64 protein-coding genes and 1 riboswitch (2 of these 65 only partly in view) are annotated in these 57,671 nt (G+C 33.2%); of the genes, 21 read left to right on the top strand and 43 right to left on the bottom strand.

Translation table 11 applies throughout. The features are described from left to right. Together glpX and BM319_RS15495 are read left to right on the top strand one after the other, a co-directional pair. On the top strand, positions 1-610 hold the 3' portion of the coding sequence (gene glpX / locus BM319_RS15500) for a class II fructose-bisphosphatase (protein WP_091023537.1). Its footprint begins 359 nt before the window's first position; only the last 610 of its 969 coding nucleotides appear in the window; its start codon lies beyond the left edge, outside the window; the stop codon is at positions 608-610. 14 nt (positions 611-624) lie between these two features. Next, positions 625-894 (top strand): DUF3055 domain-containing protein, encoded by a 270-nt coding sequence (locus BM319_RS15495; RefSeq protein WP_025672291.1) that lies wholly within the window; start codon positions 625-627, stop codon positions 892-894. Between the two features lie 271 nt (positions 895-1,165). On the opposite strand, the gene BM319_RS15490 is transcribed toward BM319_RS15495, so the two are convergent. After that, positions 1,166-1,441 (bottom strand): YutD family protein, encoded by a 276-nt coding sequence (locus BM319_RS15490; protein WP_056468720.1) that lies wholly within the window; start codon positions 1,439-1,441, stop codon positions 1,166-1,168. 91 nt (positions 1,442-1,532) lie between these two features. Between BM319_RS15490 and BM319_RS15485 the strand changes: the two genes are divergently transcribed. Continuing rightward, positions 1,533-2,144: a YhcN/YlaJ family sporulation lipoprotein gene (locus BM319_RS15485; protein WP_091023535.1), complete on the top strand. Its 612-nt coding sequence runs from the start codon at positions 1,533-1,535 to the stop codon at positions 2,142-2,144. Between the two features lie 41 nt (positions 2,145-2,185). Here the strand turns inward: BM319_RS15485 and lipA are convergent, their stop codons facing one another. Further along, positions 2,186-3,070 (bottom strand): lipoyl synthase, encoded by an 885-nt coding sequence (gene lipA / locus BM319_RS15480; RefSeq protein ID WP_069034823.1) that lies wholly within the window; start codon positions 3,068-3,070, stop codon positions 2,186-2,188. Between the two features lie 186 nt (positions 3,071-3,256). On the opposite strand from lipA, the gene BM319_RS15475 reads away from it, so the two are divergent. Next, positions 3,257-4,246: a M23 family metallopeptidase gene (locus BM319_RS15475; protein WP_091023533.1), complete on the top strand. Its 990-nt coding sequence runs from the start codon at positions 3,257-3,259 to the stop codon at positions 4,244-4,246. A 105-nt stretch (positions 4,247-4,351) separates the two neighbouring features. On the opposite strand, the gene yunB is transcribed toward BM319_RS15475, so the two are convergent. The 11 genes from yunB to sufC form a co-directional block, all read right to left on the bottom strand. Then, positions 4,352-5,176, bottom strand: coding sequence for a sporulation protein YunB (gene yunB / locus BM319_RS15470; protein ID WP_175495625.1), 825 nt, complete (start codon positions 5,174-5,176; stop codon positions 4,352-4,354). Between the two features lie 68 nt (positions 5,177-5,244). Then, positions 5,245-6,348, bottom strand: a complete 1,104-nt coding sequence (locus tag BM319_RS15465; protein ID WP_091023529.1) for an HD-GYP domain-containing protein — start codon at positions 6,346-6,348, stop codon at positions 5,245-5,247. Between the two features lie 124 nt (positions 6,349-6,472). Then, positions 6,473-6,775 carry a YunC family protein gene (locus BM319_RS15460; protein WP_069034827.1) on the bottom strand — a complete coding sequence of 101 codons (303 nt, stop codon included), beginning with the start codon at positions 6,773-6,775 and terminating at the stop codon, positions 6,473-6,475. Between the two features lie 72 nt (positions 6,776-6,847). Then, positions 6,848-8,251 carry a bifunctional metallophosphatase/5'-nucleotidase gene (locus BM319_RS15455; protein WP_091023527.1) on the bottom strand — a complete coding sequence of 468 codons (1,404 nt, stop codon included), beginning with the start codon at positions 8,249-8,251 and terminating at the stop codon, positions 6,848-6,850. Positions 8,252-8,268: 17 nt separating this feature from the next. Next, positions 8,269-9,090, bottom strand: a complete 822-nt coding sequence (locus BM319_RS15450; RefSeq protein WP_069034994.1) for a sulfite exporter TauE/SafE family protein — start codon at positions 9,088-9,090, stop codon at positions 8,269-8,271. 221 nt (positions 9,091-9,311) lie between these two features. Further along, on the bottom strand, positions 9,312-9,836 hold the full coding sequence (locus BM319_RS15445) for a DinB family protein (protein WP_069034829.1): 525 nt from the start codon (positions 9,834-9,836) through the stop codon (positions 9,312-9,314). Between the two features lie 283 nt (positions 9,837-10,119). After that, entirely contained in the window at positions 10,120-11,517 is a 1,398-nt protein-coding gene (sufB, locus tag BM319_RS15440) for a Fe-S cluster assembly protein SufB (RefSeq protein ID WP_025671514.1), read from the bottom strand. A 47-nt stretch (positions 11,518-11,564) separates the two neighbouring features. Next, positions 11,565-12,014, bottom strand: coding sequence for a Fe-S cluster assembly sulfur transfer protein SufU (gene sufU / locus BM319_RS15435; protein ID WP_025671513.1), 450 nt, complete (start codon positions 12,012-12,014; stop codon positions 11,565-11,567). Continuing rightward, entirely contained in the window at positions 12,004-13,224 is a 1,221-nt protein-coding gene (locus tag BM319_RS15430) for a cysteine desulfurase (RefSeq protein WP_091023525.1), read from the bottom strand. Before BM319_RS15430 ends, sufU begins: the two co-directional genes overlap by 11 nt. Next, positions 13,224-14,531 carry a Fe-S cluster assembly protein SufD gene (sufD, locus tag BM319_RS15425; RefSeq protein ID WP_091023522.1) on the bottom strand — a complete coding sequence of 436 codons (1,308 nt, stop codon included), beginning with the start codon at positions 14,529-14,531 and terminating at the stop codon, positions 13,224-13,226. The genes BM319_RS15430 and sufD overlap by 1 nt, the downstream gene beginning before the upstream one ends. Positions 14,532-14,550: 19 nt before the next feature. Further along, the gene (sufC, locus tag BM319_RS15420; protein WP_091023520.1) at positions 14,551-15,336 is read right to left on the bottom strand and encodes a Fe-S cluster assembly ATPase SufC; all 786 of its coding nucleotides are present in this window, start codon (positions 15,334-15,336) and stop codon (positions 14,551-14,553) included. A gap of 244 nt (positions 15,337-15,580) precedes the next feature. Here sufC and BM319_RS15415 point away from each other — a divergent pair, with 244 nt between their 5' ends. Continuing rightward, positions 15,581-15,826, top strand: a complete 246-nt coding sequence (locus BM319_RS15415; protein ID WP_069034833.1) for a DUF2164 domain-containing protein — start codon at positions 15,581-15,583, stop codon at positions 15,824-15,826. 789 nt (positions 15,827-16,615) lie between these two features. Here BM319_RS15415 and BM319_RS15405 read toward each other — a convergent pair. Continuing rightward, entirely contained in the window at positions 16,616-17,332 is a 717-nt protein-coding gene (locus tag BM319_RS15405; RefSeq protein WP_091023516.1) for a DUF3298 and DUF4163 domain-containing protein, read from the bottom strand. A gap of 108 nt (positions 17,333-17,440) precedes the next feature. Further along, entirely contained in the window at positions 17,441-18,544 is a 1,104-nt protein-coding gene (locus tag BM319_RS15400) for a serine hydrolase domain-containing protein (protein ID WP_091023514.1), read from the bottom strand. Positions 18,545-18,812: 268 nt separating this feature from the next. Here BM319_RS15400 and dltX point away from each other — a divergent pair, with 268 nt between their 5' ends. The 6 genes from dltX (at position 18,813) to BM319_RS15370 (ending at position 24,483) form a co-directional block, all read left to right on the top strand. Next, positions 18,813-18,956, top strand: coding sequence for a teichoic acid D-Ala incorporation-associated protein DltX (gene dltX / locus BM319_RS15395; protein ID WP_069034836.1), 144 nt, complete (start codon positions 18,813-18,815; stop codon positions 18,954-18,956). Between the two features lie 11 nt (positions 18,957-18,967). Further along, on the top strand, positions 18,968-20,482 hold the full coding sequence (gene dltA / locus BM319_RS15390; RefSeq protein ID WP_091023512.1) for a D-alanine--poly(phosphoribitol) ligase subunit DltA: 1,515 nt from the start codon (positions 18,968-18,970) through the stop codon (positions 20,480-20,482). Continuing rightward, positions 20,479-21,630 carry a D-alanyl-lipoteichoic acid biosynthesis protein DltB gene (gene dltB, locus BM319_RS15385; RefSeq protein ID WP_091023510.1) on the top strand — a complete coding sequence of 384 codons (1,152 nt, stop codon included), beginning with the start codon at positions 20,479-20,481 and terminating at the stop codon, positions 21,628-21,630. The genes dltA and dltB overlap by 4 nt, the downstream gene beginning before the upstream one ends. A gap of 15 nt (positions 21,631-21,645) precedes the next feature. Continuing rightward, a complete protein-coding gene (gene dltC, locus BM319_RS15380; RefSeq protein WP_069034839.1) occupies positions 21,646-21,885 on the top strand; it encodes a D-alanine--poly(phosphoribitol) ligase subunit 2 in 240 nt (79 codons plus the stop codon). Continuing rightward, entirely contained in the window at positions 21,882-23,099 is a 1,218-nt protein-coding gene (dltD, locus tag BM319_RS15375) for a D-alanyl-lipoteichoic acid biosynthesis protein DltD (RefSeq protein ID WP_091023508.1), read from the top strand. Before dltC ends, dltD begins: the two co-directional genes overlap by 4 nt. Before the next feature lie 412 nt (positions 23,100-23,511). Continuing rightward, positions 23,512-24,483 (top strand): 2-hydroxyacid dehydrogenase family protein, encoded by a 972-nt coding sequence (locus BM319_RS15370; RefSeq protein WP_091023506.1) that lies wholly within the window; start codon positions 23,512-23,514, stop codon positions 24,481-24,483. Between the two features lie 86 nt (positions 24,484-24,569). On the opposite strand, the gene metQ is transcribed toward BM319_RS15370, so the two are convergent. The 11 genes from metQ to BM319_RS15315 all read right to left on the bottom strand — a co-directional run bounded on the left by metQ (position 24,570) and on the right by BM319_RS15315 (position 35,433). After that, a complete protein-coding gene (metQ, locus tag BM319_RS15365; RefSeq protein ID WP_091023504.1) occupies positions 24,570-25,391 on the bottom strand; it encodes a methionine ABC transporter substrate-binding lipoprotein MetQ in 822 nt (273 codons plus the stop codon). Positions 25,392-25,411: 20 nt separating this feature from the next. Then, on the bottom strand, positions 25,412-26,080 hold the full coding sequence (locus BM319_RS15360; RefSeq protein ID WP_091023502.1) for a methionine ABC transporter permease: 669 nt from the start codon (positions 26,078-26,080) through the stop codon (positions 25,412-25,414). Between the two features lies 1 nt (position 26,081). Beyond that, positions 26,082-27,086 carry a methionine ABC transporter ATP-binding protein gene (locus tag BM319_RS15355; protein ID WP_069034844.1) on the bottom strand — a complete coding sequence of 335 codons (1,005 nt, stop codon included), beginning with the start codon at positions 27,084-27,086 and terminating at the stop codon, positions 26,082-26,084. Positions 27,087-27,225: 139 nt separating this feature from the next. Beyond that, a riboswitch (SAM riboswitch) is annotated at positions 27,226-27,336 on the bottom strand. Between the two features lie 77 nt (positions 27,337-27,413). After that, the gene (locus BM319_RS15350) at positions 27,414-27,776 is read right to left on the bottom strand and encodes a hypothetical protein (RefSeq protein ID WP_091023499.1); all 363 of its coding nucleotides are present in this window, start codon (positions 27,774-27,776) and stop codon (positions 27,414-27,416) included. 202 nt (positions 27,777-27,978) lie between these two features. Next, on the bottom strand, positions 27,979-28,302 hold the full coding sequence (locus BM319_RS15345) for a thioredoxin family protein (protein WP_069034846.1): 324 nt from the start codon (positions 28,300-28,302) through the stop codon (positions 27,979-27,981). A gap of 15 nt (positions 28,303-28,317) precedes the next feature. Next, complete coding sequence (locus BM319_RS15340) at positions 28,318-28,668, bottom strand: ribonuclease M5 (RefSeq protein WP_091023583.1); 351 nt, start codon at positions 28,666-28,668, stop codon at positions 28,318-28,320. Positions 28,669-28,883: 215 nt separating this feature from the next. Then, positions 28,884-29,267: a glycine cleavage system protein GcvH gene (gcvH, locus tag BM319_RS15335; protein WP_069034848.1), complete on the bottom strand. Its 384-nt coding sequence runs from the start codon at positions 29,265-29,267 to the stop codon at positions 28,884-28,886. Between the two features lie 45 nt (positions 29,268-29,312). Further along, positions 29,313-29,669 carry an arsenate reductase family protein gene (locus BM319_RS15330; RefSeq protein ID WP_091023496.1) on the bottom strand — a complete coding sequence of 119 codons (357 nt, stop codon included), beginning with the start codon at positions 29,667-29,669 and terminating at the stop codon, positions 29,313-29,315. Between the two features lie 323 nt (positions 29,670-29,992). Then, on the bottom strand, positions 29,993-31,777 hold the full coding sequence (locus BM319_RS15325) for an acyl-CoA dehydrogenase FadE (RefSeq protein ID WP_069034850.1): 1,785 nt from the start codon (positions 31,775-31,777) through the stop codon (positions 29,993-29,995). Between the two features lie 77 nt (positions 31,778-31,854). Beyond that, on the bottom strand, positions 31,855-33,030 hold the full coding sequence (locus BM319_RS15320) for an acetyl-CoA C-acetyltransferase (RefSeq protein WP_069034851.1): 1,176 nt from the start codon (positions 33,028-33,030) through the stop codon (positions 31,855-31,857). A gap of 21 nt (positions 33,031-33,051) precedes the next feature. Further along, positions 33,052-35,433 carry a 3-hydroxyacyl-CoA dehydrogenase/enoyl-CoA hydratase family protein gene (locus tag BM319_RS15315; protein ID WP_091023581.1) on the bottom strand — a complete coding sequence of 794 codons (2,382 nt, stop codon included), beginning with the start codon at positions 35,431-35,433 and terminating at the stop codon, positions 33,052-33,054. 249 nt (positions 35,434-35,682) lie between these two features. On the opposite strand from BM319_RS15315, the gene BM319_RS15310 reads away from it, so the two are divergent. Further along, on the top strand, positions 35,683-35,823 hold the full coding sequence (locus tag BM319_RS15310; protein WP_091023494.1) for a YuzL family protein: 141 nt from the start codon (positions 35,683-35,685) through the stop codon (positions 35,821-35,823). Positions 35,824-35,996: 173 nt separating this feature from the next. Here BM319_RS15310 and BM319_RS15305 read toward each other — a convergent pair whose 3' ends face one another. Further along, positions 35,997-36,914, bottom strand: coding sequence for a proline dehydrogenase family protein (locus BM319_RS15305; protein WP_069034853.1), 918 nt, complete (start codon positions 36,912-36,914; stop codon positions 35,997-35,999). 188 nt (positions 36,915-37,102) lie between these two features. After that, positions 37,103-37,366, bottom strand: a complete 264-nt coding sequence (locus BM319_RS15300; protein ID WP_069034854.1) for a DUF2573 family protein — start codon at positions 37,364-37,366, stop codon at positions 37,103-37,105. A 264-nt stretch (positions 37,367-37,630) separates the two neighbouring features. On the opposite strand from BM319_RS15300, the gene BM319_RS15295 reads away from it, so the two are divergent. The 4 genes from BM319_RS15295 (at position 37,631) to BM319_RS15280 (ending at position 41,263) form a co-directional block, all read left to right on the top strand. After that, on the top strand, positions 37,631-38,434 hold the full coding sequence (locus BM319_RS15295) for a formate/nitrite transporter family protein (RefSeq protein ID WP_069034855.1): 804 nt from the start codon (positions 37,631-37,633) through the stop codon (positions 38,432-38,434). Between the two features lie 115 nt (positions 38,435-38,549). After that, on the top strand, positions 38,550-39,368 hold the full coding sequence (locus tag BM319_RS15290; RefSeq protein WP_091023491.1) for a GDSL-type esterase/lipase family protein: 819 nt from the start codon (positions 38,550-38,552) through the stop codon (positions 39,366-39,368). Further along, complete coding sequence (locus BM319_RS15285) at positions 39,361-40,278, top strand: ABC transporter ATP-binding protein (protein WP_091023489.1); 918 nt, start codon at positions 39,361-39,363, stop codon at positions 40,276-40,278. Before BM319_RS15290 ends, BM319_RS15285 begins: the two co-directional genes overlap by 8 nt. A gap of 25 nt (positions 40,279-40,303) precedes the next feature. Further along, the gene (locus BM319_RS15280; protein WP_286141630.1) at positions 40,304-41,263 is read left to right on the top strand and encodes an ABC transporter permease; all 960 of its coding nucleotides are present in this window, start codon (positions 40,304-40,306) and stop codon (positions 41,261-41,263) included. A 59-nt stretch (positions 41,264-41,322) separates the two neighbouring features. Here the strand turns inward: BM319_RS15280 and BM319_RS15275 are convergent, their stop codons facing one another. From BM319_RS15275 to BM319_RS15245, 7 genes are all read right to left on the bottom strand, one after another. Further along, positions 41,323-42,207: a cation diffusion facilitator family transporter gene (locus BM319_RS15275; RefSeq protein ID WP_286143787.1), complete on the bottom strand. Its 885-nt coding sequence runs from the start codon at positions 42,205-42,207 to the stop codon at positions 41,323-41,325. A 125-nt stretch (positions 42,208-42,332) separates the two neighbouring features. After that, complete coding sequence (locus BM319_RS15270) at positions 42,333-43,031, bottom strand: tryptophan 2,3-dioxygenase family protein (RefSeq protein ID WP_025672328.1); 699 nt, start codon at positions 43,029-43,031, stop codon at positions 42,333-42,335. Positions 43,032-43,044: 13 nt separating this feature from the next. Beyond that, entirely contained in the window at positions 43,045-43,668 is a 624-nt protein-coding gene (gene kynB / locus BM319_RS15265) for an arylformamidase (RefSeq protein WP_091023485.1), read from the bottom strand. Between the two features lie 13 nt (positions 43,669-43,681). Next, complete coding sequence (kynU, locus tag BM319_RS15260) at positions 43,682-44,956, bottom strand: kynureninase (protein ID WP_091023483.1); 1,275 nt, start codon at positions 44,954-44,956, stop codon at positions 43,682-43,684. 173 nt (positions 44,957-45,129) lie between these two features. After that, entirely contained in the window at positions 45,130-45,924 is a 795-nt protein-coding gene (locus tag BM319_RS15255; RefSeq protein ID WP_069034860.1) for a DUF2705 family protein, read from the bottom strand. 23 nt (positions 45,925-45,947) lie between these two features. Continuing rightward, complete coding sequence (locus BM319_RS15250; protein WP_091023481.1) at positions 45,948-46,745, bottom strand: ABC transporter permease subunit; 798 nt, start codon at positions 46,743-46,745, stop codon at positions 45,948-45,950. A gap of 6 nt (positions 46,746-46,751) precedes the next feature. Further along, the gene (locus BM319_RS15245) at positions 46,752-47,636 is read right to left on the bottom strand and encodes an ABC transporter ATP-binding protein (protein WP_069034862.1); all 885 of its coding nucleotides are present in this window, start codon (positions 47,634-47,636) and stop codon (positions 46,752-46,754) included. Between the two features lie 160 nt (positions 47,637-47,796). Between BM319_RS15245 and BM319_RS15240 the strand changes: the two genes are divergently transcribed. Then, the gene (locus tag BM319_RS15240; RefSeq protein WP_069034863.1) at positions 47,797-48,390 is read left to right on the top strand and encodes a TetR/AcrR family transcriptional regulator; all 594 of its coding nucleotides are present in this window, start codon (positions 47,797-47,799) and stop codon (positions 48,388-48,390) included. 159 nt (positions 48,391-48,549) lie between these two features. Continuing rightward, complete coding sequence (locus BM319_RS15235) at positions 48,550-48,792, top strand: hypothetical protein (RefSeq protein WP_091023479.1); 243 nt, start codon at positions 48,550-48,552, stop codon at positions 48,790-48,792. Between the two features lie 38 nt (positions 48,793-48,830). Here BM319_RS15235 and BM319_RS15230 read toward each other — a convergent pair whose 3' ends face one another. Both BM319_RS15230 and BM319_RS15225 read right to left on the bottom strand, forming a co-directional pair. Beyond that, on the bottom strand, positions 48,831-49,796 hold the full coding sequence (locus tag BM319_RS15230) for an ABC transporter permease (protein WP_175495624.1): 966 nt from the start codon (positions 49,794-49,796) through the stop codon (positions 48,831-48,833). Next, positions 49,789-50,712 (bottom strand): ABC transporter ATP-binding protein, encoded by a 924-nt coding sequence (locus tag BM319_RS15225; RefSeq protein WP_091023475.1) that lies wholly within the window; start codon positions 50,710-50,712, stop codon positions 49,789-49,791. Before BM319_RS15225 ends, BM319_RS15230 begins: the two co-directional genes overlap by 8 nt. Before the next feature lie 109 nt (positions 50,713-50,821). Here BM319_RS15225 and BM319_RS15220 point away from each other — a divergent pair, with 109 nt between their 5' ends. Further along, on the top strand, positions 50,822-51,064 hold the full coding sequence (locus tag BM319_RS15220; protein WP_025671225.1) for a transporter suffix domain-containing protein: 243 nt from the start codon (positions 50,822-50,824) through the stop codon (positions 51,062-51,064). A gap of 458 nt (positions 51,065-51,522) precedes the next feature. Here BM319_RS15220 and BM319_RS15215 read toward each other — a convergent pair whose 3' ends face one another. Next, positions 51,523-52,107: an LOG family protein gene (locus BM319_RS15215; protein ID WP_069034867.1), complete on the bottom strand. Its 585-nt coding sequence runs from the start codon at positions 52,105-52,107 to the stop codon at positions 51,523-51,525. 99 nt (positions 52,108-52,206) lie between these two features. On the opposite strand from BM319_RS15215, the gene BM319_RS15210 reads away from it, so the two are divergent. After that, positions 52,207-53,193: a Gfo/Idh/MocA family protein gene (locus BM319_RS15210; protein ID WP_069034868.1), complete on the top strand. Its 987-nt coding sequence runs from the start codon at positions 52,207-52,209 to the stop codon at positions 53,191-53,193. A gap of 190 nt (positions 53,194-53,383) precedes the next feature. Here the strand turns inward: BM319_RS15210 and BM319_RS15205 are convergent, their stop codons facing one another. The 3 genes from BM319_RS15205 to BM319_RS25120 form a co-directional block, all read right to left on the bottom strand. Beyond that, positions 53,384-53,827, bottom strand: coding sequence for a hypothetical protein (locus BM319_RS15205; protein WP_091023471.1), 444 nt, complete (start codon positions 53,825-53,827; stop codon positions 53,384-53,386). Positions 53,828-53,973: 146 nt separating this feature from the next. Continuing rightward, positions 53,974-55,857, bottom strand: coding sequence for a ribosomal protection-like ABC-F family protein (gene abc-f, locus BM319_RS15200; RefSeq protein WP_091023469.1), 1,884 nt, complete (start codon positions 55,855-55,857; stop codon positions 53,974-53,976). A 109-nt stretch (positions 55,858-55,966) separates the two neighbouring features. After that, a complete protein-coding gene (locus BM319_RS25120; protein ID WP_286143795.1) occupies positions 55,967-56,098 on the bottom strand; it encodes an RAxF-45 family protein in 132 nt (43 codons plus the stop codon). A 181-nt stretch (positions 56,099-56,279) separates the two neighbouring features. On the opposite strand from BM319_RS25120, the gene BM319_RS15195 reads away from it, so the two are divergent. After that, complete coding sequence (locus BM319_RS15195) at positions 56,280-56,678, top strand: VOC family protein (RefSeq protein WP_069034871.1); 399 nt, start codon at positions 56,280-56,282, stop codon at positions 56,676-56,678. Positions 56,679-56,728: 50 nt separating this feature from the next. Here the strand turns inward: BM319_RS15195 and map are convergent, their stop codons facing one another. Together map and BM319_RS15185 are read right to left on the bottom strand one after the other, a co-directional pair. Beyond that, complete coding sequence (map, locus tag BM319_RS15190; RefSeq protein WP_025671231.1) at positions 56,729-57,475, bottom strand: type I methionyl aminopeptidase; 747 nt, start codon at positions 57,473-57,475, stop codon at positions 56,729-56,731. Between the two features lie 160 nt (positions 57,476-57,635). Next, positions 57,636-57,671 carry the end of an NUDIX hydrolase gene (locus BM319_RS15185; protein WP_069034872.1) on the bottom strand. Its footprint extends 375 nt past the window's final position, so only the last 36 of its 411 coding nucleotides appear in the window; the start codon falls outside the window, past its right edge; it ends in the stop codon at positions 57,636-57,638.

Genomic DNA, 57,671 nt, shown 5'->3' with positions numbered 1-57,671 from the left:
GGAAAAAATAGCTGTAGGACCTCGTGCTGCTGGTAAAATATCATTAGATGATCCGATTGAAAAAACGATAGATATTATTGCTGAAGCAAACAATAAACGTGTACATGATTTAACGGTAATTGTCCAAGAACGTCCTCGTCATGAGGAAATCATTGAACGAATTCGTGAAAAAGGTGCTCGTGTTAAATTATTTGGTGATGGAGATGTTGGCGCTGTTATAGCTACAGCATTACCTCATACCGGAATCGATCTCTTTGTAGGTACTGGTGGCGCACCAGAAGGTGTTATAGCCGCTGCAGCGATAAAAGCCCTTGGCGGCGACATGCAAGCTCGATTGGTACCAATGAATAAAGAAGAAGAATTACGTTGTATGGATATGGGTCTTAATAATCCAAGACAATTATTAACATTAAATGATTTAGTAAAAGGTGACGATGCAATTTTTGCTGCTACAGGCGTTACTTCAGGTGAATTACTTGAAGGAGTTACTTTCTTAGGTGGAGACTTAGTCGAAACTCATTCAATTGTAATGAGAAGTAAAACGAAAACTGTGCGACATATTAAAGCACATCACCATTTAGGATCCAAGCCAAATATTATTTTAGTATAATGGAGGAATAAAAAATGTCAGAACGTTTTTTCTTATATGATGACACTATTCAAGCAAAGACTCGTTTTGTAAGCTTTATGGGAGAAGAGCAAAGACATGATCTTGCTTTAGTATATTCTGATCGTCATTATGGCAAAGTTATGATTATGGATATGCAAAGTAATCGATTTGCAATTATCGGTTCAGATGATTTAAAAGAAGAAGGTTACTTAGAATTTGCTTTCGGAATTTCTGAAGAAAAGGCAGCTGAATTATTAGATTTTCTAAGTGAAATTATATTCTAATTTTTCGATCCTGTGGATAAATAAATTATTTTTACTAAATAATCTGAAAAAAAGTGGATAACTAAAAAGTTGTCCACTTTTTTTGTGATTAAGTCTTCACTTATTCACACTTTTGTTGAAAGATTCAAACTTATCCACAAGGTTTTTATTCTTTCAAAAAATCAAAAAATACTTTATCCACAAATTTTTTATGTTCTAGATTAAACAACTTTCTTTAAAATACTGTGCTCCCTTTAAATAAACAAAAAAAAAATGAGGTTTCCCCCATCTTTTAATTTTTTACTTTCTTAACTACAAAATATTTACATCCAAAATTACAATACTCATAAATATACTCACGTAATGTACTTATTTTTGAATCATATGGAACATTTTTTTGAGAATCGTCAAAAAATCCTCTAAGTCTAAGTTGCTCATAGCCCCAATCCCCAACAATGTAATCATACTTTGAAAGGATCTCTGCATATCTCGCTTTAAAGGCTTCTTCATTGAATCCTTCACGGTAATCTTCAACTACTTCATAGCAAATATTTTGTATGCAAACCAATTTGTATTCTCCTTCCTTTTACTCCCATAAATATGTAACAAATATTTTGGCATACTAATTTTACATTGATGATTAAAAGGTGGTATTTAATATGCGTAAATATTTAGTTTGTTTATTAACCTTATTTATATTAACAGGATGTTCATTCGGTCCAAGTCATTCGAGACAGTTCGATTATGAGGACGTAACATATAAAAATGAACATCGAACAAATCCAACACCTAAACAATTAAATACAAAGCCGATGGATTTAGGCGATGTAAATGCTAAAATGTCAAATAACTCTTACAAAGATTATGGCTTTTCTAGACTACAAAAGCAAGATGTTTTAGGTAAAGATGGCGATTATACATTAACGATTGATAAACAAGAAGTGTCAAAATTCATTTCTTATTTAGTTGTTAAGCTTCCTGATATAGACGATGCTGCTACACTAGTTACAGATCAAGAGGTATTGATTGCTTATCGATCAGATGGAGATAAATCATTAGCTAGAAAACAGGTTGAAAAAACTGCTCAATCTGCACTTCCTAGTTACTATCATATCTTTACTTCAAATTCGATACAAAATATTAATAATATTGAGGACCTAAATAAATATGGTCAGCTTAATGATGGACAATTAGAGCAACAAATTAAAGATTTAGCTGCAGGTTTTGATGTAGATAAGCAAAGCATGCATTTCGATCAGATTTCAAAATAATTATCAAAATAAAAGCACTAGCATAGGCTAGTGCTTTTTAATTATGCTTGTTTAGCAGCTTCTACTTGTTCGTCAGCATGGTATGATGAACGAACTAGAGGACCAGCCTCACAGTGTGAGAAACCTTTTCCTAAAGCAATTTCTTTTAGGGCAGCAAACTCGTCAGGAGTATAGTATTTTTTAACAGTTAAATGAGTTTTCGTTGGTTGTAAATATTGACCTAATGTAATGATATTTACACCTGCAGCACGTAAATCATCCATTGCTTCGTAAATTTGCTCATTTGTTTCACCTAAACCAAGCATGATGCTTGATTTTGTAGGAATGCTAGGGTTAATTTCTTTTGCTCTACGTAAAAATTCAAGTGATCTTTCATACGTAGCTCTTGCACGAACACGTGGAGTTAACTCTCTAACTGTTTCAATATTATGGTTCATAATATCTGGTTTTGCATCCATTAACATTTTAAGGTTTTCAAATTTCCCACCCATATCAGATGGTAAAACTTCAATTGTAGTAAATGGATTTGCTTTTCTAACTTCTCTAACAGTTTCTGCAAATACAGCTGCCCCACCGTCTCTTAAGTCATCACGAGCAACCGCTGTAATTACTACGTGTTTTAAGTTCATTTGTGTCACAGATTCAGCAACTCGAACTGGTTCTTGTAGATCAAGTTCAGTTGGTAAACCAGTTTTAACTGCACAAAAACGACATGCACGCGTACAAACTGCACCAAGGATCATAAATGTAGCTGTTTTTCTAACTGCCCAACATTCATGGATATTTGGACAACGAGCTTCTTCACAAACAGTGTGAAGATTTTTTGATCGCATCATTTTCTTTAATTCTGTGTAAGATTCATTTGTGTTTAATTTTATTTTTAGCCACTCGGGCTTTCTCAAATATTCTTCTTTTTTTGATGCCATTTGAAATTCCTCCAACGTTTATTCGTTTACGACATATTTCATTTTCTCTTCCAATAGTATATATATTACTACATTTTTCGCGGATATGAAAAACTTTCGATTGATTATCCCTATTATCCCTATAATTTCCATTTATGAAAGTCGCTTCTTTAACCAAACTATATATGTAAATCAATTTAAAGGATGATGGTTTTGAAAAAAATAATTGTACTTTTTTGTATGGTGGTTATCTTCATAATGCCATCATTTACAAATGCAGAAGAAATTAATCAAGCTCAGCTTAATAAAGAACGAATGGCCTTATATAAAAAAGGTGAAACCCTGACTTTTATCCCTTGGTATTACTTTGCAGCTATAGATACTTATGAACGTAATGTACGGAGTGTAAGGAACGATATACCAAAACGCGAAAATGGGGTCCTTTCTATCTATATTAAACCAGAGGATTGGAGCGGCCTATCAAATCCAGTTAAGAAAGACACATACGCTCCTACTATCCATCTTTTTAGCGGTATTGGTTTAGATGGAAATAATGATGGAAAAGCTTCACTAGAAGATGATGAGGATATTCTATACACTTTCATTCATCGATTAAATTTTTATGGACCATCCAGGCAATATATTCGAATGATGCTATGGGATTACTACCAAAGAGCCATAACAGTTGATATTATCGATGAGTACGCTAGTTTGTATCAATATTACGGAAAATTAAATATAGAAGGTAATGCATTCCCATTACCAATTCGTAGTACACATAGTTATCGTAGTACATGGGGTGCACCTCGAAGCTTTGGTGGACGAAGAGTTCATGAAGGTACTGATATTTTTGCAAATTATGGTACTCCTGTAAGGTCTACATGCTATGGAGTTATTGAGACAAAAGGCTGGAATCGAATCGGAGGATGGAGAATCGGAATTCGAGACTTAAGTAATAATTATCATTACTACGCTCATCTAGGTGGCTTTAACAAAGACCTTCAAAGAGGGCAAGTAGTAGAGCCAGGAACACTTATTGGCTATGTTGGAAGTACTGGATATGGACCTCCAGGGACATCTGGAAAATTTCCTCCACATTTGCACTATGGTATTTACAAAGACAATGGTTATTCAGAGTGGTCTTTTGATCCTTATCCAAAATTACGTCTTTGGGAGCGTCAGGATAGAAGCAAATAAAGAAAACTGACCAAGGCGAGTTTTTGGGTAAATTGAAACCATTAATGAAAAAAAAGCAGACTAACTTATCGTAGTGTAATAAGTTTAGTCTGCTCTATTTTAAATTTATTTTTTTCCATTTGTTGTTGAAGGAGCTTGTTGAGTATTTGGAGTAAATGGAATATAATTTGGAACTTCCCCATCGATAATTTCAGTAGCAATTGGGACTTCTACCTTCACCTTTGTCGATTTTGTACTAAACGGGATAATTACATTCATATTTACTTCTACATTCATAATAATTTCGACTACAGAATTATCAAATCCAAAAGGCTTAACTTCTTGTGTAACATTAGCCACTGCATCACCGACTACAGAAAAGCGAACTGGTATAGTAGGTCCAATTTTCCCTAAAAGTACTGTATTTGTTACGACCCCAATCGGTACTTTTAAATATAGCCCCTCATGATCCGACTTCATTTTCTTCTTTTCTGCTTTTGATAAAGATAAAAATGATAGATCTCCATTTTCAACTCTACGTATATTTTCTTCAACATGCTGAGTAGTAGAACCAATTATTTTATTGATTAAATATGTATTAGTACTTATTATCGCCTTACCATTCTCATCAACATCCCGAATGATAATATCCTGCCCTTGCAGTTCCTTAGATGCCGATTCATACGCTTCATTGATAACTAAAGAAGCAATTCGTCTTGTTTGTTTCTCAGAATATTTTAAGATTGTAGGTGTGAAAATTTTATCAATTTCCCAGAAAGCATATAAGGAAAAAAATAATAGAACAATACAAATAACTACATATTTATTTGGAAATATATTACGAATTGTTTGTGTTATTTGAGTTGAATTCCTTTTAAATCCGCCAAAAGATTTTCTTTTTGAAACAAAAAGTTTATTTTTTGGAACACGTCTGTACTTAAATCTCTTCATTGTATCCATGCCCCCTTACTAATGGGTATGCATGTCAATGCCTGTTCATTCTTAATGGATTTGTACAATTAAAAATCAACTTTTTTTATTATTTGATTATACTCGATAATCTCTAATTTCAACTCATTATATAAATTCACTTCATAAGGATTGCTTAATTTTATTCCATTTTCTTCAATTATTAGCACAACTGGACGATCTGTAGCAGCATCATTTTGACTAAAAACGATTCCTTGTCTACCATCACTCAATTTTACGTGTAATCCCGTTGGATAAATGGTTAGTAGATCGCTAAATATGCTAATTAATTTAGCATCATATAATTTATCACTCTCATTAATTAATAATGTTAATCCTTCATGCGTGAGCATTGCTTGTCGATATACTCGATTTGAAGTAACAGCATCAAAAAAGTCTGCAATCCCAATAATCTTTGAGAAAAGATGTATTTCTTTACCAATTAAACCTTTTGGATAGCCGCTCCCATTGATCCTTTCATGATGCTGTAATGCACAGTCCGCAACAAGTGGATGAATAGAAGATACTTGTCGTAGCAGATCGTATCCAGCAATTGTATGTTGTTTAATGAATGCATATTCATCTTCAGTTAAACGGCCCCGTTTATTTAAAATCTTTTTGGGTATTGCCATCTTCCCAACATCATGTAAAAGTGCACCTAATCCAAGTAAATTAAGCTGGATTTTACTTAAATCAAATGCCGTTCCAATTCCTAAAGAATAAATAGCTACATTTAGAGAATGAGTAAAGAGATACTCATCATAATGTAATACGTCAATCAATAAAGATAAAACATCCTTCTGTTGCCATAATTCGTTTTGCAGTGATTTTATCGTTTCTTTAAGCCTAGATGAGTTCTTTTCTAAAGATAGCCCTCTTAAATAAAAATCTTCGCTAATTAATTTAACAAAAGCATCTTCTATTGTTTTTGTGATTTCAATGCGAAGTTCGTCTGAAATAATTGTCTTTCCCATTAAAGGTTCTGATGATTGAGCATGTACAAAAACAAATTGAATAGCTAATTTATGTATTCCATTAATCATCTCTTCTGTTAAAGGAATATTTGCATTAACAATCATTTTTCCATGCTCATTATAAATCGGTTTTCTTAAGATCGTACCTGGAACAAGTGTTGATGCTTCAACAACTCTCATTGTTATCTCCTTGAACAATTTTTTAATTAAATATATGGCTCTTCATAACAGTTAATACATTTTAAAATCAATTTTTAGGGCATCGTCTACACAAAAAGCCACTAAAAAAATTTAGTGGCTTTTTTTATATCATCTTTAATAATGCGTCTCTTCCAATCATACCTTTTTGAATACCTAACTTTTCTGCTTCAACAGTAATGGATTCTAAAGGCGCATTTAATAATTCTTCTATTGTTTTTACACCAACTGCTCGGCCTGCGATAATTTGACGATCGCGCAATCTTTCATTTAATAAAGCTACATCTAATGCTCCGCACATAATATATCCGTTATCATTCATAACGACCAATAACGTGGTTTTTGGAAGTAAAACTGTAACAGCATTAAATGTATGATTATCTATTTTAATTGGGCTTAAATTGATCAAGTTCAACGCTCCTTTCTCATTCTAAAATATGAGAAAAAAACAAAAGTGTAACCTGTCTAAACTTGATAAATTTTATACATCTTTTAAAGCCGAAAATAACACATCACGAATAAACTCAGGCATAAAAAATCTTTTATGACTAGCATCTCGAATTGTAGGAATTAAATGACCAAACGTAAATAAATCCAAAGTTCCAATCTCATACATTCGATTTAAATCTAACATTTCACCATTAATAAGTAGATCCTCTTTTTTCAAATGCCTTTTCTTATCTTTATTAACAAAAGTGATTCCATCGTAAACCATTTTTCCAATTACTTTCCCTCTAAATCCAAAACCTTTCATCTTTAAATGAGTCAGCTCTTTATCTTCACAACGATTTAAAACATTTAATAATTCCTTACCAGACAAATTAACGACACAAGGATTAATAGGATGTGGGCAAATCCGATGAATGTCACCCTTAGTAACAAGGCCATTATTTAAACCTTCAAGTAAAATACCGGAATTTAGTATACTGATATCTGATTTAGTCCATTGGCGTAGTGCATTTGCTAATAATTTCAGTAATGGACTATCTTTAAACCAATTTACACCCATGTTACTCGGTAGTTGTGTTACTGGTTCATTTAAAATTCCTTTACTTAATCTCATTAAATTAGCCAACATCATTTTCGTCATTTCATCTTGATAATATGTTGGGACTGTATGTACTTCAGTAACTGAAGCTTCAGTATTGATAATACTTTTCGTCTCTTTATTTACAGTAATTAAAACCTCGCCTAAATAGTTACCGTGTTTACCTGTTCCACAAAGTAAAGTTTCACCAGCATACTCTCCATTTGGGAATAAATGATGAGTATGTGCGCCTAAGATAATATCGACTCCTGAAAATTGTTCAGCGATTCTCTGATCGTCTCTCATCCCTAAATGAGAAAGTATAATGACAATGTCTGATTGCGCTTTGACAATTGGCAATATGTTATTTAACATTTCAAACGGATCTTTTATACTCCATCCTAAAGTTTCATAAAACACAGGATAAGCGACTGTTAAACCAATTACTCCTAGCTTTACTCCATTTTTTTCATATATTTCAAAAGGCTTGCTGAAACTCTCGGTACCTTCATCTGAAATGTTTAAATTACCAACTAATACATCAAACTTTGCATCTTCGTAAAGGTTTAACAACTCACCTTTTGATAAGGTAATTCCTTCATTATTACCTATTGTAATTGCATCAAACTTTGCATCATTTAAAAGTTCCACATTGCCTTTTCCTAAAGTGGCCTCCGAAATTGGATGAAAGCGATCAACGAAATCCCCAATATCAAAAGTAAGTGTGGCTTCACCTTTTCCTGTAGCTAATTCTCTTTTAGACTTCAACAAACCGACGATTGTTGGCCACGTTTCAAAGTGGCTATGAATGTCATTTGTATGGAACAACCGAATATTTATCGTTTGATTTGTTTCCATTGTTCCACCATCCTTTTTTAAATATTTTCTATAATTAATTTTATGCCATAAAATAACACAACTAACCTTAAAATTAATGCGATTGTTTCAGTTTTTAACTTTTGATTAATATATGCTCCAATTTTCCCACCAAACCATGCGCCAGGAATAAGTAGAAGAATGTAGTAGAAATTTACTTCTCCTAATGCTATATATGAAATCGAGCTTCCAAGCGTCGTAAACATAACAACAAACATTGAAGTCGCAACAGCTAACTGAGGTGGAAAACCAAATAAAAACGCCATCATTGGTACTAACAATATTCCTCCACCAATTCCAAATAATCCTGAGATGATCCCGATACAAATAGACAATGAAATCGCCAAAGGAAGACTATAGCTATATGTGTATGCCTCGCCTTCTTCATTTGTATATGTTCGTATAACCCCTTTATGTACTTCCTTTGCTTTTTTATTTAATTTTGAAGAAACAAATAGAAAGACCGATATACAGATTAAAAATATACCAAAAAATAAAGTAAAACGCTCCGTATTTAAAAGCGAATTGATGTATGTACCTAGTAAGCTACCAGGAACACTCCCTATTAAAAATAAAATACCACTCTTATAATCGATTCGTTTTTGTTTATGGTACGAAAGGGTGGATGACAGTGAAGAAAACACAATTGTAATCAGTGAAGTTCCAACTGCAACATGAATTGGCACAGTCGAAAAAGCGGATAAAAAGTGATCAATATTAAGTAGCATTGGAACGATAATAATCCCTCCGCCTAAACCAATCAATGATCCGACTGTTCCTGCAGCAAGTCCTATACTGATGAGTATAAGAATTTGTAGAATGATATCCAACCTAAATTTCTCTCCTTTTTAATTACACTAAAAATCTATATTCTCCATGGTTTAAATAATAGTTTAACATAAAAAAACTCGGAATTCCCCGAGTATGAATAATCCTTTATTGTATTGCACTTTGGTGTTTATACATTATTTTTAATTGTTTTTTTAAGTACTTCGTTGATTTCCACACTATAATACCCGATAATTTGTGAATTAAACGCTAACTATTTCTTTAACACACTTAAATTTGCAATCCAAGGACCTACGTCAGTTTTGTATCGTTTTGCCATCACTCTTGCAATTTGAGTTATATGCGTAAGATCATGTACGACAAAAGTGGATAATAATTCTCTTAATTTTACTGTTCCAAGATCTGGGTGAATCCCTTCTAATTCTAAGTGTAATTCAGGGTCAACCAATGATTGTAGTTTTGTAATATTTTCTGCTCTTAAATTCTTGAATTCAAGTAATCTTTCTTCTATTGAGTTCTCATGTTTTTCATTTAAATGCGAAAAACGATCGAATGGTGGGAAATGGTTGTTTCCTTCTTTGTTAAGTATGCAGTTCAACCTTGGAATCCAATTTGTTTTTTCACACTCAATTAGGTGGTCGATTACTTCAGAAGCATTCCAGGTTCCTTCACCTTCATTACAGTTTAACCAAGATTCAGATAAACCCGATAAAAGAGACTCTAATGATTTTGGTGTTCTTTCTAAAACTTCAATCGCTTCTTTAAGGTTAAAATTCATAAAAAACCCTCCCACATATTAAATTCCACAAACATCTCTTTTCCTTCAAGTTAAATTTTACCACAAATAGATCTATCTTATTTTATAAAAACCTTTATTTATCTGAAAAATTAATGAGGTGTAATGTAGAAGGATTTTACTAAAACTAAAAAGCTGCTCTACTTATAGAAACAGAAATCATCTTTAAATATTTATTAAATTATCAAAACAACTGCGGATACTTATTAAATATTTCTAAATAAAAAAGACGAACTTCAAAAGTTCGCCTCCCCTAAAAACTCTATTAACCAATTGAACCTTCCATCTCGAATTTAATCAGACGGTTCATTTCAACTGCATATTCCATTGGTAATTCTTTTGTAAATGGCTCAATGAAGCCCATTACGATCATTTCTGTAGCTTCTTGCTCAGAAATACCACGGCTCATTAAGTAGAATAATTGCTCTTCAGATACTTTTGAAACTTTCGCTTCGTGCTCAAGAGAAATATTGTCGTTTAAGATTTCGTTGTATGGAATTGTATCAGAAGTTGATGCATTATCCATAATTAACGTATCACACTCGATATTTGAACGTGATCCAGCTGCTTTACGACCAAAGTGTACGATACCACGGTACGTTACTTTACCACCATGTTTAGAAATAGATTTCGAAACAATAGTAGAAGAAGTATTTGGAGCTAAGTGAATCATTTTAGCACCAGCATCTTGGTGTTGTCCTTTACCAGCAATTGCAATAGAAAGTGTAAGGCCACGAGCACCTTCACCTTTAAGGATAACTGCTGGGTATTTCATTGTTAATTTTGAACCAATGTTTCCATCGATCCATTCCATTGTTGCGTTCGCTTCACAAACAGCACGTTTCGTAACTAAGTTGAATACGTTATTCGCCCAGTTCTGAATTGTTGTATATCGGCAGTATGCATCCTTCTTAATGATGATTTCTACTACTGCAGAGTGAAGTGAGTTTGTTGTATATACAGGAGCTGTACAACCTTCAACGTAATGTACATGTGCACCTTCGTCAGCAATGATTAATGTACGTTCAAATTGACCCATATTTTCAGAGTTAATACGGAAATACGCTTGAAGTGGCGTATCAACTTTAACACCTTTTGGTACGTAGATGAATGATCCACCAGACCAAACAGCTGAGTTTAATGCAGCAAATTTGTTATCTGTAGGTGGAATTACTTTTCCAAAGTGCTCTTTGAAAATTTCTTCATGCTCACGTAAAGCTGTGTCTGTATCTGTAAATAAGATACCAAGATCAGTTAAGTCTTGTTTCATACTGTGGTAAACTACCTCAGACTCATACTGTGCAGATACACCAGCTAAATACTTTTGTTCTGCTTCAGGAATACCTAATTTATCAAAAGTATTTTTGATTTCCTCAGGTACTTCATCCCAAGACTTTTCTGTTTTCTCTGATGGTTTTACATAGTAAGTAATTTCATCAAAGCGTAAATCTGCTAAGTCTCCACCCCATTGAGGCATTGGCATATCATAGAAATGTTGTAAAGATTTTAAACGGAAATCTAACATCCATTGTGGTTCATTTTTCATACGTGAAATTTCTTCAACGATATCCTTTGTTAAACCACGCTCTGAACGGAAGATTGATACGTCACGGTCATGAAAACCATATTTATAATCACTAATATCCGGCAAATTAGTAGACATTATTCATACTCCCTTCTTATAGAAGAGGAGGATTAAAGCTCAGAGGATTATTCCTCTGATTTTAAGCCCTTCTCCATCGCTTTCCATGCAAGTGTTGCACATTTAATTCGTGCTGGAAACTTTGAAACACCTTGAAGTGCTTCAATATCATCTAAATCGATTGATTCATCGTATTCTTTTCCAAGCATCATATCTGAAAATATTTGAGCAAGCTGTAGGGCTTCCTCTATTTTTTTACCTTTAATTGCGTGAGTCATCATTGAAGCTGATGCCATTGAAATTGAACATCCCTCACCATCAAAACGAGCGTCTGATACAATTCCATCATCAACTTTTAAACGAAGTTCAATGCGATCACCACAAGTAGGGTTATTCATGTTTATTGTTACATCGTTTTCTGATATTGCCCCTACCCCTTTATTACGAGGGTTTTTATAATGGTCCATTATCACTCGACGATATAATGCATCTAGATCAATGTTTCGATTAATAGACATCGCTGAAATACTCCTTCGTTTTAACTAATCCTCTTACAAAAGCATCTACATCTTCTTTTGTATTATACAGATAAAAACTTGCACGAGCAGTAGCAGATACCTTTAACCATCTCATTAATGGCTGAGCACAATGATGGCCAGCTCGAACTGCAATTCCTTCCACATCTAATACAGTTGCAACATCATGTGGATGCACATCTTCCACATTAAATGTAACTAGTCCTGCACGATGCTTTGGACCATAGATTGTTACTCCTTCTACAGTAGATAACTGTTCAAGAGCATAATTCGCAATCTCATGTTCATGCTTTTCGATATTATCCATCCCAATCTCAGTTAAGAAATCAATAGCAGCGCCTAAACCAACTGCACCAGCAATGATTGGAGTTCCACCTTCAAATTTCCATGGTAGTTCTTTCCAAGTAGAATCTTGTAAGTCAACGAAATCAATCATTTCCCCACCAAATTCAATAGGTTCCATGTTTTCAAGAAGATGTTTTTTACCGTAAAGTACACCAATACCGGTAGGAGCACACATTTTATGACCAGAAAATGCGTAGAAATCGCAATCTAAGTCTTGCACATCAACCTTCATATGTGGAGTACTTTGCGCACCATCAACAAGCATGATTGCTCCATTTTGATGAGCAATTGCTGCAATCTCTTTAACAGGATTAATTGAACCAAGTACATTTGAAACGTACATAATCGCAACTATTTTTGTATTTGAGTTAATTGTAGCCTTTGCTTGCTCAACGCTGATTGAACCATCTTCTTCTAGTGGTATATATTTTAATGTTGCGCCAGTAGCTTTAGCAACCTGTTGCCAAGGAATAATGTTACTGTGATGTTCCATATAAGAAATCACAATTTCATCTCCAGCTTTTAAGTTCGTTCTTCCGTAGCTAGCAGCAACTGTATTAATTGCAGTAGTTGTACCTCTAGTAAAAATAATCTCTTCAATTGATGATGCATTAATAAATTTACGTACTTTATCACGAGCTCCCTCGTATGCATCAGTAGCTTTTGTTCCTAGAGTGTGTACACCTCTATGAACGTTAGAATTATATTCTTTATAGTAGTTAGCAACAGCTTCTATTACTTGAACAGGTTTTTGTGAAGTTGCAGCACTATCCAGATATACTAAAGGATGTCCATTTACTTCTTGATTTAATATCGGAAAGGCTTCACGGATTGCTTTAACATCCATTACTTAACCTTCCTCTCAATTACATCAACAAGCATTTTTTTAACTTCTTCAATTGGTAATTCCGAAACTACAGGTGCTAAGAATCCGTGAATAACTAAGCGCTCTGCTTCTTTCTTCGGAATACCGCGACTCATTAAGTAGTACAGCTGAGTTGGATCTACTTTACCAACAGAAGCAGCGTGACCTGCCATAACATCGTTTTCATCAATTAATAGAATTGGGTTCGCATCTCCACGAGCTTTTTCACTAAGCATTAATACACGTGAAGTTTGTTGTGCATTAGACTTAGAAGCGCCGTGTTCAATTTTCCCAATACCATTAAAGATTGAAGTAGCAGCATCTTTTGATACACCATGTTTTAAGATCCAACCTTCAGATCCTTTACCATAGTGAGTAATGTTTGTTGTAAAGTTTTGAGTTTGCTCCCCACGGCCTACAGTAACCATCTTCATGTCACCGAAAGAACCGTCGCCAATTAAGTTTGTAACATTTTCGAAAACTGAGTTTCCATCGTTCATTAGGCCAAGTGCCCACTCGATTTTGCTATCGCGACCAGCGTGACCACGACGAACAACATAAGCAGTAACACCTTTTGCTAAAGTATCAACAGCACCATAACGAACTTTTGCATTATCTAATGTAATTACTTCTGTAATAACGTTAACAACAGCCGCATCTAAATCAGCAGATGTAGAAACATAGTTTTCAACATAAGTAACTTCACTATTTGAATCTGCAACAACAAGAACGTGGTTATATGCAGGTACGTTTTCACCATCAACAACAAAAATAGATTGGATTGGTTTTTCTAATACAACATTTTTAGGAATGTATAAGAAAGCTCCACCATTTACTAATGCTGCATGTAAAGCGATTAATTTATTTTCATCGACTTTTACAGCCTCTGTCATAAAATATTTTTTCACAAGATCTTCGTGATCTTTAATCGCTGTGTGTAAATCTACGAATACTACACCTTTTTCTTTTGCTTCAGAAGAAAGAGAGTGATATACAGCAGAACCATTATATTGTACATAAACTGATTGATCAGTGTCTTCATTCATTAAAGATGTTACTGATTCTGGTAATTGATCTTTTGTAGGAACATTTCCAGCTGTAACATTAAATTCTTTTCCAAAGAAATCCCATTTAGAGATATTTGTTTTATCTGGCTTTGGAAGAGAAAGTGATTCAGCTTTTGCTAGTGCATTTAAACGGAACTCTGTGAAATATGCAGGTTCATTTAGCAATGCAGAAAGCTGCTTAACTGTTTCTTGACTAAATGGAATTGTAGTACCAGTTGTCATGAGAATCCCTCCTATCCGATTAAGCTTCTTGCCCAACAGTCTCGTCTTCGATACCTAACTCTTGTTTAATCCAGTCATATCCTTCAGCTTCTAAACGAGCAGCTAATTCAGGTCCACCTGATTTTACAATACGACCTTGCATCATTACGTGAACGAAGTCAGGAGTGATGTAGTTTAATAAGCGTTGGTAGTGAGTGATGATTAAGCAACCAAACTCTTCTCCACGCATTTCGTTAACACCTTTAGAAACTACTTTTAATGCATCGATATCTAAACCTGAGTCAATTTCATCAAGAATAGCAATTTTAGGTTGGATCATCATCATTTGAAGAATCTCATTACGTTTTTTCTCTCCGCCTGAGAAACCTTCATTTAAATAACGTTGAGCCATTTCTGGATCCATTTCTAAGAATTCCATGTTTTTATCTAATGTACGGATAAATTTCATTAATGAAATTTCATCGCCTTCTTCGCGACGTGCATTCACTGCAGAACGTAAGAAATCTGCGTTTGTTACACCACTAATTTCACTTGGGTATTGCATAGCAAGGAAAAGACCAGCTTGAGCGCGCTCATCAACTTCCATTTCTAAAACATCGTTGCCATCAAGCTCGATGCTACCACCAATTACTTCATATTTTGGATGACCCATAATAGCAGAAGATAAAGTTGATTTACCTGTACCATTTGGTCCCATGATTGCGTGAATTTCTCCACCTTTTACTTCAAGGTTTACACCTTTTAAAATTTGCTTTCCTTCAATTGCTACTTGAAGGTCTTTTATTTTTAATGTAGAAGCTCCCATTTTACACCCTCCATAATATTACATAAAAATTCTATAAAATAGAAAATGGCTATTTTAAGTTCATTCTCATTTTATTCTCATTCTAATCTTAAAGCAATTAAAAAGTATTTTCAAGCTGTGCACTATTTTACCAAAAAAGTTTTATTACGTGTAACATTTTTTCGCAAAAAAAGAATAAATAGAGATACTATATATATATAGGAAATAAAAAATCTAATATCACAACTAAAAAAGAGGGAAAAATATGTCTAAAACAACTAAGCTTTCACCAGATCAACAAAAATTTGCGATTAATCAACTACAAACGTATTTCTTACAAGAAAGAGACGAAGAATTAAGTGAATTAAGTTCAATGTTGCTAATAGACTTTATATCACAAAAACTTGGACCTATGTTTTATAATAAGGGAATTGAAGACTCACAAAGATTTATGTCCGAACGAGTTGAAGATCTTTATGCCTTATTGTTAAAAGAACAGATTGAAGATTAAACTTCTTTGCTTTTAGTTTTTAACGACCTTTAGCACTCACTTTAGTAATCGTACATACTCAATTTTAGATTATTCAATATTTATATAGTTGTTCAACTTATTCTTATATTGTTAAAACAAATGAATGTTTTCATTCAGACTCTACCATTATTTACGAAAATGTTTTATTTCATTAATCAAATTTATTAAATAAATAAAGAAAAGAACCTTATTTATAATGAAGGTTCTTTTTTTGCGTTGTTGAAAAACAATCTTGTTAATTATTAACCAAGTTTTCGTAAAGGAGCCCACGTGGTTGATTTCCACTACAGGATGCTCGCTTTCCATGGGACGAGATTCTTTAGCCTCCTCGGCTACGCCTGTGGGGTCTCAGGGTTCCCGCTTATCCCATAGGAGTCGAGTACCCCTCCGTTCCAATCAACTTATTCATCAAAAAAAGTTAATGTTCAAAAGCTAATTCAATATCCTTTACTTAGAGTAAAATAAAAGTTTTTTAATCAGTCTGTAAGTCAATTAAGTTCGAATACCATTTGAAATAATTTATCTAATTTCGTTAAAATTTCAACTTCTGAAAAACAATTAATATAATTGATTGGTATATTAAAATCGTAAAATCATTAATAGATCATCAAACAGTATTTAAGCATCAATAATGTTCTTTTTAATGTTTCCCTATAGACCGCTTAACATTTCAACACTCTGAAGAAAAAAGGTTTTGATCAATTAAATAAATTTACTTCCTTAACTATTTTAAAAACATTTTCCTATATATTCTAAAAATCGGTTTTATTATTGATAAACTTGCACTGGTATAAAGACTTCGGGCATGCCAGCAGCATATGCGGCTACTTCATATTCTTTAAAGATTAATTTTATTCCTGCATGGTCAAATGCCCATAGTCGATTTTTGTCACTTAAGTCAATTTCGTTAGGAGATTTTATTAATACATATCCTTTATATTTCTTTTGTAATTGCTGATAAGCATATTCTTGTACGGATTTTGTATTTTCGTTTATTAACTTAGATAGTGGAACGATATCACCTGTTTTTACGTCAAAATTAAATGTAGTACCCATTGTCATTCCGTGTGCCCCACCTGTATATGAATACTCATTATAAATAACACTCAATTTATCAAGATTATTGTATAGTACCTTATAAGTAAATACATATTCATAAGGTCTCCACTGCCCTTGGCTAGCATCCCATTTTGACTTAGCTTCTTTCTCATCTTCTAATAGCTTCAAACGATTACTATTCGCTACATCAGCACCTTGTTTTAAGATACTGTTGATCTTTTGTTGTGCAGTTGAATTAGATGCTCCACTTATTTGTGGATACTTAATCGGCGCATCATTTAGTTTTTGTTCAGTAATTTTAATATGTCTCGTTAATGAGTTTTCATTGATCCCGGCTTTCGTTTCCGCACTAACAAATTTAATAGAGCCCAAATTAATACTACTAGTCATTATCATTAATAAGAAATAATATAGAAACTTTTTCACTAGACTCCTCCTATTTTCTTTATCAAAAAATAGTATGAGTATCTTTTAAATTATTTATGAAATATTTTATAAGAGTCTAGATTCTTATAATCAAAAAGCTAACTGTTCTCAACTCATTTTGTTAACTAGTTTAAATAAGTTCATTGCTATCTTAAAAATGTTTGGTTTCACCTTTTGACTATTAGAAAACACAATTACATATGTTTTCGAAACTGGATCGAATACATTCATACAATTAATTCCTGGAACTACCCCATGATTGTATAAATACTTTCCTTTATTATAAATTCCGTATGCATAATGATTTTGATACGGCTTAATAAATTGAGTAAAACTTTTACTCAATATAAGTTTATTTGAAATAAGTGCCTCGTCCATTTTTTGTAGTCCTGAAACAGTTGCATAAATATCTCCACAACCTAATAAATGGTTAAAATTTGGTATTCGTAATTGCTTCGGAGCATTTTTAGATTGAATTAATAAATAACCTAGTGCATGATTTCCTTTTTTATAAAAATCATTACCCTGTCCAATTTCAGTCATATTCGCTTTATTGAAAATATGTGTTTTTATATATTCTCCATAAGGAATTCCAGTTACTTTTTCAATAACGTAAGCAAGTAAAACATAATTTGTGTCATTGTAATCCCATTTGTTCACCGGTTTATAGTGAGCATTTGATTTAACTATTTCCTTTATTAAATTAGTCGATGAAATTGGATTAAATAACTCTTTTTGTCTCCTAATCCCTGAAGTATGAGAAATCAAATGAAATAATGTTAGTTTTGACCCATTTGGAAAGTCCGGTATATATTTTGAAATCGGATCGTTAAACGATATTTTGCCTTTTTCTTTTAATTGCATTAACAACGTTGAAACAAAAAATTTAGAAATTGAGCCAACTGGGTAATACGTATTTGGTGTGTTCTGTAACTGATTTTGGATATCTCGATAACCGTATCCTTTATTAATGATATTTTCTTCATTCTTCCTAACAAGAACAACTCCATTAAAATGAATTTGCTGTAAGTAGCGATCAATCTCATTAGTATTCTCATTTTGATCATTAGTAACTTTAACTTTATTCATAGTAGGGTAATTCGGAACTGTCCCTTTCGCAGCGTTTTTATTCCAGATAAAACTACAAAATGGAGACATTAGTAAAACAGTTAAGAAACTAGGAATCAAAAACAAATAAATCTTTTTCATCATTTACAATCTCCCATAGAGCAGGGCCAATAGGATTTTCCCATTTCCCCATTATTTTTACTTCCCTCTATTTTTTTGTTCATTATTACTACCTTTTCCTAATTATATGAACAATCTTGTCCATTAATCTTTAAAATTGAATTAGAAAAAATTTACTTAACCTTTAATAATTTATTATCTGTTTGTAATTTTAAAAGGTGTTTGGTTAATTTTTCATCTTTTTTTCGGTGTTATAATACGTCTAGCTAAAAATTAAGAAAGGTGAAAACAAATGGGTAAAATCCATATTTTCCGTTCAAAGACTTTAAGATTTTTATTCTATACTGCGTTTTATTTATCAATTTTACTTGCACTACTTTACCTATATGGATTTAAAGATTCATTTACTGGGAGCTTTATATATAACGATTTTTAGGACGTGAGCTGATGAAATCAATTATTGAACAAATAGATTATTGGGCAATTAACACCCCAAACACGATCGCATTTCAAAATAGTGATTACTCTTTAACATATAAAACTTTAAAGCAACAATCAGATGCGATTGCTAGCTGGATGATTAATAATAATTTTACGAATAAGCCTATTATTGTGTATGGGCACATGCAGACGGAAATGATTTCTATTTTCTTAGGGAGTGTAAAAGCAGGTTGTGCATATATTCCCGTTGATGAGTCTATTCCTTTTGAAAGACTCAAAAAAATGATTACTAATTCTGGAGCAACTTTATTAATTACACCAAAAGATATTACTTTAGAGTTTGAATCCATTAAAATCATAAATTTTGGAGAACTACAGGAGATAATTGATTCTACTGATCTAGTCAATTCTTTAACTGATTTTAATGTTAAAGACGATGATACATTTTATATTATCTATACTTCCGGCAGTACTGGAGATCCAAAAGGTGTGCAAATTAGTGAAAAAAACTTACGTAGTTTTACTGATTGGATATTGAAGGATTTTAATATACACAATGGACAACGATTTTTAAATCAAGCTCCTTTCTCTTTTGATTTATCAGTAATGGATTTATATCCATCTTTATTGTCGGGTGGCACACTCATTGCTGTTGAAAAATCTTTGGTTGAGCGACCAAAAGTTTTATTTGATTATTTAATGGAAAGTGATATTGAGGTTTGGACTTCTACACCATCATTTATAGAGATGTGTATGATGAATCCAAATTTCAGCGAATCCTTACTACCAAGCTTAAAGACTTTCCTTTTCTGTGGTGAAGTACTATCGAATAATAGTGCTAAACAGCTTTTATCTAGATTTCCTAAAGCAGAGATCTATAATACTTACGGTCCAACAGAAGCAACAGTTGCTGTAACATTCGTTCAGATTACCGAACAAATCATAAACCAATATTCCCCATTACCGATTGGAACTCCGAAAGACGATACAATCATTTACATTATGGATGAATTGGGAAACCCACTTCCAGATGGTGAAACAGGGGAAATTATTATAGCTGGTCCAAGCGTTAGTAAAGGTTATCTTAATAATCAGTTAAAAACTGATGCAGCCTACTATCAAATAAATGACATGCGCGCCTATAAAACGGGTGATTCTGGTTACTTTGATCAAGGACTATTGTTCTATAAAGGTAGGATCGATTTCCAAGTAAAACTACACGGTTATCGGATTGAAATTGAGGACATTGAAAATAACATTAGAAGATTACCATTAGTTCATTCTGCAGTTATATTACCGGAGATGAAGGATGGTAAGTGTATAGATTTACATTGCTTAGTAGTCGTTAAAGAACACGATTTCGAAAAGGAATATCACTTAACACGTTTTTTAAAACAAGAACTAAATAAATATATGCCGACTTATATGATTCCAAGAAAATTTAGTTTTTTACAAAGTTTACCAATGACAACGAACGGTAAAGTTGATCGAAAAAAATTATTGGAGCATGCTGATCAATGATCCCATACGGTAGTTTTACGTTCTTCGGTATTTTAATTGTTTTATTAATCCCAGCAGTAGTATTAGGGTTTTTAGGAAAAAGATTAACTACCTACACAACATTTCTTTCTTTTGTGTTTTTATTATTAATCTTTTCCTCTTCTAAAATACAAACCTACTACCTAGTTGCTTTTATAATTTGGGTAGTTATTTTAATAAAAGGTTACAGTGTTTATCGGAAGAATGCGAACCATTCAACTGTTTATTACTTAAGTGTTTTTCTATCAATTTTACCTTTAATAATTGTAAAGGTTTCACCGATATTTGAAAGTACTACCCTTGTAGGCTTTTTAGGAATTTCGTATTTAACATTTAAAGCAACACAAGTCATTATTGAAATTCGCGACCACAGTATAAAAGAAATAAGCATTGTTGATTTCCTTAAGTTTTTATTATTTTTTCCAACGATCTCTTCTGGACCAATTGATCGTTTTAGGAGATTTCAACAGGATAGTCAAAAAAAGCTAACGGCTAGTGAATACCAGGAGTATTTTCAAATTGGTGTTCATAAAATTTTTATTGGTTTTCTCTATAAATATATAATTGGTTATTTAATTAACGTTCATATACTTGAAACACAGCTTGTTGTAGGGCATACTTTCGTCTCAAATCTAACGTATATGTATGCATATAGTCTGTACTTATTCTTTGATTTTGCAGGTTATAGCGCATTTGCAATCGGCGTTAGTTATTTAGTAGGTATTAAAACACCTGAAAACTTTAATATGCCATTCATTAGTCGAAATATAAAGGACTTTTGGAATCGCTGGCATATGAGCTTATCATTTTGGTTTCGTGACTATGTATATATGAGAATGGTATTCTTACTGACTAAGAAAAAAGTGATAAAAAATAGAAGAAATATATCTTATATCAGTTACACTACTTTATTTTTACTAATGGGTGCTTGGCACGGGATCCAAATAAATTACCTATTATATGGTTTATACCAAGCTTTATTGATGTGTAGTTTTGATTGGTTTGAACAATTCAATAAGAAAAAAAAGATTTGGAAAAATAATAAACTAACACATGTATTAGCGGTTATTATTACATTCCATTTTATTTGTTTCGGATTTTTAATATTTTCAGGACATCTAGTTAACTAAAGGAGAATGAGTATAATGGAAAATTTAAGAGCAGAGGTTTTAAAACTTTTAGCAGATTTATGTAATACAGATGAAGTGATTGAAAATCCAGATATTCTGATTTTTGAAGAAGGATTATTAGATTCATTTGGTACAGTTAGCTTATTAGTTGAAATCGAAGAACAAATCGGTATCAACGTAACGATTTCTGACTTCGATCGTGAGGAGTGGGCAACACCAAATAAAATCATTTCGATTTTAGAGGCTAGAAAATGAAAAAAGTTCAATTTTTGGGGATGATAACAGCTATTTCCATTTTTTTACTAGCTTTATATCTTCCAAATTCTTTTTATGAACTATTTATTACAAAAGAACGATTAAATAATACTGCAGCGTCTTTAAATCCTGAAACATTTCAAGGGACATTACTTCAAAGTAAAATGTTAAAAGACCCAAAATTCTTACCTATTTTTGGGTCTTCAGAACTTGCTAGAAGAGACCCCTTCCATCCTTCTAGATTTTTTATGGGAGAAAAAGATGAATTTACTCCCTATCTAATTGGTCGAGGGGGATCACAAAGTCTCGTTCATTTTCTAGACTTAGCATCTTTAGGTGATGGAATAAAAAATAGAAAAATTGTATTTGTTTTATCTCCACAGTGGTTTATTCCACATGGCATTGACGATACTCATTTTTCACCTAATTATTCTGCGCTTCAAACTTATTCATTCGTTTTTAATAATACAATTGATATTTCAGTAAAGAGACAAATTGCAAAGAGACTTTTAACGCTATCAATTATCAAAAAAGACTCTTTATTAGTAACCCAATTAAATGCTTTTATATCAAATAACAAAAAAGTTAAGTTCAAGGCAATGGCTGAAAAACCGTTAGCTTACACATATTTAAAAATTCTCGAAAAGAAAGATCTTTTCGAGACCGTTATAATGGATCCAGATAAAAACTTCCGATTAAAAAAATCAAAATATGAAGATTTATCCTGGGATCGAGTAGCTCAAGTTGCCGATAAAATTGGCAAACGAGAATCAACTACTAACCATTTCGGTATAATTAATAAATACTATATAAAACACATTCAAAAACGTCTTCCAGCTTTAAAAAATTATAAACGAAATAGTAACTATGGTGTATCGCCAGAATATGATGACCTTCAAATGGTATTAGCATTACTAAAAGAAGAGCACACAAAAGCGTTGTTTATTTCCGTTCCAGTAAATGGACCATGGTATGATTACGCTGGATTCCCTAAAGAAGGTAGAGAAGTATATTACAAAAAAGTAAAAAAACAAATTGAAGATGCTGGCTTCCAAGTAGCTGATTTTTCTTCACATGAATACGATGAGTTTTTCCTAAAAGATACAATCCACTTAGGCTGGAAGGGCTGGGTATATGTAGATCAATCTTTAAATAAGTTTTATTCAGTAAATCACACTCCCCCTACCGCAAGTTTAAATCATAGATATCAATGAAAAAAGCAGACAAATGTCTGCTTTTTTTACGCTGTTGAAAAACATCTTAAATTACCAAATTTTCGTAAAAGGGTATAGTGAGGTTGATTTCCATTACAGAATGCTCGCTTTCCATGGGGCGAGATTCTTTAGCCTCACCGGCAAGCCTGCGGGGTTTCAGGCTTCCCGCATATCCCATTTTCCCTAATGACCATTTTATATTTCAACACTCTGAAAAAGCAGACAAATGTCTGCTTTTTTATCTCTAAGAATACTTCCTATTAATCAGTAAGAATTAAGTAGTTGATGAACACTCGAAAAATTAATATATTCTTTAAACTGCCAAATACTAAATTAAAACATAAACTTGAAACTTCATTTATAATAAAAACGTTAACATTAATTATTAAACTGTTGAAAGAAGGTTTCTAATTTGGCACATATTTTGGTAGCGGGAAAAATCCCAGAAAAGGCTGAGGAATTATTAAAAGATCATCATGTTATTGTTTATGAAAATGAGCAATTAATTACAGAAGATGAATTGTGTGAACTTGTTGGTGGGGTAGATGCAATTTTAAGCTTACTATCCACTCCAATCACAAAAAGAGTAATTGATGCTGCTACAAATGTAAAAATTATTGCTAATTACGGAGCAGGATTTAATAATATCGATGTAGATTATGCAACTAGTAAGGGGATTCACGTTACAAACACTCCACTTGTTTCAACAGACGCAACTGCTGAGCTAACTTTAGGAATTCTCTTAGCTATTTCCAGAAGAATAGTCGAAGGAGACGAACTTTGCCGTACAAAAGGTTTTGAAGGATGGGCTCCATTATTCTTTAGAGGAACAGAAGTATCAGGAAAAACTTTAGGTATTTTTGGTTTTGGAAATATCGGACAAGCAGTAGCTAAGCGAGCTAGGGCGTTTAATATGAAGATTATTTATCATCAACCAAGAAGATTAAGCAAAGAGCTTGAACAAGACTTAAATGCCACTTACGTATCACTGGAGGAATTATTACAGACTTCTGACTATATTACCCTTCATTGTCCTTACAAACCTGAGCTACACCATTTATTTGGAAAAGAAGAGTTTTACAAAATGAAAGACACTGCGTTTTTTATCAATGCAGCTAGAGGTCCTTTAGCCAACGAACAGGAATTAGTAGACGCATTAAAGGACGGTGTTATTGCTGGTGCAGCTCTAGATGTATTTGAATTCGAACCTAAAATAACAGAAGAACTAAAATCACTTACAAATGTTGTATTAACACCTCATATTGGAAATGCAACATTTGAAACTCGTGAAGCTATGTCTGAAATAGCAGCTAAAAATATTATTGAGGTTATGGCTGAACGCCCACCAATCTCATCTGTAAATCAAGTTTTTGTAAAAAGTTGATAAAACGCGCAAGGAAATGTCAGTTTAATAAACAAACATAAAAAAAAGGGTGTCTCAAAACTTATGAGACACCCTCTCTTATGTGATTATTGACTTACAGGTACTACAGCACCTTTATATTTTTTAATGATGAAATCTTGAATTTCTTTAGAGTGTAATACTTTTACAAGCTCTTTAATTTCTTTTTTATCTTTATCACCTTTACGAACAGCAATAATGTTTACATATGGAGATTCTTTACCTTCTAATGCAATAGCATCTTTCATTGGGTTTAACCCAGCATCAATCGCGTAGTTTGTGTTAATTAAAACTGCATCGCCTTCATTGTTTTGGTAAACTTTTGGAAGCATTCCAGCGTCTACATCAGCTTGGAATTTTAAGTGTTTTGGATTCTCATCAATGTCTTTAATTTGAGCTGTAGTTGGATCAATTCCAGCTTTAAGTTTAATTAAACCTTCGTGTTGTAATAAGCTTAACATACGACCATGGTCAGCTACTGAACTACTCATGATAATTTTAGCTCCATCTGGTAGATCATCTAAGCTCTTATATTTTTTAGAGTAAACTCCGATTGGCTCAATGTGGATCCCACCAGCGTTTTCAAATTTATAACCATTTTCTTTCATTTGAGACTCTAAATATGGAATGTGTTGGAAATAGTTTGCATCTAATTCTTTTGAAGCTAATGCTTTATTTGGTAGAACATAATCTTGGAATTTAACAATCTTTAAGTTAATCCCCTCTTTTTTAAGAAGCGGTTTAGCTTGTTCTAAAATAACTGCGTGCGGTACATTTGATGCACCAACAACTAATTCTTTATTTTTATCTTCTCCACCTTTATTACATGCTGCTAAAGATAATGCTAAAACACCTGCTCCTAATAAACTTGCGATTTTTTTGAATTTCACTGTTAGTTCCTCCCTTTATGTTAAGCTCTTTTATCTATTTTTGTTGTTACTAAATCTCCAATAAATTGAAGAATGAATACGATTAATAAAATAATTACTGTCGCAACAAGCGTTACTTGGTTATTAGAACGTTGGTATCCTTCCATAAATGCTAAGTTACCAAGTCCGCCACCACCTACTACACCAGCCATAGCTGTATAACCAACAATTGCGATTGTAGTAACAGTTAAACCTGAAATTATTGCTGGTAATGCTTCTGGAATTAATACTTTCAAGATGATTGTAAAGGTACTAGCTCCCATTGCTCTTGCAGCTTCGATTACACCTTTATCAATTTCTCGTAAGCCGATTTCGACCATCCTTGCATAGAATGGTGCAGCACCAATTATGAGTGCAGGTAATGCTGCTTTTGCTCCAAGCATAGAGCCAAGAATAAAGATCGTAAATGGAATTAATAAAATAATTAAAATGATAAAGGGTATTGAACGAAAAATATTTACAAACGCTGCTAGGATAGTATTAAAAAATTTATTTTCAAGTAACTGATCTTTACTAGTTAAAAATAAGAATAAACCTATTATTAGTCCAAAAATGAACGTTGCAAGCGCAGCTATTACTGTCATGAATAATGTTTCTTGAGAAGCTAAAAGCATTGCATCCCAATCAACATTCGGAAAAAGTTGTGTCATCTTATGCTACCTCCACTTCAACTTGTTTTGATTCTAAATAAGTGATTGCCTCTTTGATGTTATTTATGTCTCCAACAAGTTGAATCTTCATTGTCCCATAAGAGCCTTCAGCAGTTTGAACAATTTTTCCTTGCAAAATGTTAATCTCAATATCAAAGTGCTTAACTACTTCAGAAATATGTGGTTGATCTGCTTGACCATTTTTAAAGGTTAGCTTGTAAGTATTATCCTTCCCATCACCTTGAGAAATTACTTCACCTTCATCATTACCTTTGATTTGCGTCACAAATTTCTTTGTAATTGCTTGTTTAGGACGAGTAAATACATCAACAACATGGCCTTCTTCCACTACATTTCCGTTTTCCATTACAGCTACTCGTTGGCAAATCTTTTGAATAACATGCATTTCATGAGTAATCAGGATAATTGTAATACCAAGCTGTTTATTAATATTTGTCAATAAAGATAATATTGAATCTGTTGTTTCTGGATCTAATGCAGATGTCGCTTCATCACATAAAAGAACATCAGGGTTATTAGCAAGTGCTCTTGCAATTCCAACACGTTGCTTTTGACCTCCACTAAGTTCAGAAGGATAAGCATTTTCTCTTCCTTCAAGACCTACAAGTTTGATTAATTCTTTCGCACGATTAATGCTTTCCTTTTTTGAAACTTTAGCAATTTCAAGTGGGAAAAGTATATTTTCTAATACAGTTCTCGACCACAATAAATTAAAATGCTGAAAAATCATTCCTATTTTTTGTCTTGCTTTTCTTAATTGACTAGATGAGCATTTAGAGATCGATTGACCATTAATAATTACTTCACCTGATGTAGGGGACTCAAGTCCATTTAGCATACGTAATAACGTACTTTTCCCTGCGCCGCTATATCCGATCATGCCAAAAATTTCACCTGCTTCAATATTTAAAGAAACATTTTGTACTGCGGTAACTGTGCCTTTTTTACCTTTGTAAGTTTTGCTTACATTATTTATTTGAATCATACACTTGATCTCCTTTCAAAACATTCTAACAACTTATCTTTCAATTTTTTGTAAGTAAGTACTTTTTTAGTCGGATAAAACAAAAAAACCTTTCAACTCACATGAGCAGAAAGGTTTAACATACAAAAAGTATTCCTTTCTCTCATCTCTCAAAGCATATGCTTTGCAGGAATTAGCACCATTTCAATGACGATCATTGACGGTTGCTGGGTTTCACAGGGCACAGTCCCTCCACCTCTCTCGATAAGAGCTAACTTACGATCTATTAAGTTGTTTAACGTAATTTCTTTAACGTAAGTCCAATTCTACAAAGTTAGACAGTAGTTGTCAACAATTTTCTAAAAGTTTTTTTTCGTTTTCAACGCTCGTATATTGAAAAATCGTTTCCATTAGTAGTAATAATCGATAATTCCCTTCAAAAGAAGCATCATTCAGTTTTAATAAAAGTCCTAACCTTTGAGAACCTGAATATAGATATTCCCATCCATCTTTTGAAAAATTAACTCTAAGTTGCGGAATCGAACGATCAATTACCTCGATAAAAGGAGCCTTTTTACTTAACTTTATAAAAACTTTTTCATTTAGACAGTTAAATTCTACAATCCTTTCTTCGATTGGCAAAATGATTTGTAAATATTCTTTTTTTATAAATAAGTTTCTAGCTAGTCCAATCCACTCCTTGATTTCCATAATAAACACCTCTTCTTGGATTCTTTATCTTATTTTCTCATAGATAAGAGGTGTATTCTTTATATTTCGCTCGACATTTACCTTGATAAAAATCTATATTTTAATTTTATTTCTACAGCATTCAACTCATTTCCCGAGAAATATGTCTAAAATCAGGAAATATTTTAAGACATATAAAAAGAGTGCAACATACTGAATGCACTCATCGTTTAATATATAAATTATATTTTTTTAACAATTCATGTAAATATGGTACCGATTGGAAAGCGTAGATTTTTTGTCTCATTTCCCCATTCTCAAAAATAAGTAAACAAGGTACACTTTCAACCTTCCAACTTTGAGCTTCTTCCACTATTTCATTAATATTCACCTTACTTATTGGTAAGTTTGGCAGAATCTCATTTACAACTTCTAGCATTTTAGAAGCTACTTGGCATGTACCACACATTGCGGTATAGATATAAATAACTGTAGTCTCTTTTGATTGAACTCTTTGCATTATTTCATTCTTTGTCCATTGCTGCATGATCTTAATTCCTCTTTAATTTGTACGTAAATAATCTGTAAATACCGAAATATCCGCTCCTAATAATACACTAGCTAAATGTTGACTCGGAGCTGTTGCCACTTCTCGATAACTTCTATCAATGTACAGATGCTCTGCCTGTGGAAATTCTCTTTTTAACAATCTTCTAAGTTTTTCACCAGCCTCATCTGCATCGACTAATACATAAATTTCTCTTAAATCTAACATTTCAGCAAGCTCATCTAGCTTTGAAGTACCAACTGTACCATTCGTACAGATAATATCTACAGGCTCCTTTATGATTGTCTGTATTTTCCTCTTATCAGTAGTACCTTCGACAATGATAACTTTTCTTTGATCTTCAATATTCACTGGGCATCACCTAATGTATAAGACTCAAAAACTTTTGACTAAAAATCTTTTGTATATAGTATATTCGATTTTGCCTTTCTTGTTTCCTTTTTTTCCCCTAAATGAAAATGTCCCTTTAAATTATGTTTTATGTAAATAAGTTAAGCTTTATTACTTTTATTATACACATAAAATAAAAAAGCGCCCAAAAAGGACGCTTAATTAGATAATTAATCTTGATTAATCATTTCTTCGTATTGACCAGCAGTCATTAACTCATCAAGCTCTGAAGCATTTGTTGCTTCAACAACTACCATCCATGCTTTTTCGTATGGAGATTCGTTTACGAATTCAGGATTTTCATCTAGATCAGAGTTTACTTCAATTACTTTACCACTGATTGGAGCATATAGTTCAGATACTGTTTTTACAGATTCAACACTACCGAATGGCTCATTAATAGTAAGTTCATCGCCTACTTCTGGTAGCTCAACAAATACGATATCTCCAAGCTCTGATTGAGCAAAATGAGTAATACCGATATAGTATTTATTACCTTCAACTTTTACCCACTCATGTTCTTCTGAATAACGTAGTTCATTTGGAATTGACATTGTGAAATCCTCCTCTGATTAATTACCTTAAATTATATAGTTATTTTATAACCAAACCTTTTCAAATACTTCCTCATTAAAACCAACTGTCGCTTGATCTCCATTAAAAAGTAGAGGTCTTTTAATTAGTTTACCATCTGTACTTAATAGTTCTAAAAGCTCGTCCTCTGTTTTTGTTGGAATAACATCCTTCAATCCAAGCTCGCGATATTTAACGCCACTTGTATTAAATAATTTATTTATTGAAATTCCACTTGCTTTAAAAATATCAGCAAGTAATTCCTTTGAAGGTGGATTTAATGTAATATCAACTGCTTCTACTGGAATATTATGCTCTTTAAGCCATGAAGCAGCTTTTCGACAAGTTCCACATTTTGGATATGTATAAAAAATGATACTCATTTAGCAACTCCTCCCAAAATCTATTTTATCACAGGGAATAAGTTAGTTTAAATAGTTCCGTTCGAAAATTCTGTAATAATTTGTCGTCCAACCCATTATAGCAATATTAGTAGTACTAAACCAGTAGAACGTTCGTGTTTTTCGGTGTATTTCAACAAAAAATTTACTTTTTTAAAAAATACTAAGTAATTCCTTGATTTCCCTCAATATAGTTAAATATTATTCAACATATACTAGTATGGCACAACTCATGGGAAAAATATCCTATCTATCGAATGAATTAAGAAAAAACTGCCAATCAACAGATCGGCAGTTTTTTTAGATTAAACAGTATAACGCTCATCAGCTAATACATTAGCTGCAATTTCACGCTTCTTCGCAATTACATTAATTGGCGTATGACGTGTAAACTTACGAAGTGCTGAAGTCATCATTCTTAATGTATCACCAGTCTCAACAGCAACAAGTGTTTCCTTCGCATGAGCTTCGATTTCATTAAATGCTTCTTGGCAGAATACTTGAGTATAAAGTAATTTTTGGTTTGATTTTGCTAAGCCTACTTTATTGATCGCTTTTTCAGTACGTAGAACTGTAGATTCCATCGCGTAAATATTGCTTACGATATCTGCAATATTGACTAGGATTTCTTGCTCATTACTTAATGCTTTACCGAATTTTTGAACGGCTAATCCAGCAATCATGATTGCGATTTTTTTCGCATTACGAACTAAATATTTTTCTTGCTCTAGAGGTGCGTCTCCAACTTCCTCAGGCATTAACATCATTAGTTCTTCTTGAATTTGTTGTGCTTGTTGAAGTAATGGTAGTTCTCCGCTCATTGCTTTTCGTAGGTAAGTGCTTGGTACGATTAAACGGTTAATTTCATTTGTTCCTTCAAAGATTCGGTTAATACGAGAATCACGGTAAATACGCTCAATTTCATATTCAGCCATGAAACCATATCCGCCATGGATTTGTACACCTTCATCAGCTACATAGTCTAATACTTCAGAACAGAAGAATTTATTTAGTGAACATTCAATTGCATACTCTGCTACAGCAGCTGCTACTGCTTTTGGATCTTTTGCTTGCTCTTCAGTTAATTGACTGAAGCGATCCTCAAAAAGTCCTACAGTACGATATGCTGAACTTTCACTTGCATAAATTTTGGTAGCCATACTTGCTAATTTTTCTTGAATTAAACTAAATTTAGCAATTGGTGTTTTGAATTGTTGGCGTTGGTTAGCATACGTTGCTGATAATTCTAATGCACGTTTTGAGCCACCAACTGTACCTACTGCTAATTTGTAGCGACCAATATTTAAAATATTAAATGCAATAACATGACCTTTTCCAATATCACCTAAAAGGTTTTCTACAGGAACTTTTACATCTTCTAAAATCAATGTACGAGTTGAAGATGATTTAATTCCCATTTTCTTTTCTTCTGGACCAGTCGAAACACCTTCATAATCTCTCTCAACGATAAATGCCGAGAAGTGCTCTCCATCAATTTTTGCATAGACAACAAATACATCTGCAAACGCAGAGTTTGTAATCCATTGTTTTTCACCGTTTAAAATGTAGTGAGTTCCTTCAGCATTTAATTTAGCGACAGTTTTTGCTCCTAATGCATCTGATCCTGATCCTGGCTCAGTTAATGCATAAGCTGCAAATTTCTCACCTGATGCTAATCCTGGTAAATAGCGTTGCTTTTGATCATGATTTCCAAATAATACGATTGGAAGTGTACCAATCCCTACGTGCGCTCCTTGGGAAAGTGAGAATCCACCACCACGTGCAATTTTTTCTGTAATTAATGCTGAGCTAATTTTATCTAATGCGATTCCACCATACTCTTCTGGAACATCTGCAGCTAATAATCCTAGCTCACCAGCTTGTTTTAATAATCTTACAGTGCGATCAAATTCATGTTGCTCTAAATACTCTAATTCAGGTAAAACTTCATTTATTACAAAATCTTCAGTTGTTTTTGCAATTAATTTATGCTCATCCGTAAAATCCTCTGGTGTAAAAACTTTATCAAAAGTCACTTCTGTTGTTAAAAAGCTTCCGCCTTTAAGTAAGTTACCGATTGTTTTTTCCATCGAAAATTCCTCCCATTTTCTATTTACTTGTCTCTTCATCAAAGACATGATTCTAACAATCTATTTCCGTACATCTATTAAACTAATTCAAATACTCCGGCAGCACCCATTCCGCCACCAACACACATCGTTACGATACCAAACTGCTCTCCACGTCGCTTCATCTCATGTAATAGAGATAAAGTTAATTTAGTGCCAGTACAGCCAAGTGGATGCCCTAATGCTATCGCTCCACCATTTACATTTACTCGGTCTTCATCAAGACCTAAGTGACGAATAATTTGAATTGATTGAGAAGCGAAGGCTTCATTTAATTCAAAAATTCCAATGTCAGATAAACTTAATCCTGCTAATTTAAGAGCTTTTGGAATTGCTTCAACTGGTCCAATTCCCATCACTTCAGGAGCTACTCCAGCTACTGCAAAAGAACGGAATTTTAATAACGGACTTAGTCCTTCAGCTTCTGCTTTTTCACGATCCATTACTAATACTGCTGCTGCCCCATCACTTGTTTGTGAAGAGTTTCCAGCAGTTACAGAACCTCTCACATTAAATGCTGGTCTTAATTTAGCTAATACTTCAGAAGAGGTTCCTTCACGAACACCCTCATCTTGAGAGAAAGTAAAATTCTTCTCTTCTAATTTATTGTTTGAGTTAACCGAACGTAGCGTTACATCAACTGGAACGATTTCGTCTACAAAACGCCCTTCTTTAATAGCCGCTGCTGCGCGCTGATGACTACGTACCGCAAAAGCATCTTGATCTTCTCTTGAAATACCGTAGCGATTGGCAACTTGCTCAGCAGTATGCCCCATACCCATATAATACTCTGGTGCATTTTCTACTAATCTACTATTTAAACGAGCAACATGCCCTCCCATTGGAAGTAAACTCATTGATTCTGCTCCGCCTGCAATTATAGCTTCAGAATGACCTAGCATAATTCGTTCACTTGCATAAGCAATACTTTGTAGACCTGAAGAACAATAACGGTTCACTGTAATTCCTGGAACTGAATGCGGTAATCCAGCTAGTGCTCCAATATTACGCGCCATATTAAATCCTTGCTCGGCTTCCGGCGATGAGCAACCAAAAATGATATCATCGATTGGACCATCGTAATTTCCAGCACGCTTTAATGTTTCTTTTACAACTAATGCCCCTAAATCATCTGGACGTACTGTTGCAAGTGATCCTTTTTTCGCTTTACCTACAGGTGTTCTCGCACCCGCTACAATAACAGCTTCTCTCATGTTCTTCCCTCCATCTTTCGATTAATTACGTAACGGTTTTCCTTTTACAAGCATGTGTTGCATACGAGCTTGAGATTTCATTTCTGAAATTAAACTTAAAAATGCTTCACGTTCAATATTTAATAAATACTCTTCGTCTACTAACGTTCCAAATGGTACTTTTCCACCTGCAATGACATACGCTAGTTTCTTAGCAATTGTTAAATCATGTTCACTAATATAGCCAGAATAGTACATTGAGTTTGCACCAGCTAATAATGTTGCATAACCAGACTCACCAACTACTGGTACTTTCTCACGAATTGGCGCGCTATAACCTGCTTCATATAACTCAAGTACTCGTTGTTTTGCTTCATAAATTAAGTGATCTGCATTAAATACTTTGCGATCATCATGATTTAAGAATCCATTTTCAAATGCTTCTTGAGCAGAAGTCGATACTTTTGCCATTGCAACAGTTTCAAATACTCGATTTGCAAGACCTTGCAAGTCAAACTCAACACCTTCTGGGAACTGTTTTAATTGTTTAATATAAAGCTCTTTACTACCGCCCCCACCTGGGATTAAGCCTACGCCAACTTCAACTAAGCCCATATAAGTTTCAGAAGATGCAACTACGCTAGCAGCTGGTAAACAAATTTCAGCACCGCCGCCCAGTGTCATACCGTAAGGAGCTACAACTACCGGTTTATCAGAGTACTTAATTTTCATCATTGCTTGTTGGAATCCTTTAACAACCATTTCAATTTCAAAATAGTTGTCATCTTGCGCCTCCATTAAAATCATTGCTAAATTAGCACCGACGCAGAAGTTCTTAGCTTGATTACCAATAACTAAGCCTTTATAATTTTTTGAAACTTCATCAACTGCGAAGTTAACCATTTGCGTAATATCCATGCCAATTGCATTGCTCTTTGTATGGAATTCTAAACATGCAACTCCATCTCCAAGGTCAATTAAACTCGCACCTGAATTTTGTTTAATAATTCGACCTTGTTCTTTTAAAACACTTAATTTAACTTCTTTATCATTTCTTACTAGCTCTTCAAATTGGCCATTATGATAGAAGCTAGTCACTCCATTGTCGTTTTTATAAAATGTTTCGTTACCACTATCGATCATATTCTTAACCCAGTTCGGTACAGTTAAGCCTTCGCTTTCCATTCGTACGACTGATTTAGACACACCAATTGCATCCCAGATTTCAAATGGTCCTAAATCCCAGCCAAATCCCCACTTCATTGCTTGATCAATTCCGACGATGTTATCAGAAATTTCACCAGACAATTCAGCTGAATAGACTAATACCGGGCTAATAATGCTCCATAAGAAATTACCAGCACGATCATCAGCGTATACAAGCGCTTTCAACTTATTCGCTAAACCTTTAATTTGCTTGATGCTTTCAGTTGAAGCTGTTTTCAAGCTTTTTCTTTCTCCATATTCAAATGTGCTTGGATCTAATTCTAAGATTTCTCTACCTTGCTTTAAGAAAAATCCTTGCCCAGACTTACTTCCAAGCCAATTACGATTAGCCATTTCTTTCATAAATTCTGGAACTTTAAAAACTTCTTTCTCTTCGCCTTCTACTAGCTCATAAACATTGTTTGCAACATGGATAAATGTATCTAATCCAACTACGTCCAATGTACGGAATGTAGCACTAGAAGGGCGCCCAATCATTGGACCAGTAATTGAATCAACTTCTCCAACACTGTATCCACCTTTTAGCATTTCTTGTACAGTTACAAGTAATCCGTAAGTTCCGATACGGTTTCCAATAAAGTTTGGAGTATCTTTTGCTAATACAACGCCTTTACCTAAAACGTCTTCTCCAAAACTTTTCATAAATGTAAGTACTTCTTCAGATGTATGTTTAGTAGGAATAACTTCTAATAATTTTAAATAACGTGGTGGGTTAAAAAAGTGAGTGCCTAAGAAATGTTTCTTGAAGTCATCTGAACAATTTTCAGACATTGCTTCAATTGAAATACCTGATGTATTTGAGCTCACGATTGAGCCTGGTTTGCGATATGCATCAACACTAGCTAATACTTGTTTTTTAATGGCTAAATTTTCAACAACTACTTCAATAATCCAGTCAACTTCGCTTAAACGACTCATGTCATCTTCAAAGTTACCTGCTTGAATTAACGTTAAGTTTTTCTTAGATGCAAGAGGAGCTGGCTTTTGTTTCAATAATTTCTGAATAGCCGTTTGACTAAATCGATTACGAAATTCTTTGGAGTCAGTAGAAAGACCTTTTGCAGCATCTTCCTTAGATAGTTCTCTTGGGACAATATCAAGTAGTAATGTTGGAATACCTATGTTTGCCAAGTGTGCAGCGATACCAGATCCCATCACACCAGAGCCGAGTACAGCGGCTTTTTTAATTTTTTGGATCATATGCATTTCTCCTCCTCATATCTTGAATGAATACTCATTCACTTTCTGGATAAAACAATCCATTATCAATGAGCCCTCTTCTTCCACTATATGATAAATTCTTATTTTTCGCAATAAACAAAAAGTTCAAATTAATAAAATTTTATTTATGATGTAAAATCCTTCCTCTGCTTTTTTTATCACACTCCATTTTTTACTAATAAGTTTATTTAAATAGGTTAGTCTAAGAAATGGAGGTGATAAGATATGAAACGTGAAAGAAATCCATCAAAGGGTGGAGTTAGTGCAGCAAGTGTTCAAGGTAATGCAAGTCATGGAGATCAAAAAGAAGAAAAAGGTAGACAAAGTAACAATCAGCAGTACGGTAAAAAAAATATGGGTCAGTAAGCTTTTTTCACTCAAGTTTAATATTAAAACTAGGACCTCGTGTCTAAAGCAATTATAAGAATAATGTTGTTTTACTAATAACTACTTATCACAAAAAATCCTGTATAAAGAGAAAAAGGCTGACTAAAAAGGATCCTCACTCAATCCTTTTTAGTTAGCCTTTAATTTTAAAATTATTTACTAAACATACCTTTTAATACGAACGCAACGTTTGCAGGACGTTCTGCAAGACGACGCATGAAGTATCCGTACCAGTCAGTACCATAAGGAACATAAACTCGCATATTATAGCCTTCTTTAACAAGCTCTAATTGACGCTCTGTACGAATTCCGTATAACATTTGGAACTCAAATTGATCGTTTGGAATATTATGTTCTTTTACTAATTGTTTTGTATACTCAATCATTGCTTCATCATGTGAAGCGATTGCAGTAAAGTTGCCGTTTAATAAGTGCATTTTAATGATTTTTTTGAAGTTTTCATCCACATCTTTTTTCTCTGGGAATGCTACTTCAGCAGGCTCTTTATAAGCACCTTTTACTAAACGTAAATTTGGTTTTAAGCTGTTTAAATCTGTAATATCGTTTTCAGTTCTGTATAAATAAGCTTGGATAACTGTTCCGATATTATCGTACTCAGATCTTAATTGCTTAAAGATACGAATTGTTTTTTCACAACGAGTGAAATCTTCCATATCAATTGTAACGAATACACCATTCTTTTTAGCTGCCTCTAAAATACGACGCATGTTTGATAAAACTAACTCGTCAGAAATATCAAGACCCATAGAAGTCATTTTTAGAGAACATTGTGAATTTAATTTTTCTTTTCCAATCGCTTCAATCGCTTCGATACAGTGATCAGCCATTTCATTTGCTTCTTCAACCGTGTCAACGAATTCCCCAAGATAATCAATTGTTACTTTTAAATTCTTTTTATTTAAGTCCTGAATAACTTTTGTAGCTAAATCGATTGTTTCGCCTGCAACAAAACGTCCTGCACCAAATCTTAGGCCATATTTTTTAGCCATTTTAGTCAAAAACTTATTTTTAGACATAAATAAAAAAGCATTCTTCATAACTTGTTCCATTACTCTACCCCCAAAATTAAACTTTACTTTTCTCTATATATATTACTAATGTATCATCTATTGAAATTTGTTAAAACAATTATTTAATAATTTGTCGAATTTTGTTTATTGAAAAATGTATGCCCTTACTTAATATTATATTATCATAATTTATATATGCCGTCATCTTTGAAAATTATGGATAAATATTATTGCTTATTTTTGTTAGCCATAGCTTCTCTATGCTGGTCATTTAACGTTTTAATCTCTTTAATTAAATTAACAACCTCATCTTTTGCTTGAGGATATGTTTCGTTCCAATGTTTTACTAATGCGGGCATTGATTTTGATATGTATGTATACATAACCCACTTTTCCACTTTTGCTTGTTTTTCCTCAGACCAATCTCCTAATAACAATTCCGTATATTTTTTTAGTAACGCATCAAATTTTGCTTCAAATTCATTTTCCAAACGAAATCACCTCTCCATATAATTATTAATTTTCAACATTCTAATTTGAATCTTTCCTTTTTTACCTAAACCTGTTTACTATGAAATTATATTATATCTTCAACCAGTTTTAAGGTGATTATTTAAAAATGTAAAGTAAAAATAATAAATAGTATCTAACTTGTTCAATTTCATAATTTGTTCATAACTTCACAAACTTATCGTCATATTTTCTTTGTATACTATGAATGTGTTAATCAAAGAGCGCATAGGGAGTGAAACCATTTGGAACGAGATAGTATCCAATATTGTATTGATTTAGCTCTTAAAAAAAAGAAAATACTAGATCAAAGCTTATTTAAATATTTAACTCGTGCTGCCTTAGCATCTATTTATATAAGCTTTATTCTCATTGTCTGTTTAAAATTAGCTGAATTATTTAGATTGCAAAATTCACCATTTTCATCTGTAGCTTATCCACTCGTTTTCTCTACAGCATTAATTATGATTATTTATGGTGGTGGAGAATTATTTACTAGTAATACGATGTATTTTACCTTCTCAACATTAGCTAAAAAAACTTCAAAACTAGATTTAGTAAAAAACTGGATTACATGTTATTCAGGTAATATTATTGGAGCATTTATTTTTGCGATCATTTATTTTTTAACAGGTTTGGCAAAAGACTTTCCCGCCGATCATTTTTTAACAGGTGTAGTTGACCATAAAATTCACGCATCATTTTTCCACTTATTTTTTAAAGGTATTTTATGTAATTGGCTTGTCTGTCTTGCTTGTTTCTTACCGACTAGATTTAAAGATGATTTAGCAAAAATGTTACTGATTTTTTTATTAGTATTTGCTTTCTTCTTCTCTGGTTATGAACACAGTATCGCAAATATAGCTGTCTTTACATTATCCTATATTATGCCTCATAATGTAGCCTTTACATTTGGTGATGTATTGCATAATTTAATTCCAGTTACACTTGGAAATATAATTGGTGGATCAGTTGGTGTCGGAATGGCATATTACTTCTTGAATAATGAACAAAAATTAGAAGTAAAAGAATTTAAACGTGCTTCATAAGACTAATCGACCTGTCTTCTTTTTTTTGAAGACGGGTTTTTTCGTGCAAATCTAATTTTATTATGGTAATAATGATTTTATAATGAAAATTTTTCCTTTTATGGTGGTGTGAAATATGAAATACAATCATTTTGTTCGGTTTATCATGTTCATTTCATTGCTTTGTTTTCTTTTATTATCATATGGCTTCGTAAAAGGTGCTTATTCAGTTTTAAATCCTCAAAAAAGCAAACTTATCGTGAATAATAATACACAGAAAAATAATCAAAATGACATTGTTCACAAAAACATTAAACTGAAGATTGTTGCATTAGGAGATTCACTTACGCGTGGTGTCGGGGATGATGAAGGAACAGGTTATGTAGGAAGATTAAAAACCATTCTACAAAAAGAGTATAAACAACCAACAACGATCACGAATTTAGCTGTTAGTGGCGCAAAAACATCAAATTTACTTAACGATTTAAAGAAAAAAAATATACAAGAAACGATTGGCTCAGCGGACATAATCGTACTTTCCATAGGAAGTAATGATTTATTTCCTGGCGCTAATCAATTAAACGAAGAATTTTTAAAGACATATCGACCAGATGAAAAAACGTTTAAAAATAATCTACAATCAATCTTTAAACTAATACGTCAAAAAAATCCTACAGCTTCTATTTATGCGTTTGGTTATTATAACCCATTTCATAATGTTCAAGGTTTAGATGCATCGTCAAGCTTTGTATCTAGATGGAACAATCTACTTGAATTATCGGTACTTCAAACGAATAATGCATACGTCATTCCAACATTCGATTTATTTTTTAACGAAGAAAAGAAATATTTGTACACTGACCATTTTCATCCGAACAAAGACGGTTATATTGAAATGTCAAATCGTTTAACTAGTAAAATAGGAAGTCAGCTTCGAGGTGCGTCGAATGAATAAAGTTCTTAAATTAGAAGGTGTTACAAAGAGCATTAAAGGAAAAGTACTAGTCGATAACGTTTCATTTGAAGTTAATGAAGGTGAAGTATTTGGCTTTCTTGGTCCAAATGGAGCTGGAAAAACAACAACTATTCGAATGTTAGTCGGATTAATCAAACCAACAAAAGGAACAATTGAAATCGCTGGTTATCCAGTTAAGACTCATTTCAAAGAAGCAATGCGACAAATTGGATGTATTGTAGAGAATCCAGAATTATACGGTTATTTAACTGGATGGGAAAATCTTAATCAATTTGCGAGAATGTTAGGCATTAGAGATGATAAGAAAATAAGTGAAGTCGTAAATTTAGTAAAATTAACCGATCGAATTCATGAAAAAGTAAAGACGTATTCACTCGGAATGAAGCAAAGATTAGGAATTGCCCAAGCGTTACTTGGAGGCCCTAAGCTTCTTATTTTAGATGAACCTACTAATGGACTAGATCCAGCCGGTATTCGTGAATTACGTGAATTTATTCATATGCTTGTAAAAGAGCAAAATATAAGTGTTTTTATTTCAAGCCATTTATTAAGTGAAATCGAAATGATTTGTGATCGCGTAGGAATTATAAATAAAGGGAAAATGGTTAGAGTTTCAACAGTAAAAGAATTAGTAAAAGAAGCTGCTGAAAGAGTTGAATGGCGAGTTTCTCCAATACAAAAAGGGCTAGATTTATTAAAAAAGGATTCTACGATTCAAGATATCTTGGTAAAGGATGAGCTTATACTGTGCAGAATGTCGCCGCTCAAAATAAATGAGGTCATTCAACAATTCGTAGCAGCAGATGTGCAAGTAAATGGCGTTAAAACAATGTCTGAAACATTGGAAGATTTATTCATGGAAATGACTGGAGGCGAAGTTCGTGGCTGAACTAATAAGACTCGTCTTTAACGAAATTGAAAAAATGGTAAGGAAAAGAAGAATACTTGTTATCTTTTTCATTTTAGCAGTGCTAATCCCTATTTTTGTTTATGCTCAACTGCAGCAAACTGAAGAAACGATTAAAAGACTTGGTACTGATAATTGGAAAGTAGCACTTCAGCAAAAAATAGTCGACCAACAAAATAGATTAAACTCATCAGGAATACCTGAAGAATGGAAAAGTTGGTTAAAGGTTCAAATTGATCAAGAGCAATATTATTTAGATAACGACATAAATCCTACCACACCTGGAGCACCTACATTTATACGAAAATTAATTGAACAAAGTATTGGGTGGCTTCTTCTACCTTTATTGGTCATGGTCATCACAATCGATATTATATCTGGTGAGCGAAGCGACGGTACTATAAAAATACTCCTAACCCGTCCCATCAAAAGATGGAAGGTCTTACTTAGTAAATACATATCCATTTGTTTATTAATCTCTTTTCTTCTCGTTCTATACGGCGTATTGGCATATGTCGTTTCAGGATTTGTTTTCAGCTTTAAAGGCTGGACAGTACCTGTGTTAACAGGATTTGTCATTAAAAATAACCAGCTACTAACTGATTCGGTTCAACTGATTCCCCAATGGCAATACATCATAATGGCCTTTGGACTTGCTTGGTTTGTTTGTATAATAATTGGAACTCTTTCATTTATGGTATCCGTATTAGTTCGAACTACACCCGCTGCAATGGGCATTATGCTAGCCGCATTAATAACAGGAAGCGTTCTAAGCGGACTAGCTACATCATGGTCAGGAGCAAAATACTTCTTTAGTGTAAACCTTGGACTAACTGACTACTTAGCCGGTCAACTCCCTTCCATTGAGGGATTAAACATGCACTTCTCTCTTATGAATTTATCAATATGGGGAATTTCAGCATTATTAATCTCTTTCATCGTATTTATTAAGCAAGATATGAATTAAATAGAACGGGGATTGAAAAGTTTAGATTCTTTTCAACCCCCTTTCCTTTTTTATCCACCTTAATCCTTTCCTCCTCTCCCTGACCTTAATGGCTCAACATGAATGTGAGTATATTGAATACCATGATGTTGGCTTAAAATCATTTCGATTTGGTCTGTGATGCCGTGACTTTTACTCACATCTATTCCGCCGTCTACTTCAATGATTACATCTGCAATTGTTGTATTCCCGTACATTCTTGCTCTTAAATCTACAACTTTATGTACACCTGGCACTTTATCAACTGTTTCAGTAAAAAGATTCATTTCTTCTGGATCGAATCCATCCGTTAATAGGAGAGTTGCATCATAAAAAATCTCCCAGGCTGTTTTGCAAATAATCACACCTACTAATATGGCCGCAATTGGATCGATAATAGGAAAACCAATCGAAGCACCTAGGACACCAATCGTCGTTCCGAAGCTAACTAATGCATCGGAAAAATTATCTTTTGCTGAAGCCTCAAGCCCTTTACTCTTTGTTCTCTTGGCAACTTTATTATTATAAAAATAAATGCCAAACATAAAAATTCCAGAAGCAAATGCCACTACAGCTGCTAGTCTATTCGGTGTCTCATATTCTCCAACGAAAAGTGATCGAATATTTTCAATAATAACCTGTAAACCAACCGACATCATAATAAAAGACGCAATTAAAGTAGCTATTTGCTCTGCTCTTGAATGTCCATAAGGATGATCTAGATCTCTCGGTTTTCTTGCGATTCTTATTCCGATCAATACAGCCAAAGTCGCACCAATATCAGTCACATTGTTAAGTCCATCAGCTAAAAGAGCACTAGAATTTGTATAAAAACTAACAAGTACTTTTACACTCGCAAGAACTAAGTAGGAAATAACACTTAAAAAAGCAGCAATGTCTAATTGCTTTTGAAGATTTTTATCCATGAATTCACCCCGCTCTAATAAAAAATCATATGGCCTTATCATACCCATAATGCAATTTTTCCATTTTAAGTAAAAAAAACAGATTTGAATAATCAAATCTGTTTTTTCTTATCATACCTCTTTCATTAAAGTGGCTTTGGATTATAGCTTGATCCAGTTAAATCTGTTAAGTCACAAACCGTTTGCCATAATTCAGGATAAAATTCAAATCTTACAGCACGTTCTAAAGCTTCTGCTGGTACTCCTTTTAAGCTCTTCGTATTCATACCAATCATGCGGCGAACAAGTTGAATATGTTGTCTGCGGAATGATTGGAATCTTTCATCAAAGCAAGTTAATTCTTGCATTAATTGGAATAACTCAAAGTTTTTAGCTGCATCTTGATGTAATTGAACCGGTGTAAGTAAATTTTCATCTAATAAATCTTTAAAAGGCTGCCAAAGTGTTGGACCTAATTTTAAGATTTCATTAAATCCTGGAGAATCTTGACCGCTTCCTCTTCCTAAAGCTAAACGAATAATATGATAGTCACTTGGACTTACTAGTTTTACCATATCAAAAACTGCTGGTAAATGTACTAGGTGATTATTAATTCGTTGTAAATGATGTGTTGCTTTTGTAACCTCTTTTGCACGCATATGTTTATCTGCAAAATGAATAGATTGGATGATTAATTTAAAATGTAACTCGGCAATTTGATGAACCGTTTGAAATGTTAATTCATCTGGACAAAATAATTCTTCGTCAGGTTTTTGTAAACTTAATAATTCTTCTGTTCGAATATACTTCTCGTAATCTGTCAGTTTTTTTTGCTCTTGTGTCATTTCCCTTTTCCCCCTAAACTAATTTACGTAAAACTGCTCGTACAGGACTACCATCTGCATCTGTTAATGGTAGTGGTAATGCAATAAGCTCATACTCACCTGGAGTTACATTTCTTAAATCAATCGATTCGAGAATATGAATACCGGCATGATGAAGAGCATGATGTGCTTCTAGGTCCTTACTATCAAGTGGGTCTACTGAAGGTACATCTACTCCAACTAATTTAACGCCTTTTTCATGTAAAAACTCTGCTGCATCCTTTTCAATATGCGGAATTCTCTCTGGGAAAACGCTATCATTTTTCCATGAATTTGTTTTAATTAATAAACGTTCTACACCATCGAATCGAAAAGCTTCTAAATCCGACTTTTTAATGCAATCTACTTCAATCAGTTCGATTACTTTTGCAATCCCTACATATAAATTAGGATCTAAATCTATGACTCTCTTACCATTTTCATCAAAATGAAATGGCGCATCAATATGCGTTCCTGTGTGAGTACTTAAAGTTAGCTTCCCAACATTAACGGAGCCACTTTCCTCTTTTGTCCAGCTCAATTGAAATGAAAAATTTGTATCACCTGGCCATACAGGCATACCATTTTCCAGTCTTCTTGATATATCAATTAATGTCATTTGGCATACCCTCCTAAGCGATGATTTCTCTTTCATTCTTAAACTGTTCATATTGTTTCTCAACCATGATTTTTTTTAAGATTTGTACACTATTCCAAACATCTACATAAGAAGTATAAAATGCGATTGGTGCTAATCTGATTACGTTAGGTGCTCTAAAGTCTGGAACAATCCCATTTAACTTTAATGCTTTACAAATCCTTGCAGCGTCATCATGTTCAAGACAAACATGTCCACCTCTATTTGAATCCTCGTGTGGATTACCAATTGTAAAACCTAAGCCACTTAATTCTTCATTGATTAAACTCATTAAATAAGCTGTACTGTGTAAAGACTTTTCGCGAATTCTCTCAATTGTAGCTTCTTTATACATTTCAAGTGAGCCAACAAGCGGTGCCATGCTTAAAATATGCGGAGTACCGATTTGATAAGCACCAACTGTATCAGACGGAACAAATTCATGCTTCATATCGAACTGCTTTTCTTTATTTGAACCGAACCAACCAGCTAATCCAGGCATTGTCCCTAAATGCTTTTCGTGAACGAATAGGCTTCCTACTCCACCAGGTCCACTATTTAAATATTTATAATTACACCAATAAGCAAAATCCACATCCCATTCATGGAACTGATGAGGAATTGCGCCAACAGAATGACATCCATCAAAACCAATTATTATTCCACGCTCATGTGCAGCTTTTGTTAATCTTTCTATATCTAATAATTGACCGCTTCGATATAACACAGTAGGAAGAATAATTAATGCAATTTCATCAGTCATTGCTTCGATAATATCTTCTTCTCTAATTGTTCGACCATCACGGCTTTTAACTTGAATTAAGTGAGTTGCTGGATCAAAGCCCTTTAATTTCAATTGACTTTGAATAGCATAAATATCTGACGGAAAGTTTAATTCATCCGCTAATATTTTCGTTTTTTGACCATTTGGGTGATAAAAAGATGCAATTAATTGATGAAGATTTGAAGTAGTCGAACCAGTTACGATCACTTCATTCTCTTTTGCCCCGACTAACGGTGCACTTAATGCTCCCAATTTTTCTGCAAAATAATACCATGGATGATCGCCCTGCATCCATCCATCGATTGCAAGTGTCTTCCATGAATCTAATAAATCTAGTAAACTTTGTTCTGCTCTTTTTGAAAGAAGTCCTAGCGAATTTCCATCTAAATAGATAGTACCTGGTTGTAAGTAAAACTCATCTCGATAATTTGATAATGAATCTTTTTGATCTAGAAATTCTGCAAATTCTTTTGTTGGTTGAAACATCCCCCTGTTTTACCCCCTTGCAAGAAATAACCTACTATATTAAAGGTATTGCGATTAATAATATATGTCAATATTTTCTGAATATAATATTTAATAAAAAAAGTGTCAATTAATCCAAAATATCCCTATCTTAGATTTTGACACAATTTCTTCTTCTATTTAATTGCTTTTCCCTACAAATGTAGGTCCCGTTTCTTAAACGAAACAAACGTGACAATCGTTAATATAATAATTAATCCGATCGAAATAGTTGTATAAATACCGTCAAATCCTCCACCATACATAATATCTTTCGCTTCAAAATACTTAAACGGTGTAAAATATTTCAAGCCTTCAATCTGCTCATTTAAATCAATTGCGATTGATAATATAAATGTGATTAATAGAATCCCAGTTGCATAAGAGGCAGCCTTTTTGGAATTTTTACAAACTGCAGCTATAGCCGAACCTATTACTAAAAATAATAGCTGTAAAATAAACATCCCGACCATTACCACTGCTATATCGCCATTTACATTCTCACCTTTACTATACTTTCCTACTATTAGTACACTTGATATCCACGTAATACCGTTAAAAATAAGGATGTTTACTAGAGCACTCATTAATTTAGAAGTTATGATCTTAATTCTAGAAATAGGTTTTACAAATAAAAACTCAGCTGTTTTATCTCGCTCTTCTTTAGCAATTATATTAGCGCCTAGCATTGCCGCGTGAATCGTTGCCATTAAATATAAATATAAAACTAAGATGCCAAAATATCCGCTTGCCTTTGATAAATCTAGTGCTCCTGAGCCCATGATCGCTTGAAGGGATTTCGGCATTTGATTAAAAAGGTCAGTTATTTGGCCATTGGAAGCTGTAGCTTTATATTTCGCCATTCCACTACCTACTAAAAAAACAATTCCGATACACCAAAAAATAATCGATTTTCGATATGTCTTCATTTCTCTTAAAAATAGATTCATTTCCACCCTCCCTTTCCTTTAAGTTATACCGCGTGAATATCTCTTTTCTTATAAATCATATAGCTTGCAAAGATTGAAACGATGATTATCCCAATTGACATAATCAAAAATTGTGATTCAAATTTCGAATGAGCAATGATATATCTCGGTTCAAAATATTTAAAAGGTGATAGAAAACGTTTGACATTGCTTTCGTCTGTAGCTACTACCATACCAATTACGAAAAAACCAAAAACAATCGCAAGAGAAATTGATAGTACCGCTTTGATCTTTGGAAATACAACTGATATTAAAATACCGATTCCAAAAAATAGTAATTGTGTAATAAACAACGATACAGAGAGTAATATAATTGACTTACTACTATAATTCGCTGTTTTTACTTGCTGAGCCATCATCATAGTTGCGACTAAATAAAATATATTTGTAATCGCTAAAGAAACCATACCGGCAAATATCTTTGAAGTCATAACTTTTGTTCTAGTTACTGGTTTTGTTAGAAGAAAATCAGCTGTTTTTTCACGTACTTCCTTTGAAATAATTGAAGTACCTAGAATCATGGCCTGAATCGCTCCACAAAGAGAAATATAAATAAATACATAGGAATAAAATCCTAAAACATTTCCAAAACTCTCAATTTCAAGTCCAAGTGCTTTTCTTACCCCTTCAGGATAACCTTCTAACACTTTTGAGAATTCTACATAGTCCTTTGCAATTGCTGGAAATAAAGATAAGAAAAAAACGACGATTGCCATTAAAGAAGCTGTCCAAATAAAGGTGGATTTCCGATAAGCTTTTAATTCATGTAAAAAAATATTCATTGCTTATTAGGCCTCCTTTTCATAATAATGTAAGAAAATTTCCTCGAGGTCAGGCTCTTCAATCCACAAATTTTCAATTTCGATTTCTGCTATTTTCTTTAAAACTTTATTTATATTGCCTTTAAAAATAAAGCTAATCGTTTTCCCTTTGATTTCAATATTGTTTACCCCCGGCATATTGAAGTAATTTGGATCCAGTCTATTTTGAATATCTACTTTAAATCGTTTGTAATTATTTTCTTGTAATGTACTTATTTTTTCTACTGTCACAATCTTACCTTCTTTAATAATTGCAACTCGATCACATAAACGCTGAACTTCACTTAAAATGTGAGATGAAAATAAAATCGTTGCTCCTTTTTTGTTTTCCTCCTCTAATAAGTCAAAAAATCTTTGTTGCATTAAAGGGTCAAGACCACTTGTCGGTTCATCCAATATGATTAACTTCGGTTCATGAAGTAATCCTTGGACAATCCCTACCTTCTTTTTATTACCTAAAGATAAATCATCAATTTTCTTCGTTAAATCGAGGTCCATTACTTCAGCTAATTCTTTTATTCGTTTCGTGCAATCTTTTTTATAAAAACTAGCTGAGTATTTTAATAAATCCATTACTTTCATATTGTCATAGTAAAAAACTTCAGATGGCAAATACCCGATATCTTTTTTAATTTCTGGAGCAAACTGTATACAGTCCTTTCCAAATATTTTAGCATTACCACTCGTAGGATAAATTAACGAAAGTAAAGTTCGAATTGTAGTTGATTTACCCGCACCATTTGGACCAATGAATCCGAATATTTCTCCCTCTTCTATATTGAAGCTTATATCTGTGATTCCCCTTGAATTGCCATAGGTCTTCGTTAAATTATTAATTTCAATCGCGTACATAAATGAACCTCCCGCTTTGTTTTGAAATATTTCGTCATGATTATTACAAAACTAGTATATACCTCAATTCTAAAAAAGAGAATATGTTTTGAAATAATTTTAATAAAATATTTCAAAACATGATATACTATTGTATAGATAATGACGGAGGTATCGATATTTGGACGGTTATAAAAAACGAACTCTGCAGAAAATGGAGAGCATTGAAAAAAGTACAACTAAATTATTGTCATTACCATTAAATGATATAAAAATAGCAGATATTGCAAAGTTAGCGAATGTATCACAAGTATCAATTTACAATTATTACGGTAGTAAAGAAGCCCTACTGAAAGCTACAATTATTCGATTAATGGATCATCAATACGAAGAAACAAAACAAATGCTTTCAAGTGATATTCCTTTTAATGAAAAAATTAAGGAATTATTTATTCGTAAGAAAAACGGTCTTGATATCATTAATCTTGAGATGTTTACAGCATTAATGAAAAAAGACCCTGAACTTCAAGAATTAGTTTTAGATTTTACAATGAACAAATCATTCAAATTGCTGATTTCCCTAATCGATGAAGGACGTTCACTAGGTTTAGTTCGAAATGAGGTTCAAAACAAAACATTATTAATCTATATCCAAGTCTTGAGCCAGGCTTTTTTAAATATGGACCAAACAACCTCACAATATATCCAACAAAAAGAAGTAGTAGATGAAATTATGAATATATTCTTATATGGATTACTAAAGCAAGAGGACTAAAATAGAATAGTTATAAAAAAAGGCATCTTTGCTTAGGCAAAGATGCTTTTCTATTTGGAATATTCTTCTAGGTAAACTTATCCATAGATTTGTATTATCTTACACTCTTTGTTCATACAATGAATTACTTATCTATATTTTAAACTCTTGGAGGAGTATATGCGCAAAACTATTCTATGGCTTAAAGAAAATTGCGATGAAATTAAACGTGGCCTAATTGGTGGATTTACTATTTTTAGTCTAGCTGTTATTTTTTCCACAACAGATTCATCTGTAGAATACAACCAAAACGCATGTCTAAAATGGGAGTATAACAAATCTGCACAATTCAACGTCTGCTCGATTTATAAAACATCTAATATTAACACCATTCCATACGGTTCAATGGTGAAGGAAAGATAAGAATAGAAAAAGGATAAGGCATGCACCTTATCCTTTTTCTATTGCCCAGCTACGTCTCTCTTCTTAAAGAGCTCTCCAGCAGTAACAAGAAATAACAAAATATAAATGACCAGTACTGCTATAGAAAATTCAATTCTCATACCGTTTTCTATATTAATCCCCTTTGTGTAAACCGTTAAATCAGTGTGCATAAATGGTAAGAACTTAGACCAGCTTTTCTCTCTTAATAATGTTCCTATCCCATCGGAAGTTGCTAGTAGGATTATGCTTATTAATAAAGAAATACTGCTTGTCCTTAAAACAGTTGATAAGAAGTAAGCAACGGCAACAAAGAACAAGTATGGTAGTAAATTTATTAAATAATCGTTTAATAAACTTGGTAAAATACCTTGCTCTACTACATGGTTTTTTACATATTGTAATACCGGTTGAGCACTAAAATTTAAGCCATTTAATGCACTACCTATAATAAATGAGTAGATGATGATTGCAAAAGAAAAAATGAAATATAAGATTATCAAACTCAAAAATTTTGCATAATAGATCATTCGTCTTGTTGATGGTTTAACGAGCAAGAAATTAATCGTTTTCCATTGATGCTCTTTTGACATCATATTACTTGCAAAATAAATAAGAAGGATTCCAATAAAGTTCGTTACGATCGCACCTTTTTTCATAAAGTCCAACACAGTGTGTTGTTGAATTGGTGAAATATTATGCGCAAGTCGATACTTATTAATCTCATATGTCTCTTTTTGTTCTTTAGCAAATGCTGGTAAGTCTGAAGAGTTTTGCCCTGCTAGTACTTCTTCTATCTTTTTATTTTCTACTTTTAGTTCTGTTCTCCAGTTTTCAGCCTTTGCTGCTCCGCTTTCCTTTTCTACATAATCCCATCTTCCTAGAACAATAATCGGGATAAATAGTAAAATTAACGTTATGACAAAAGATTTTTGGACGAATATTTTACGTAATTCGTTCTCAATTAATCGTATGAAATTACTCAATGACATTTCCTCCTGTCAATTGAATGAACAAATCTTCTAACCTTTCTTTTTTGCGAGTTACATAATAAATCTCTATTCCTGCCAGTACCAAATCTTTCATTAGTGAAGGAATCTCTTCTTCATCAATTTCAAAAATAATTGCGCGATCATTAATAATGTCAAATTTGTACTTGTTATCTCTATTTGTAAAACTACTTTCAAAAGCTTTCGTGCTTTTAACGACTATTTCAATAAATAAGTTCTCACCACTTTTATCATTCAGATCAATTGATTCAACGAATTGACCATTTTGAATAATAATTGAGCGATCACAAATCAATTCTATTTCAGATAATAGATGACTAGAAAGTAGGATTGCTGTTTGTTCGACCTCAGCAATCCTTTTTAAATAATCACGGATTTCCCTTACTCCAGCAGGATCCAGTCCATTAGTTGGCTCATCTAAAATTAATATTGAAGGATTATGTAATAACGCTTGAGCAATTCCTAATCTTTGCTTCATCCCTAAGGAATAGGTTGAAAACTTTTTATGTATGGCATTCGAAAGTCCAAGTAAATCAATAACCTCAAGAACTCTATCCTTTGAAACACCATCTAACATTCGAGCAAAATACATTAGATTTTTATACCCACTATAAAATGGATAAAATGCAGGAGTTTCAATCATTGCTCCGATCTGTTTGATCGATTCTTTAAAGTTTTCCTTAATCGAATTGCCTTGAATATAGATTTCACCACTCGTGATACTCATAAGTCCAACAATCATTCGCATTGTCGTAGTTTTTCCTGAACCATTTGGCCCAAGTAGACCTAAAACTTCACCTTTGTATAATTCAAAGCTAATATCTCTAATAATCTTTTGATTACTAATCGTCTTATTTACGCTTTTTAGCTCAAGAACAATATCTCGATTCATCTTGAGGCCTCCTATATGTGCAATAATCTCTTATTAACTATAAAGTTTTCCCCTTCCTTTTCTGAATAATTAATGCTATTCTCATGGAAGGAATTGAAAGGAGAACTTTATGAAAAGAATACCATATTACTTAGTATTTGGCTCATTTATCCCATATTTATTAATCTTTGCTTTACCCTTTTTACCTGTTTCTGGGAGCTTTAAAGCTGGTCTGATTGCTCTATTAGTTATTCTTGGAGAAGGAATGTTTTGGATTGGTGGAGTATTTGTAGGTAAAGATGTTATGACGAACTATCGTAAAAAATTGAGCCCGGCAAAATGGTTTAAAAATAGAAGAAAGCAAGAAAATTGATGTATAAAGGGATGCTCTCATAAGGAGCCCTTTTTTTTATGCAAAATGTAGGTTGTGGATAGAATGCAATATAATGTTAAATATGTTGATAAAGTTGTGAACAATGTTTATAAAGTAGTCATAAAGTCATTGGATTCAATTTCAGTTGGATTTTGTGTGTTGATAACTAGTGAATTCTGAGTGAAAAGGACTAATTTGTATCGCATATTGTTGATAAAGTTGCGAACTTCGTTGACCTAGAAACCCTCTAAATCTGCAAGAATTTGATTAAAACTCATCATAAAACGCAAAAAACCCACAAAATTGTGGGTACACCAACATTGTTTCAGACTGATTGCAAGCGCTTGTCTTTCGAGGCGCGAAGCCTGGTGAGGAGTGGAGTTACCTTAAACGGTAATGAGCACCGCAGACAGGCGAAGCAACGAAGAAAGCGAGCGTTTGTCAACAGTCTGAAAAACTTATTTGCCTTCTAATTGCTTCCATTTATTTTCCATAACAGGTGGCTCATAGTTTTGCATTAGTTTTAGTAGGTCGTCTGCATTTTCTGCAACAACAAATAATGATAGAGTATTTTCGTTCATAAATCCTTCTTTTACAGCATGTTTAAGCAAATCTAACACAGGACTAAAGAAGTTATCAACATTTAATAAACCAATTGGCTTATTGTGGATTCCAATTTGTGCCCAACAAATAATTTCAAATAATTCATCGAAAGTTCCAATTCCGCCCGGCAGTGCAATAAACCCATCGGACATCTCGTTCATTAAAGCTTTACGCTCATGCATTGATTCAGTCTCAATGAATTGCGTTAGTCCTTTATGGGCAACCTCTCCACGAAATAATCCACCAGGCATAATGCCAATGACATTTCCACCTTGTTTTAATACTTCATTTGCGATTTCTGCCATAATCCCTAATCTTGATCCACCATATATTAAATCTATATTATTACTAGCAAATAATGAACCTAGCTTTTTTGCTTGAAGACTAAATGACTCTCTATTCCCAAGATTTGAACCAGCATAAACACAAATTTTCTTCATAAAATGTCACTTCCTTCGATGTATTTTACTTTATTTTAACATATCTTTCGATTAGGATTGTAAAGATAAAGTTAACCAATTTTTTTAGGAGTTGAAAAAATGAATTTAGGTACCATTGGAACAAGCTGGATTACAGAAAGTTTTATCGAAGCTTCAAAGGATAGTAAATTGCTTAATTTAACTGCGATCTATTCTAGAAATGAAGAAACTGCAAGAGCATTTGCTACAAAGCACAACGCTCCTAAGTTTTTTACAAATATCGAAGAATTAGCAACAAGCCCTGATATTGACGTAGTATACATAGCTTCACCGAACTCTTTGCACTATGAACAAAGCATCTTATTATTAAAGAATAAAAAACATGTTATTTGTGAAAAACCAATTTTCTCAACAATTAATGAATTAGATCATGCCTTTAAAGTTGCAGAAGAAAATGGAGTTTATTTATTTGAAGCAATTCGTAACTTCCACTCACCAAATTTTACATCTTTAAAAGAAGGTCTAGAAAAAATCGGCCAAATTAGAAGTGCTAATCTGCATTATTTACAATACTCTTCTAAATATGATGCATTTCTTAGAGGCGAAAATCCAAATGTTTTCTCTCCCGAATTTTCTGGTGGGGCATTAGTCGATTTAGGAGTTTATCCAATTTATGTAGTGATTGGTTTATTTGGAAAACCAACCTCAGTAAATTACACACCTGTTAAATTGCGTACCGGTATAGATGGTAGTGGAACATTAGTATTAAATTATGAAAACTTTACTTGTAGCATCCAATGCTCTAAAGTCTCTCAATCATATATTGAAAGTGAAATTACAGGTGAAATTGGAACTTTAGTTCTTGATAAACCATCTCCAATTTCAAAAATCACTTTAATTAACCATAAATCTAAGCAACGAGAGTCATTAGAAGTTAGCCAAGTATCAAATGATATGCTGTATGAAATCCAAAATATTACTAGCATAATAAAAGAATCCAATCAAACAGAATATGAAAAATTAAAAGAGCTTAGCAAGCTAGTATTAACAGTAACCGAATCTGCGAGAAAGCAAGGCGGAATTGTTTTTGGAGTTGAAAGAAATTAATAAAAATACCAGTTATCCAATCAGTTGGATACTGGTATTTTTTCTTATTGCTTATTAAGCAATAGTGTTTTCTTCTTAAAAGTCCAAAAAGTAAACCTTGGTTATCAATAAAATAGGCGAAATAACCCATTTGAGGTATAGATTATTTATGTAGAAGCTGATTAAAAAGATTAATCAGCTTTATGATTTTTTAATATACAACAACCCATCCAACCCCTGGCACAAAGTACCATCTTCTACCATTCAGGATATAATATCCTCCATGCCAATAACCTCCTGGTCCAGGAAACCCATGTCCCGGCCCATATCCAGGTCCGTGCCCATGTCCCGGTCCATATCCAGGTCCGTGCCCATATCCAGGTCCATGTCCTGGCACTTGGCCATATCCAGGTCCATGTCCTGGCACTTGACCGTGTCCTGGCACTTGACCGTGTCCTGGCATTTGACCGTGTCCCGGCATTTGGCCGTGTCCTGGCATTTGACCGTGTCCTGGCATTTGACCGTGTCCTGGCATTTGACCGTGTCCTGGCATTTGACCGTGCCCTTGACCTGGGCCATGTCCCTGTCCTTGGCCTTGGCCTGGTTGAGCATAACCCGGTCCAGGATATCGGCTATAAAGTTCATCAAATATCATGCACTCACCACCTAAATAGAATCATATCCCTATAGCTTATTAATTCTAATAATGGCATGAGCCAGTACTAAGACATTTAACTAATTTATTTTTTAAATTGATGGTTTTGCCTATAAGTTTAACCTATACTAAATACTTACCATAATTTAAGATTCAATATATTCCTCAAGCTCTTTATATAAAGCGGTACTTTTCAATTCTAATTCTTCAAGTTCTCGATGATAATTCTGTAAAATGTTTAAATCATTTTCAAGCAACATTTGTTTATTGATTTGACTGACTGCTTCTTCTAAAGAATAGATTTCATTTTCAATGTCTTCGATCGTTCGCATTTTTGTTTTTATTTTTATTGGTTTAGAATACGAATTTGTTTTAATCACTTTTTCTTTTTCTCTATTATTTCGATAGATCGTCATTTTTTCTTTTGCAATTTGGTAATCATCAATAAATTCGAAAATCCCACCATTGTCTAGCCAATAAATTTTTGAAAATAGCTTATTAATGAAATAACGGTCATGTGAGACAGAAAGAATCGTTCCGTTGAATTTCTCTAGAGCGTCTTCTAATACTTCTCTAGATTCAATATCTAAATGGTTAGTAGGCTCATCTACGATTAATAAATTAATGTCTTGATACATAAGTTGAGCCAATCTTAATCTCATTCTCTCTCCACCACTAAGTTGACTTACTTTTCGATAGACCATATAGCCATAAAATAAAAAGCCAGCTAATATATTACGTGCTTCACCTTCTGTAACATGTACTTCTTCTCTGAATTCCTGAAGTACGGTGTGATCCGAATGGACTGGTTCGTAATGTTGTGATAAATAACCGATTTTTACGTTACTACCAAGTTTAATTTTTCCTTCCTCGATTGATGATTGACCTAAAATCATCTTCAACAAAGTCGATTTACCCGTCCCGTTATCTCCTACAATAACTGCCCTTTCGCCATAGTATAAAGAAAAGTTAAGTTGATTAAATAAAACTTTGTCTACAAAGGATTTTGAAAGATTTTCTGCAACAATTACATCCTTGCCACTTCGACCAGATTCCTCTAATTGAAATGCCATTTTCTTTTTTTGTAATACCGGGCGTTTTAATCTCTCTATTCGTTCTAACGCTTTTTCCATACTTCTAGCTCTTCTGTGCAAACCAGCATTCGGTGGATTTGCTTGATTAGCCCATTCTCTTAAGCGTTTAATCGTTTCTTTCATTTTTTGTATTTTCTTTTGCTGCTCTTCATAAGCCTGGAATTCTTTTAGTAATTTATCTTCTTTTTGAATAACATATTGTGAATAGTTCGTATGGTAGACGTTAATTTCTCCATCTTCTAATTCTAAAATATGATTGACTACCTCATCTAAAAAATAACGATCATGCGAGATGACAATAATCGTTCCTTCATACTCCTTTAAGTATGAACCTAACCACTCAATAGCAGATAAATCTAAGTGATTCGTTGGTTCATCAAGTAATAGTAAATCAGGTTGTTGTAAAAGGACGATCCCTAATCCAATTTTTGTTTTTTCTCCACCACTTAAAGAAGCAAATTGCTTAGTAAGTAAGTCGGTGATTCCTAATCCATTAGCAATTTTCGCAAGTGAAGCTTCCATCTCATAACCACCGTTATTGCTAAACTTCTCTTGTAATGATCCATAACTGACTAGCAATTGTTCTAAAGTACGTTCATCTACTGTATTAGACATTTTCATTTCTAATTGCTTCATCTCATTTTCTATTTTTCGTAATTCTTCAAAAACAGTTAATAGTACATCCCTACTAGTCATCTCATCTAGAAAAACAGGAATCTGAGCTAAGTATCCTGTTTTTAATCCTTTTTTAAAATGAATTGAACCAGTATCAGGTGATTCTATACCCGTTAAAAGTTTAAAAATACTAGTTTTACCACTTCCATTTGCTCCAACTAAACCTACACGGCTACCTTGATGTATTTGAAATGATAATTCCGTAAAAAGTGAATTTCCACCAAACATTTTTGAAATTTTTTCTATACTACATGCAATCATGTTTAATTCTCCTTCTATTTTCCGTACCAATCCATAGAAAAAAGCCATAGATTAATGAACCCATCCATGGCTTAAATAATGATTTAAATAGAAGTGTATAATCACACAATTATTTTATCAATTGAAGTCGTAGGAAAGAGTACGTTTTCGTTTTATTTGAGTTGTTAAAAATGGACAGACCTATCCCGTTAACAGCTAAAAACGCAAATTTTGCACGACAATAATATAAAAACTCTATCATTTGTGCGCAAACCATTTGAAAACGTAACATCTTTTCTACACCTCCTTTTCGAACTTAAATTTATTTAAATTATAAAATATTTTAACTTTTAGCACAATACCTATTCTATTTGGCTATACTTAAAACTGTGACTTATTGTTAGCAATACATATTTAATTATTCAAAAGAAAGAGGAGAAAAAATGAAAAATATTTTACCTCATATTTACGTTGAAAACTGTAAAGAAGAACTAGAGTACTACAAACAAATCTTTGGTGGTGAAATAAAAAACACACAAACCGGCGATGGTATGGAAATGTTCAAAGGGCACGAAGGAAAATACATACACGCAGAATTACATATCAATGAAAACTGTGTAATTTATTTTGCAGATGCTTTTAGACCATTAATAAAAGGTGACAATGTTTGGACAACGCTAGACATGAGTTCTGAAGATGAAATTAATTCAATTTATGAAAAGTTATCAAAAGACGGAGAAATACATATGGAGCTTCAAGACACATTTTGGAATTCTAGATTTGCTGTTGTAAAAGATAAAAATGGATTTACTTGGGAGTTAAATTATTCTAAGCAAGTGTAACCGAAAAAAATAAAAGCGAAGAACTTAAATTCTTCGCTTTTTCTATCCTATTACAATTGGGTTAAAATGATTGGCTCGCCTTTTGTTACAACAATTGTATGTTCACATTGTGCAACTAAGCTCTTATCTGGCGTCACAAATGTCCAGCCATCTCCTGACTCGATAATGTGGTCTGCATTTGCAGAGATAAATGGCTCTACTGCTAATACAAGACCGTCCTTTAATAACGCTTTATCCATTGGATCGAAATAGCTTAATATATGTTGCGGGCTTTCGTGAAGGCTTTTTCCAATTCCGTGGCCAGTTAGGTTTTCAATTACATTTAAACCATTTTTCATTGCTTCATTATATACTGCTCTTCCAATTTGGTTTTGCTTTGAACCTGCTTTTGTTTTTTTCATTGCAGCCCAAAATGCATCTTCTGCAACTTTACAAAGTTTCTCTTTTAGTAAGTCACCTTTCCCAACTACAAAAGAGATTCCAGTGTCTGCATAGTATCCATCTAATGCTGCTGACACATCGACATTAACTAAATCGCCATCTTGAAGTACTCTGTCTCCCGGAATTCCATGAGCAACTTCTTCATTAACACTAATACATGTTGTACCAGGAAAATCATACTCTTTTTGTGGGGCTGAAGTTGCACCATGCTCCTCTAAAACTTGTCTTCCGATTTCATCTAATTCTTTTGTTGTCATTCCAACGACAGCTCTTGCCTTCATTTCTTCTCTCGCTAATGCTACGATACGACCGATCTTTCTTAAAGCTTCTAATTCTTGTTCATTATTGATAATCATTTTACTGCTCCTGATTCTTTTAATAATTTGACTTTCTTATATTATGCCATAATATTACTATGTTATAGTCTTTTAAGCACTTATACAAGACAAAAAAGGCAGGATTAATGGAAGAGGTTTAGGGGACGAGATCGATTTTAAGTGACTAAGGCACCTTTATTTAACCTTGAAACGTATAAGGAACCGATGACTCTAA

This window comes from Bacillus sp. UNCCL81 (assembly GCF_900112535.1).
Taxonomy (GTDB): Bacteria; Bacillota; Bacilli; order Bacillales; family Bacillaceae_G; genus Gottfriedia; species Gottfriedia luciferensis_B.
Note: the sequence above shows the minus strand (reverse complement) of the source record. Positions and strands in the feature narration are given on the sequence as shown.

What these genes read in the sequence shown, in the direction of transcription:
- BM319_RS15495 (WP_025672291.1), top strand. Translation starts at nt 625, where the DNA reads ATGTCAGAACGTTTTTTCTTATATGATGACACTATTCAAGCAAAGACT.
- BM319_RS15485 (WP_091023535.1), top strand. Translation starts at nt 1,533, where the DNA reads ATGCGTAAATATTTAGTTTGTTTATTAACCTTATTTATATTAACAGGA.
- lipA (WP_069034823.1), bottom strand. Translation starts at nt 3,070, where the DNA reads ATGGCATCAAAAAAAGAAGAATATTTGAGAAAGCCCGAGTGGCTAAAA.
- BM319_RS15475 (WP_091023533.1), top strand. Translation starts at nt 3,257, where the DNA reads ATGGTTTTGAAAAAAATAATTGTACTTTTTTGTATGGTGGTTATCTTC.
- yunB (WP_175495625.1), bottom strand. Translation starts at nt 5,176, where the DNA reads ATGAAGAGATTTAAGTACAGACGTGTTCCAAAAAATAAACTTTTTGTT.
- BM319_RS15465 (WP_091023529.1), bottom strand. Translation starts at nt 6,348, where the DNA reads ATGAGAGTTGTTGAAGCATCAACACTTGTTCCAGGTACGATCTTAAGA.
- BM319_RS15455 (WP_091023527.1), bottom strand. Translation starts at nt 8,251, where the DNA reads ATGGAAACAAATCAAACGATAAATATTCGGTTGTTCCATACAAATGAC.
- BM319_RS15445 (WP_069034829.1), bottom strand. Translation starts at nt 9,836, where the DNA reads ATGAATTTTAACCTTAAAGAAGCGATTGAAGTTTTAGAAAGAACACCA.
- sufB (WP_025671514.1), bottom strand. Translation starts at nt 11,517, where the DNA reads ATGTCTACTAATTTGCCGGATATTAGTGATTATAAATATGGTTTTCAT.
- sufU (WP_025671513.1), bottom strand. Translation starts at nt 12,014, where the DNA reads ATGTCTATTAATCGAAACATTGATCTAGATGCATTATATCGTCGAGTG.
- BM319_RS15430 (WP_091023525.1), bottom strand. Translation starts at nt 13,224, where the DNA reads ATGGATGTTAAAGCAATCCGTGAAGCCTTTCCGATATTAAATCAAGAA.
- sufD (WP_091023522.1), bottom strand. Translation starts at nt 14,531, where the DNA reads ATGACAACTGGTACTACAATTCCATTTAGTCAAGAAACAGTTAAGCAG.
- sufC (WP_091023520.1), bottom strand. Translation starts at nt 15,336, where the DNA reads ATGGGAGCTTCTACATTAAAAATAAAAGACCTTCAAGTAGCAATTGAA.
- BM319_RS15415 (WP_069034833.1), top strand. Translation starts at nt 15,581, where the DNA reads ATGTCTAAAACAACTAAGCTTTCACCAGATCAACAAAAATTTGCGATT.
- BM319_RS15400 (WP_091023514.1), bottom strand. Translation starts at nt 18,544, where the DNA reads ATGATGAAAAAGATTTATTTGTTTTTGATTCCTAGTTTCTTAACTGTT.
- dltX (WP_069034836.1), top strand. Translation starts at nt 18,813, where the DNA reads ATGGGTAAAATCCATATTTTCCGTTCAAAGACTTTAAGATTTTTATTC.
- dltA (WP_091023512.1), top strand. Translation starts at nt 18,968, where the DNA reads ATGAAATCAATTATTGAACAAATAGATTATTGGGCAATTAACACCCCA.
- dltB (WP_091023510.1), top strand. Translation starts at nt 20,479, where the DNA reads ATGATCCCATACGGTAGTTTTACGTTCTTCGGTATTTTAATTGTTTTA.
- dltC (WP_069034839.1), top strand. Translation starts at nt 21,646, where the DNA reads ATGGAAAATTTAAGAGCAGAGGTTTTAAAACTTTTAGCAGATTTATGT.
- dltD (WP_091023508.1), top strand. Translation starts at nt 21,882, where the DNA reads ATGAAAAAAGTTCAATTTTTGGGGATGATAACAGCTATTTCCATTTTT.
- BM319_RS15360 (WP_091023502.1), bottom strand. Translation starts at nt 26,080, where the DNA reads ATGACACAACTTTTTCCGAATGTTGATTGGGATGCAATGCTTTTAGCT.
- BM319_RS15355 (WP_069034844.1), bottom strand. Translation starts at nt 27,086, where the DNA reads ATGATTCAAATAAATAATGTAAGCAAAACTTACAAAGGTAAAAAAGGC.
- BM319_RS15350 (WP_091023499.1), bottom strand. Translation starts at nt 27,776, where the DNA reads ATGGAAATCAAGGAGTGGATTGGACTAGCTAGAAACTTATTTATAAAA.
- BM319_RS15345 (WP_069034846.1), bottom strand. Translation starts at nt 28,302, where the DNA reads ATGCAGCAATGGACAAAGAATGAAATAATGCAAAGAGTTCAATCAAAA.
- gcvH (WP_069034848.1), bottom strand. Translation starts at nt 29,267, where the DNA reads ATGTCAATTCCAAATGAACTACGTTATTCAGAAGAACATGAGTGGGTA.
- BM319_RS15330 (WP_091023496.1), bottom strand. Translation starts at nt 29,669, where the DNA reads ATGAGTATCATTTTTTATACATATCCAAAATGTGGAACTTGTCGAAAA.
- BM319_RS15325 (WP_069034850.1), bottom strand. Translation starts at nt 31,777, where the DNA reads ATGGAAAAAACAATCGGTAACTTACTTAAAGGCGGAAGCTTTTTAACA.
- BM319_RS15320 (WP_069034851.1), bottom strand. Translation starts at nt 33,030, where the DNA reads ATGAGAGAAGCTGTTATTGTAGCGGGTGCGAGAACACCTGTAGGTAAA.
- BM319_RS15310 (WP_091023494.1), top strand. Translation starts at nt 35,683, where the DNA reads ATGAAACGTGAAAGAAATCCATCAAAGGGTGGAGTTAGTGCAGCAAGT.
- BM319_RS15305 (WP_069034853.1), bottom strand. Translation starts at nt 36,914, where the DNA reads ATGGAACAAGTTATGAAGAATGCTTTTTTATTTATGTCTAAAAATAAG.
- BM319_RS15290 (WP_091023491.1), top strand. Translation starts at nt 38,550, where the DNA reads ATGAAATACAATCATTTTGTTCGGTTTATCATGTTCATTTCATTGCTT.
- BM319_RS15285 (WP_091023489.1), top strand. Translation starts at nt 39,361, where the DNA reads ATGAATAAAGTTCTTAAATTAGAAGGTGTTACAAAGAGCATTAAAGGA.
- BM319_RS15275 (WP_286143787.1), bottom strand. Translation starts at nt 42,207, where the DNA reads ATGGATAAAAATCTTCAAAAGCAATTAGACATTGCTGCTTTTTTAAGT.
- BM319_RS15270 (WP_025672328.1), bottom strand. Translation starts at nt 43,031, where the DNA reads ATGACACAAGAGCAAAAAAAACTGACAGATTACGAGAAGTATATTCGA.
- kynB (WP_091023485.1), bottom strand. Translation starts at nt 43,668, where the DNA reads ATGACATTAATTGATATATCAAGAAGACTGGAAAATGGTATGCCTGTA.
- kynU (WP_091023483.1), bottom strand. Translation starts at nt 44,956, where the DNA reads ATGTTTCAACCAACAAAAGAATTTGCAGAATTTCTAGATCAAAAAGAT.
- BM319_RS15255 (WP_069034860.1), bottom strand. Translation starts at nt 45,924, where the DNA reads ATGAATCTATTTTTAAGAGAAATGAAGACATATCGAAAATCGATTATT.
- BM319_RS15250 (WP_091023481.1), bottom strand. Translation starts at nt 46,745, where the DNA reads ATGAATATTTTTTTACATGAATTAAAAGCTTATCGGAAATCCACCTTT.
- BM319_RS15245 (WP_069034862.1), bottom strand. Translation starts at nt 47,636, where the DNA reads ATGTACGCGATTGAAATTAATAATTTAACGAAGACCTATGGCAATTCA.
- BM319_RS15235 (WP_091023479.1), top strand. Translation starts at nt 48,550, where the DNA reads ATGCGCAAAACTATTCTATGGCTTAAAGAAAATTGCGATGAAATTAAA.
- BM319_RS15225 (WP_091023475.1), bottom strand. Translation starts at nt 50,712, where the DNA reads ATGAATCGAGATATTGTTCTTGAGCTAAAAAGCGTAAATAAGACGATT.
- BM319_RS15220 (WP_025671225.1), top strand. Translation starts at nt 50,822, where the DNA reads ATGAAAAGAATACCATATTACTTAGTATTTGGCTCATTTATCCCATAT.
- BM319_RS15215 (WP_069034867.1), bottom strand. Translation starts at nt 52,107, where the DNA reads ATGAAGAAAATTTGTGTTTATGCTGGTTCAAATCTTGGGAATAGAGAG.
- BM319_RS15210 (WP_069034868.1), top strand. Translation starts at nt 52,207, where the DNA reads ATGAATTTAGGTACCATTGGAACAAGCTGGATTACAGAAAGTTTTATC.
- BM319_RS15205 (WP_091023471.1), bottom strand. Translation starts at nt 53,827, where the DNA reads ATGATATTTGATGAACTTTATAGCCGATATCCTGGACCGGGTTATGCT.
- abc-f (WP_091023469.1), bottom strand. Translation starts at nt 55,857, where the DNA reads ATGATTGCATGTAGTATAGAAAAAATTTCAAAAATGTTTGGTGGAAAT.
- BM319_RS25120 (WP_286143795.1), bottom strand. Translation starts at nt 56,098, where the DNA reads ATGATAGAGTTTTTATATTATTGTCGTGCAAAATTTGCGTTTTTAGCT.
- BM319_RS15195 (WP_069034871.1), top strand. Translation starts at nt 56,280, where the DNA reads ATGAAAAATATTTTACCTCATATTTACGTTGAAAACTGTAAAGAAGAA.
- map (WP_025671231.1), bottom strand. Translation starts at nt 57,475, where the DNA reads ATGATTATCAATAATGAACAAGAATTAGAAGCTTTAAGAAAGATCGGT.